This is a genomic window from Nocardioides hankookensis (assembly GCF_042658885.1).
GTDB classification, from domain to species: Bacteria; Actinomycetota; Actinomycetes; order Propionibacteriales; family Nocardioidaceae; genus Nocardioides; species Nocardioides hankookensis.
Genome location: NZ_JBHSRJ010000005.1, coordinates 332,235 through 389,905 on the forward strand (window position 1 = coordinate 332,235; position 57,671 = coordinate 389,905).

Genomic DNA, 57,671 nt, shown 5'->3' on the forward strand with positions numbered 1-57,671 from the left:
CGTCGTGATCCGCGACGAGCTGCCCAGCGGCGTCACCTACGTCTCCTCCAGCTCCCCGTGCACCCAGGCCGCGGGCGTCGTCAGCTGCAGCGTCGGCTCGCTCGCTGCCGGCGCGTCGACCTCGGTCACCGTCACGGTGACGGCCAACCCGATCGCGGGCGCCGGGCCGGTCTCGCACCCGCAGGCCAACCACTGGCTCACGCCGTACAAGGCGGAGGCGCAGGTCGACCTCGAGCCCGGCCAGCAGCGGACGATCACCCTGTCCTGCACGGGCGGCGACATCCTCAGCGACGGGCAGTTCCGTGTCGACCACGTCGACCAGGGCACCGGCGCGATCACCGACGTCAAGGTCCTCAGCGCGCAGACCACGGCGCTCGGCACCTGGAAGGGCGTCATCCGCAACGACGCCACCGGCCGCGCCCAGGCCAAGGCGTTCATCGTCTGCCTGCCCGCGAGGACCGAGGCCGCCGACCGCCAGACCGGGTACGCCGACAGTCACCAGCACGCGCTGTCCGCGGACGCCGCACTGGTGACGACCACCCAGTCGTACGGCGCCGGCCGGTCCACCGCCAGCCTGACCTGCCCGACGGGCACCGTCGCGATCGCGCCCGGCTTCGAGCTCTCGTCCGCCGCTGCGACGCTGGCCGGCTCCGAGACGACCCAGGCCAACCCGCGGGTCTGGACGTTCGTCCTCGACGCCACGTCGTCGGTGACGGCGACGTTCTCGGCCCGCTGCCTGCGCACGACGACAAGTGCCGTCCTCGGCCACACGCACGAGCTGCTCTTCACCCACGTCGTCCAGACGGTGACGGTGCCCGGCAGCACGGCGGCCGAGGGCAACGAGTTCCAGGTGATCTGCCCTGACGACGGCAAGGGCGTCGTCGCGACGTTCGAGCTGCCGCCGGGCGTCACGTCCTTCGGCAACGACCCGCGGCTCAAGGCGCGCGCGTTCCGTCTCTTCAACCAGACGAGCACCGCGAAGACCGCGACCCTCGACCTCGTCTGCCTCAAGGACCGCACCAGCACCGAGCAGATGGGCACCACCGACCCGGTGCCGGTCGTCAACACGGCGACCGTCACCTCGACGTCGGTCGACGCCAACTCCGGCAACAACTCGGCGTCGGCCACGATCACCGTGCAGCCGGGCTCCACGACCGCCGGCTTCGTCGGCTCGGCGCGGGTCGCCGGATCCAGGCTGTCGATGCGACTGGTCTCGTCGATGCCCGGCGCCGCGGTCGTGAAGGCGACCGTGCGCGGCAAGGTGATGGCGCTCGGCAAGGTGAAGCTGAAGGCGGGTGGGGTCGTCACCGCGAAGGTGAAGCTCACCAAGGTCGGCAAGCGGCTCGCCCGTCAGGGCAAGGTCCGGGTCAAGCTGGACCCGAGCCGCGGCCGGACGGTCGTCAAGACCCTCCGCGTCACCCGGTAGTCGTCAGACGGGCAGGCCGCGGCTGCGCAGCTCGGCGCGCAGCGCGGTGGCGTCGGTGAAGACGATGCCGTCCATGCCGAGCGCCACGGCGGCGTCGACGTTCAGCTGCTTGTCGTCCACGAACACCAGCCGGTCCAGCGGCAGCCCGCTCCGCTCGGCCACGATCTCGTAGGCGCGAGGGTCGGGCTTGGCGGCCTTGACCTCGCCCGACACCACGACGTCGTCCAGCATCCGTAGCACCTCGAAGTGCGGGGCGGCGTGCGGGTAGTAGAGCTCGTCGGACCAGTTCGTCAGGCCGATCAGCGGGATCCCCGCCTCGTGCAGCTCGCGCACGACCTGGGTGGTGCCGGGCACCTTGCTCAGCGACGCCGGGAAGTGCTCGAGGTAGGCGTCGGCGTGCGCGGCCCAGTGCGGGTGCGTCCGGCGTACCTCCGCGACCCCGTCGGCCCAGCGGCGACCGCTGTCCTGGAGGTGGTTCCACTCCATGAAGTCGAAGTCGTCGGCCTCGAGGAAGCGCTGCGCCTCAACGGCACCGACCCCCGCCGCGATGGCGAGGGCCGGTTGCCAGTCGATCAATACGTTGCCGAGGTCGAACACAACGCCGCTCACGCCGCCCATCACGCACGCTCGCGGCGTTGTCGTCGCTCGACGGCCCGCTCCGCTTGAAGGCCGCCTTCGCTCCTCCGCCTTGCGAGCGCACGCACTGGACGACGTGAGTCGCCACGATGTGCGTTTATGCCCACCGCTCCGAGGCCGGCACGAACTCCAGGCCGCGGTCGCCCATGTAGAGCTGCTTGGGACGTGCGATCTTCTGCTCCTTGTCCTGGACCAGCTCGGACCACTGGGCCAGCCAGCCCGGGGTGCGGCCGATCGCGAATAGGACGGTGAACATCTCCGGCGGGAACTGGAAGGCCTCGTAGATCAGGCCCGAGTAGAAGTCCACGTTGGGGTAGAGCTTGCGCTTGATGAAGTACTCGTCCTCGAGCGCGATCTTCTCGAGCTCCTTGGCGATCTCGAGGAGCGGGTTGACCCCGGTGACCTCGAAGACGTCGTCGCAGGCCTTCTTGATGATCGTCGCGCGCGGGTCGAAGTTCTTGTAGACCCGGTGCCCGAAGCCCATCAGCTTCTCGTTGCCGTTCTTCACGCCCTCGATGAAGGCGGGGATGTTCTCCTTGGTGCCGATGCGCCGCAGCATCCGCAGCACCGCCTCGTTGGCGCCGCCGTGCAGCGGGCCGTAGAGGGCGCCGACGCCGGCCGCGACGGCCGAGTACGGGTCGACCTGCGAGGAGCCGACGGAGCGGACCGCGTTGGTCGAGCAGTTCTGCTCGTGGTCGGCGTGCAGGATGAAGAGCACGTCGAGTGCCTTGACCAGGCGCGGGTCGGCCTCGAACTTCGACTCGCTCATCTTGAAGAGCATCGAGAGGAAGTTGGCCGTGTAGCTGAGGTCGTTGTCCGGGTAGACGTACGGCTTGCCCTGCGCGTGCCGGAACGCCCAGGCGCCGAGCGTCGGCATCTTCGCGATCATCCGGACGATCTGGATGTGCCGGTTCTCGGCGTCGCTGATGTTGCGGGCGTCGGGATAGAACGTGGAGAGGGCCCCCACCGACGCCATCAGCATCCCCATCGGGTGCGCGTCGTAGCGGAAGCCCTGCATGAACGACTTCACGTTCTCGTGCACGAACGTGTGGTAGGTGATCTCGTGCACCCACTCCTCGTACTGCGCCTTCGTGGGCAGCTCGCCGTGGATGAGGAGGTAGGCGACCTCGAGGAAGTTCGACTTCTCGGCCAGCTGCTCGATCGGGTAGCCCCGGTACTCCAGGATCCCCTTCTCCCCGTCGATGTAGGTGACGGAGCTGCGGCAGGAGGCGGTGTTGACGAAGCCGGGGTCGTAGACCGCGAGACCCGGAGCGTCGTCCCCAGCCTTGATCTGGCCCAGATCGGCGGCCTTGATGGCGCCGTCGGCGATCGGGACCTCGTACTCCTGTCCGGTGCGGTTGTCGCGGACGGTGAGAGAATCAGTCACCCTCTCAACTTAGTCGGCGGCGTGGCGGCATGCGAACCCGGTGTCCGTTCATGGACGCTGTGATGTTTCCGTCACTGCCAATTCGACACGGTCCGTGACCCGCCCGTACTCTTGTCAGTCGCGCCTCCTGCCGCGTCCGGACACCCCACGGAGTCCGGGCGCAGACCCGAACGAAGCTGAGTCGGGCAGTGTTCGTCAGAGGGCGTGCACCACACCCGTGCGGCACAGGGCCGTGCGGGACCTACGAACGAAGGAAGTTCCTCCGTGCGCACGTACGCCCCGAAGGCCGGCGACATCACGCGAGAGTGGCTCGTCATCGACGCCACCGACGTGGTCCTCGGCCGCCTCGCTGCCCAGACCGCCAACCTCCTGCGCGGGAAGCACAAGGCGATCTTCGCCCCCAACGCTGACACCGGTGACTTCGTCATCATCATCAACGCTGAGAAGGTCGCGCTGTCCGGCGACAAGAAGGTCACCAAGATGGCCTACCGCCACTCCGGCTACCCGGGTGGTCTGTCTGCCACTCCGATCGGTGAGGTCCTCGAGAAGGACGCCCGCAAGGCCATCGAGAAGGCCGTGTGGGGCATGCTGCCGAAGAACAAGCTCGGCCGCCAGGTCCTCAAGAAGCTGAAGGTCTACTCGGGTCCCAACCACCCGCACCAGGCCCAGCAGGCCACTCCGTACGAGATCAAGCAGATCTCCCAGTAATCGCTTCTGTCGAGAAAGTCTGAGTGAGGAACATCGTGGCTGACACCACCACCGAGGTCGAGGAGACCTACGAGGCCGACGAGCAGGGCATCGCCTACAGCTCCGAGAGCGCCCCGTCCGCTGACACCCCCGCCCGTCCGGCGACCATCGCCCCCGCTGCGGCCACCGGCCGTCGCAAGGAGGCCGTCGCCCGCGTCCGCATCGTCCCCGGCACCGGCCAGTGGACGGTCAACGGCCGGACGCTGGACAACTACTTCCCGAACAAGCTGCACCAGCAGGTCGTGAACGAGCCGTTCGCGAACCTCCAGCTCGAGGGTCGTTTCGACGTCGTCGCCCGCATCCACGGCGGCGGCATCACCGGCCAGGCCGGCGCGCTGCGTCTCGGCGTGGCCCGCTGCCTGAACGCGATCGACGTCGAGGCCAACCGCCCGTCGCTCAAGAAGGCCGGGCTGCTCACGCGTGACGCCCGCGTCATCGAGCGCAAGAAGGCCGGTCTCAAGAAGGCCCGCAAGGCGCCCCAGTACTCGAAGCGCTGATCCGCTGCGTATGCCGCGCATCTTCGGCACGGACGGGGTCCGGGGCCTGGCCAACGGTCATCTGACCGCTGAGCTGGCCCTGGACCTTTCCGTTGCCGCTGCCCGTGTCCTGGCCGACCGGGGCGAGTTCGAGGGCCACCGCCCGCTCGCTGTCGTCGGCCGGGACACCCGCATCTCGGGACAGTTCCTCGAGCACGCCGTCGTCGCCGGGCTCGCCTCCGCCGGTGTCGACGTGCTGCGGCTCCGCGTGCTGCCGACCCCCGCGGTCGCCTACATGACCCAGGCGCTCGGCGCCGATCTCGGCGTGGTCATCAGCGCCTCGCACAACCCGATGCCCGACAACGGCATCAAGTTCCTCGCCCGAGGCGGGCTCAAGCTCGACGACGCCGTCGAGCGGGAGATCGAGCAGCACCTCGACCAGCCCTGGGACCGCCCGCTCGGTGGCGACGTGGGTCGGGTGACGCCGTACGCGACGCCCGTCGGGGAGTACGTCGAGCACCTCGTCGGCACGCTCTCCCGGCCACTGGACGGGATCAAGGTCGTGCTCGACTGCGCCCACGGCGCGGCGTCCGAGGCGGGGCCGATGGCCCTACGGGCCGCCGGCGCCGACGTGATCGCGATCAACGCCGAGCCCGACGGGCTGAACATCAACGACGGCTGCGGCTCGACCCACCTCGAGCCGTTGCGCGCCGCCGTGCGCGAGCACGGTGCGGCCGCCGGCTTCGCCCTCGACGGCGATGCCGACCGCTGCCTGGCCGTGGACCACCGCGGCAACGTCGTCGACGGCGACCAGATCATGGCGATCCTCGCGATCGGGATGGCCGAGTCGGGCCACCTGCCCAGGAACACCGTCGTCGCGACCGTGATGAGCAACCTCGGCTTCGTGCAGGCGATGCGCGGTGCGGGCGTCGGCGTACGCCAGACGAAGGTGGGCGACCGCTACGTGCTCGAGGCGATGCGCGTCTCCGGCTACGGCCTCGGGGGCGAGCAGTCCGGCCACGTGATCATGAGCGAGTACGCCACGACCGGCGACGGCACACTGACCGCCCTGCACGTGCTGGAGCGGATGGCCGTGACCGGTCAGTCGCTTGAGTCGCTGGCGTCGGTGATGACCCGCCTCCCGCAGGTGCTGGTCAACGTCCCCGACGTCGACAAGGCCCGCGCGGACGACGACCCGGTCGTCGCGGCGGCGGTCGCCGAGGAGGAGGCCGAGCTCGGCGAGTCCGGCCGGGTCCTGCTCCGTCCGTCGGGCACCGAGGACCTGGTGCGGGTGATGGTCGAGGCGCGCACCGCCGACGAGGCACGGGCGGTGGCCGAGCGGCTCGCCGACGTCGTCAAGCGACAGCTCAGCCTGTAGTCGCCCGGTCGATAGGGTCGGCGCCATGGAGGCTCCGGGTCTGGCGGTCGAGGGCATCGGCAAGACCTTCGGTGCCGTGCGTGCCGTCGATGACCTCACCTTCGCGGTCCGACCCGGCGCAGTCACGGGCTTCCTCGGACCCAACGGCTCCGGCAAGACGACGACCCTGCGGATGCTCCTGGGCCTCACCCGGCCCTCACAGGGCCGCGCTCTCGTGGGCGATCGTCCCTACGTCGACCGCCCGGTCCCGGCCTCCGTCGTGGGGGCGGCCCTCGAGGCGTCCAGCTTCCACCCCGGCCGCACCGGGCTCGCCCACCTCGAGGTGTACGCCGCTCAGACCGGCGCCAGCAGGTCGCGGTGCCGCGACCTCATCGAGTTCGTCGGGCTCGCGCCCGCGGCCGCACGCCGCGTCGGTGGCTACTCGATGGGGATGCGGCAGCGTCTCGGGCTCGCCACCGCCATGCTCGGGGACCCGCCCGCGATCGTCCTCGACGAGCCCGCCAACGGCCTCGACCCGGAGGGGATCGTCTGGATGCGCGGCCTGCTGCGGGGCTTCGCCGCCGAGGGTCGCACCGTGCTGGTCTCGAGCCACGTGCTCGGCGAGGTCCAGCACACGGTCGACGACGTCGTCGTCATCGCGCACGGGCGGCTCGTCCATGCCTCGTCCCTCGCCGAGCTCCGCGCGCTCGCCGTGCCCGAGACCTACGTCGAGTCACCGTCCCCGGACGCGCTGTCCGCGATGTGCCGGGACCGGGGTTGGGTGCCCCGGAGCGACGGCGCCGGCGTGCTGGTGCCCGGCGCCCCGGCGGCCGAGGTCGGGGCCGCGGCGTACGCCGCCGGCATCGAGCTGCACCAGCTCGCCAGCCGTGAACCCGGCCTCGAGGACGTCTTCCTCCGGTTGACCGGAGGAGCGACGTGAGGGCCGCCGTCGTCGCCGAGGTCCGCAAGCTGCGCAGCACCCGGCTGTGGTGGGTGCTGCTCATCGGGATGGCGGGCTACCTGGCCTTCGTGGGTGGGGTGCTCGCCTTCTCGATCGTCTTCACCCCGGAGGACCAGGGCGGGCTCGAGCTGAGCGGGGTGGCTGCGGCGCAGAGCGTCTACGGGCTGATCAATGCCATCGGCTACGTCTTCCCGCTGGTCGTCGGCAGCCTGCTCGTCACATCGGAGTTCCGCCACCGGACGATCACGGCGTCCCTGCTCGTCGAGCCACGTCGCAGCGTCTTCCTGGGCGCCAAGCTGCTCGTCGCCTTGCCGCTCGGGCTGCTCTACGGCCTGGCCGGGACAGTGGGGATCGTCGCCGCCAGTGCACCTCTCCTCGCAGGGGCCGGGGACGGCGCCTTCCTGACCGACCGTGCGGTCGTCGAGGTGCTCCTCCTCGGCATCGTGGTCACCGCCCTCTGGACCGTCATCGGGGTCGCCTTCGGGTCGGTGGTGCCCAACCAGGTCGCGGCGATCGTCGTGCTGCTGGCGCTCACGCAGTTCGTCGAGCCGATCGCGCGGGTCGCGCTCGGTGGCTTCGCGGCAACGGGTTCCGTGGCGAAGTTCCTGCCGGGCTCGGCTGCCGACGGACTGATCGGCGCGAGCTTCCTCAGCGAGATGTCCGGCGGGTCCGCGGACCTGCTGCCGCGCTGGGCCGCGCTGCTGGTGCTGGTGGGGTACGCCGGGGTGCTCGCCCTCGTGGGGAGGACGACGACGCTGCGCCGCGACATCGGGTAGGACTGGGACATGACCCGGTCCCGCGTCGCTGTCGTCCTCGCGGTGGTCGCGGTGGTGGCCGTGCTCGTGACGGCAGCGGTCGCGGTGGCGACGTACGTGCGCGACGACGATCCCGAGGCCGCGCTCGTGGTGACCGATCCCCGGTCCGGTGCGTCCTTCGAGGTGCCGGGGGAGTCGTGGGAGGTGCGCGGGCCGCGCAGCCGGATCTACTACGCCGACGACGGCGGGCGCCCGACCGCCGAGGTGAGCGGGGCGGCGGTGTTCCGCGACGGCTACTGCGCCGACCAGCCGGGGGACTCCAACCGTGGCTTCGCCGGGTTCACCGACCAGGCCTTCGAGGCCTGGCGCGAGAGCCTGGGCGGTGCGGGCGAGGAGCACCGCGAACGGGTCGTGCTGGCGGACGGGACCGACGCGACGCTGCGGTGGGTCCGACTGCCGGGCGGGAGCGGGCCGTGCGCCGCGGCGGGCGTGGAGCTGGCGATGGTGAGCGCCGGCGACCTGCGCGTCGTGCTCGTTGCGGACGCCGGGGCGGACGGCACCCTCGAGCACGAGGAGATCGTGCGGATCCTGCGGACTACAGCTTCCTGAGCCGCACGTAGCGGACCGAGTGGTCCCGGTCCTTGCGCAGCACGAGTGTCGCGCGGGAGCGCGTGGGGAGGATGTTCTCGGCCAGGTTGGGGCCGTTGATGGTGTCCCAGATCCGGGTCGCCTCGGCGACGGCCTCGTCGGCCGAGAGCGCGCCGTACTTGGAGAAGTAGGACTCCGGGTCGCGGAACGCCGTCTCGCGCAGCCGCAGGAAGCGCTCGACGTACCAGTCGCGGATCTTGTCCCGGCCGGCGTCGACGTAGACGGAGAAGTCGAAGAAGTCGCTCAGGGTCAGGCCGCTGCGGCCGTCCTCGCGCACCCGCGCCGGCTGGAGGACGTTGAGGCCCTCGATGATCACGATGTCGGGACGCTTGACGACGACCTTCTCGCCGGGCAGCACGTCGTAGGTGAGGTGCGAGTAGACCGGCGCCTCGACCTCGTCCTTGCCGGACTTGATGTCGACGACGAAGCGCATCAGCGCGCGGCGGTCGTAGGACTCCGGGAAGCCCTTGCGCTGGAGCAGGCCGCGGCGCTCGAGCTCGGCGTTGGGGTAGAGGAACCCGTCGGTCGTCACCAGTGCGACGTTGGGGTGCTCCGGCCAGTGCGCGAGCATCTGCTGGAGCACGCGGGCGGTCGTCGACTTGCCGACCGCGACCGAGCCGGCGAGGCCGATCACGAACGGTGTGCGGGTCGGCTGCACCTGGTGGAGGAACTCCTCCTGCTGGCGGTAGAGCCCGCCCGCCGCCTCGACGTACAGGGAGAGCAGGCGGGAGAGCGGCAGGTAGATCTGCTGGACCTCGTCGAGGTCGAGCTGGTCGCCGAGGCCGCGGAGCCGGCGGATCTCCTCACCCGTGAGCGGGTTCTCGACCTCGGCGGCGAGTGCCGCCCACGCGGAGCGGTCGAGCTCGATGTACGGCGACGACTCCCGGGTGGGCTCGTCGGCGACACCCGGCCCGCCGTGGGAAGACATGCGGGAGATTGTTGCAGCCGACGTGCGCGGTCAAACCTCCGGTGTCCGGTCGATACAGTGACCCCCATGTGCGGCATCGTCGGGTACGTCGGGGAGAAGCAGGCCCAGGATGTCGTGATCGAGGGTCTGCGTCGGCTCGAGTACCGCGGCTACGACTCCGCCGGGGTCGCGCTGGTCGCCGACGGGGTCATCGCGTCCGACAAGCGGGCGGGCAAGCTCGCGAACCTGGAGAAGGCGATCGTCGACCGGCCGCTGCCGGCCGCCACGATCGGCATCGGGCACACCCGGTGGGCGACCCACGGCGCGCCGACCGACGCCAACGCCCACCCGCACACCGGCGGCGATCGCCGCGTCGCGCTGGTGCACAACGGGATCATCGAGAACTTCGCCGAGCTGCGGGCCGAGCTCGAGCGCAGCGACCACGTGCTCCTGTCGGAGACCGACACCGAGGTCGCGGCGCAGCTGCTCGAGCTCCTGGTGGTCTCCGGGCTGGACCTGACCACCGCGATGCTCCAGCTCGTGGCGCGGCTCGAGGGCGCGTTCACCCTGGTCGCCGTGGACTCGCAGGACCCGTCGCGGGTCGTCGCCGCCCGCCGCAACTCGCCGCTGGTCGTCGGGGTCGGCGAGGGGGAGAACTTCTTGGGCTCGGACGTCTCGGCGTTCATCGAGCACACCCGCGAGGCCCTGGAGCTCGGCCAGGACCAGGTCGTCACGATCACCCGCGACGGGGTGTCGATCGTGAACTTCGACGGCACGCCCGCCGAGGGCCGCCGCTACCACGTGGACTGGGACCTGTCGGCCGCCGAGAAGGACGGCCACGACTGGTTCATGCGCAAGGAGATCCACGAGCAGCCCCGCGCCGTCGCCGACTCGCTGCTCGGACGTCGTACGCCGGAGGGACACCTGCACCTCGACGAGATGCGGCTCTCCGACCAGGAGCTCCGCGACGTCGACAAGGTCATCATCATCGCCTGCGGCACGTCCTTCTACGCGGGCATGGTGGCCAAGTACGCCATCGAGCACTGGACCCGGGTGCCGGTCGAGGTCGAGCTCGCCTCGGAGTTCCGCTACCGCGACCCGATCCTCGACTACTCCACGCTCGTCGTCGCGATCAGCCAGTCCGGCGAGACCGCCGACACGCTCCAGGCGATCCGGCACGCGCGCACCCAGCGCTCCAAGGTGCTCGCGATCTGCAACACCAACGGCTCGACGATCCCGCGCGAGTCCGACGCCGTCATCTACACGCACGCCGGTCCCGAGATCGGGGTCGCGTCGACGAAGGGCTTCCTGACCCAGCTGGTCGCCTGCTACCTGCTCGCGCTCTACCTGGCCCAGGTCAAGGGCACGCGCTACGGCGACGAGATCGACCAGGTCATGCAGCAGCTCGAGGCGATCCCCGAGCAGGTGCAGCGGGTCCTCGACGACGCGTCCTCGATCTACGCGATGGCCGCCGACCACGTCGACACCCGGTCGGTGCTCTTCCTCGGCCGGCACGCGGGCTACCCGGTCGCGCTCGAGGGTGCGCTCAAGCTCAAGGAGCTCGCCTACATCCACGCGGAGGGCTTCGCGGCCGGTGAGCTCAAGCACGGCCCGATCGCCCTGATCGAGGAGGGCTTGCCGGTGCTCTGCGTCGTCCCGCCCGCCGGGCGCGACCAGCTGCGCGACAAGATGGTCAGCGGCATCCAGGAGGTGCGGGCCCGCGGTGCGCGCACGATCTGCCTGGTCGAGGACGGCGACGACGCGATCACGCCGTACGCCGACGTGATCATCCGGCTGCCGCGCGTCCCCGTGCTGCTCCAGCCGCTGGTCGCCGTCGTACCGCTGCAGCTCTTCGCGTGCGAGCTCGCCACGCAGATGGGCCACGACGTGGACCAGCCGCGCAACCTGGCCAAGTCCGTCACGGTGGAGTGACGGCCCGATGATCATCGGCGTCGGCATCGACGTGGTCGACATCGAGCGCTTCGGGGAGTCGCTCCGGCGTACGCCGGGGCTGTCGGCGCGCCTCTTCACGCCCACCGAGGCGGAGCGCCCGCTGGCCTCGCTGGCCGCGCGGTTCGCCGCCAAGGAGGCCCTCGCCAAGGCACTCGGCGCCCCCGCCGGCCTGCACTGGCAGGACGCCGAGATCGTCTCCGAGTCCTCGGGCCGGCCGCTCCTCGAGATCCGCGGCTCCGTCCTCGCCCGGGCCGACGAGCTCGGCGTCGCCTCCGTGCACGTCTCGCTGTCCCACGACGCCGGCATCTCGTCGGCGGTGGTGGTCCTGGAGGGGTCGTGATGCTCAGCGTGCGCGACAGCGCACGCTAGGCAGCACGACAGGGGACGCCGAGCCGCCGCAGGTCGGCGCCCAGTCGGTGGGGATCATCGCGCAGCTCGCGTGCTGTGCAGCGAACGACGAGGCGCTGAGGATCTGTCAGGGCGCGCTGGCGGGCGATGTCGTCCTCCCAGTGCTCGACGTCCATGTGGAAGGCGCCGTCCACCTCGAGGGCCAGCGTCCGTCCGTCGTCGAGCTCCCACTCGCAGTCGGTGAACCGCAGCCGGCCCTCCGCGTCCCGACGACGTACCTGCCGGTCGGGAGGGCGAAGGCCCTGTCGGCGACAGAAGCGGATGACGTCGATCTCGGCCAACGACTGCGATCCACCCGCGATGTCGCCGATGGCTTCTCGGAAGAGACCGGCCCACCGCAGCGGCCGCATCTGCTCGACCGTCAGCATCAGTCGGTCCGGTGTGGTCAGCCTCTGCTGAACGGCCGCGGCGACGACGCCCTGAGCAGTGCGCCGGTTGGACTGGTACGCGCCGAAGTGGAGGATCGCGGGCTCGATGCGCCATCGAGGCAGGCCTCCACCCGGGGCACGGAAGAGATCGATCGGTCGGCGGGTCCTGGCGATGCGAATGCCGTCTGGCGGGTCGTCGAGGTCGAGGTCGTAGGGAACCAGCACCGTGACGTCGTCCCGGTGCCAGTTGCGCAGGCCGGCGACCTCCGCTGCCGTGAGGTCACCGAGAACCGCTCGTGGGCCGGCGTGGAGGATCCCGAGCCACCGACGCTGCCCCTCGTCCAGCCGGCCCGTCGTCGTGCCGATGACCGTCGACGTGAGGTCGACCCAGCGGTCGGCGGCGATGTTGTTGCGCACGCGGAAGCGATCGAAGCCCAGGTCGTGGAGCTGGCGACGACTGATCAGCCCTGCCTGGTCGGCTGCGACCTCACGCCACGTCTTCTTCCGCATGTCATCACGCTGCCCTGATCGTGCATCCGGTGCGTCTCGTCGTCCACGGGGTGCGGTGTCGTGCGGCTGCAGGTGCGCCATGGCGCTCGCTGGGCATCACGACCCCGCTAGCGTGGGCGACATGAGGCGGGCGCACACGGTGGAGCAGGTGCGGGCGGCCGAGGCCGAGCTGATGCGCACCGCGCCCGAAGGGGCCCTGATGCAGCGGGCCGCGGCGGGGCTGGCGTACGCCGTGGTCGACCTGCTCGGCTCGGCGTACGGGCGACGCGTGCTGCTGCTGGTCGGCTCGGGCGACAACGGCGGCGACGCGCTGTACGCCGGCGCGCTGCTCGCCCGGCGCGGGGTCGGGGTCGAGGCGTGGCTGCTGTCCGACCACGCGCACGAGGGCGGGATCGCTGCGCTCCGCGGAGCGGGCGGCCGGATCGTCACCGAGATGCGGACGCGACCCGAGGTGGTCGTCGACGGCATCGTCGGCATCGGCGGGCGTCCCGGGCTGCGACCCGAGGCGCAGCAGGCGCTGGCGGCGGTCGAGGGCGTGCCGATCGTCGCGGTCGACACCCCCAGCGGCGTCGACGTCGACACCGGCGAGCTCGACGGTCCGCACGTGACGGCAGCCGTCACGGTCACCTTCGGCACCCACAAGGTCGCGCACCTGGTCGACCCGGCGGCCGCGGCCGCCGGCGTGGTCCACCTCGTCGACATCGGCCTCGACCTGCCCGAGGCAGCCGTCGAGTCGCTCCAGCCCGAGGACGTCGCGGCGCTGCTGCCACGCCCGACGCCGGACGCCCAGAAGTACACCCGCGGCGTGGTCGGCGTCCGCGCCGGGTCCGAGCAGTACCCCGGCGCCGCCCTGCTCAGCGTGGCCGGTGCGGCCAGCGGGCTGGCCGGGATGGTGCGGTACGTCGGAGCTGCGGCCGACACCGTCCGCGAGGTGCACCCGGAGGTCGTCGGCGACGGGCGCGTGCAGGCGTGGGTGGTCGGGTCCGGGGGCGGCGAGCACGCCGGCGACGAGCTGGCGGCCGCGTTGGCGGACGGCGTGCCCACGGTGGTCGACGCGGACGCCCTGGCGCACGTCGACGGGCTCCTGCCCGCCGGCACCGTGCTGACCCCGCACGCGGGCGAGCTCGCCGCGATGCTGCGGGTCGATCGCGACGGGGTCGAGGCCCGCCCGCTGCACCACGCCCGCCACGCGGCCACGAAGTACGGCTGCGTGGTGCTGCTCAAGGGCCGGCACACGCTCGTCGCCACGCCCGACGGCCGCGTCCGCGTCACCACCACCGGCACGCCCTGGCTCGCCACCGCCGGGGCCGGCGACGTGCTCGGCGGGCTGGTCGGCGCGCTGCTCGCCGCCGGGCTGGCGGCGTACGACGCCGCCTCGGTCGGGTCCTGGCTGCACGGCGCCGCGGCGACCCTCGCCGGACGGGGCGGTCCGCTGGTCGCGAGCCAGGTCGCCGCGTCCATCCCGCTGGCCGTCCGGAGCCTGCCGGAGCGGTGATGGGACAATCGGTCCCATGAGCCCCCTGCCGGTCGCGCGCGCGGAGATCGTGGTCGATCTCGCGGCGATCAGGCACAACGTCCGCACGCTGCGTGAGCTGACCGGCGTGCCGATGATGACGGTGGTCAAGGCCGACGGCTACGGGCACGGCATGGTCGAGGTCGCGCGCGCCGCCCGCGAGGCGGGCTCCGAGTGGGTCGGCGTCGCCACCATCGACGAGGCGCTCGCGCTGCGCGAGGCCGGCGACACCGGACGGCTGCTGTGCTGGCTGACCGTGCCGGGCGAGGACCACGCCGCGGCCATCGCCGCCGGCATCGACGTCACGGCGTACTCCCTCGCCGAGCTGCACGAGATCGAGGACGCCGCCGGCGTCGTCGGCCGGCCCGCCCGGCTCCAGCTCAAGGTCGACACCGGCCTGTCCCGGGGCGGCGCCCCGATGAGCACGTGGTCCGACGTCGTCGCCGCGGCCGCCGCGGGCGAGCGCGACGGCACCTGGACGGTCACCGGGATCTGGTCGCACCTCGCCGCGAGCGACGAGCCCGACCACCCCGCCAACGACGCGCAGGAGGCCGTCTTCCGCGACGCCCTCGACGTCGCCGAGGCCGCCGGGCTGCGCCCGGAGGTCCGCCACCTCGCCAACTCCGCCGGCGCGATCCTGCGCCCGTCCGCCCGGTTCGACCTGGTGCGCGTCGGGCTCGCGTCGTACGGCCTCGACCCTGCGCCGGGACACACCCCCGACCTCGGGCTGCGCCCGGCGATGACCGTGCGGGCCACGCTCGCGCAGACCAAGCCGCTCGCCGCCGGCGCCTCCGTCTCCTACGGTCACACCTGGACCGCTGAGACCGACACCACGGTTGGCCTGGTGCCCGTGGGGTACGCCGATGGGGTGCCCCGCCACGCCAGCAACGTCGCCCAGGTGCTCGTCGACGGGAAGCGTCGGGCGATCCGCGGCCGGGTCTGCATGGATCAGTTCGTCGTCGACCTGGACGGCGACCTGCCGGCGCCCGGGCATGACGTGGTGCTGTTCGGGCCGGGGCGCGACGGTGAGCCGACCGCCCAGGACTGGGCCGAGGCGAGCGGCACCATCTCCTACGAGATCGTCACCCGAGTCGGAGGGCGCATGACCCGGAGGTACGTCGACAAGTGAGCATGCGAGGACGGGTGATCGGAGCCGTCACCGTCGGTGCCGTCGGCCTCGCGGCCGCCGGCGCGGGCGTCGGCGTGAACAGGCAGCGCAAGCGCATCGCCGGGCGGGCGCCCGACGACGCACCGGCGTTCGGTTCCCTGCACTCCGAGCCGGTGGCCGTCGTCGCCGACGACGGCACGCCGCTGCACGTCGAGGTCGACGAGCCCGAGGCGCCCGCGAAGAGCCGGCTGCGCAAGGCGAAGCCGCCGCTGACGGTGATCTTCGCCCACGGCTACGCCCTCGAGATGGACTGCTGGCACTTCCAGCGCGAGCACTACCGCACCGCAGGTGTCCGCACGGTCTTCTACGACCAGCGCTCGCACGGCCGCTCCGGGCGCTCGCCGATCGGCAACGCGACCATCGAGCAGCTCGGCAGCGACCTGCTGGCCGTGATGGATGCCGTCGCGCCGGAGGGTCCGGTCGTCGTGGTCGGCCACTCCATGGGCGGGATGACCGTGGTCGCGCTCGCGGAGCAGCACCCGGAGCTCTTCGGCGACCGCGTGGTCGGTACCGCGCTGATCTCGACCACCGCGGGCGGCCTGGAGCCGAGCCGCATCCTCTTCCCGATGGTCCCGGCGTGGGGGAGCGCCGGCCCGGTCGGTCGCACCATCTCCGCGCTCGCCCGCACCCACAAGATCGTGGACGGCGTGCGCAAGGCGGGTCGCGACGTGGCGCTGGTCGCCACCGCCAACCTCGCCTTCGGCGACGACGTGCCCGGGAGCTACGTCGCGTTCGTCGACCGGATGCTGTCCGCGACGCCGTTCGAGGTCGTCGCCGAGTTCTTCCCGGGCTTCTCCTCGCTCGACAAGTTCGATGCGGTCGAGGTGCTGGCGAAGGTGCCGACCGCCGTCATCTGCGGCACCGACGACAAGCTCACCTCGATCGGGCACAGCCGCAAGCTCCAGTCGCGGATCGACGGGTCCACGCTGCTCGAGTGCCACGGCGCCGGCCACATGGTGATCCTGGAGCGCCACTCCGAGGTCAACGGCGAGCTCGACCGCCTGCTCGCCGCCACCGGGGCCGAGGACGCCCGGTGACCGTCGACATCACCCGGGTCGGCCCCGAGTCGGCGGGGCAGGTCCTCGCCGTCGTGCGGGCCGCGTTCGAGGCGCGCCCGCCGCTCGACCCGCCGGCGGCCGCGCTCGAGGAGACCGAGGAGACGATCGCCGCCAAGCTGGCCGGCCACGGTGGGCTGCTCGCCTGCCTGGAGGGCCGCCCGGTCGGTGCCCTGGTGCTCGACCCGGTCGGCAGCACGACGTACCTCCGTCGCTTCGGCGTGGCCCCCGACGCCCAGGGCCACGGCGTCGCGGCCGCGCTGATCGAGGCCGCCGTCGACGCGGCCGACGGGTCCGACGACCTGACCGTGGTGGCCCGCGAGGAGCTGCCGCAGACGGTGCAGTTCTGGGAGCGGCAGGGGTTCCGGGAGATCCGCCGGGACTCCCCGAACGTCGAGCTCCGCCGCCCGCTGCGCACCCACGTCTTCCAGGCGCCCGACGCCGACGCGATGCGTGGCCTCGGCCGGTCACTCGCCGGGCAGCTCGCCCGCGGTGACCTGATCGTGCTCAGCGGCGAGCTCGGCGCGGGCAAGACGACGTTCACCCAGGGGCTCGGGGCCGGCCTCGGCGTGCGCGGCGACGTCACCTCGCCGACGTTCGTGATCGCCCGGGTGCACCCGTCACTGGTCGGCGGCCCGGACCTGGTGCACGTCGACGCCTACCGGCTCGGCGGGCTCGAGGAGCTCGACGACCTCGACCTCGACACCTCCTTCGACGACGCCGTGACGGTCGTCGAGTGGGGCGAGGGGCTGGCCGAGGGGCTCTCGGAGTCCCGCCTGGAGGTCGCGATCGTGCGCGGCGACGCCCCGCACGACGGGTTGGACCCGCGCCGGGTCGAGCTCACCCCGGTCGGGCCGCGCTGGCACGCGCTGTCCTTCCGCGCCCTCGGGTGACCCGCGCCGCCGCCCCCGCCGAGTCGTGACTTCTGGTCACTCCAGTCCGGACTCTTGGTCAGGTCGCGTGGCCAGAAGTCCCGATTCGACTGACCAGAAGTCACGATTCGCGCTAGAGGCCGGTGATGCCCTCTTCGCCGTACCGCTCGGCCTGCTGGTCGAAGGTCTCGTGCTCCAGCAGGTGCAGGATCGGTACGCCGAGCTTGCGCCGCGCCTTGGAGGTCCAGTCGAGGTGGAAGAACTCGGAGACCACGTGCGGGCGGGTCAGGATGATCGCCTCGCGACCGTCGACCTCGGTCACCTTGGCGGCGAGCGCGTCGATCGGCGGGTCGGTGACGACCTGGCCGCGCGCGGTCGCGCCGCTCTTGCGCAGCGCTTCGAGGGTCTGGGTGAGCTCGGTGGTGGAGCGGTCCTCGCAGTCCTTGCGCACCGCGTCGAGGTCGACCTCGCTCATCGGCATCGTCGGCGACGCGAGCATGTCGCCCGCCGTCAGTGAGCCCATGGCGGACTCGATCCGGGCGGCGGCGTCCTCCAGCGGGAGGAGCACGTGGTAGGTCACCGGCTCGTCCAGGCCCTCGTGCAGCGAGTGCACCTGGGCGGCGTCCTGCTCGCTCAGCGCCTGCTCGATCAGGAGGACGACGTCGTAGTCCTCACCCGTGGTCCCGGGCACTGCGTTCTCCGACATGTCTGCCTCTCTCAGTCGACGCCGAGAATCCTAGCGAGGTCGTAGCTGACCGGTTCATCCAGTTGCTCGTAACCGCACGACTCCGGGTCGCGGTCGGTGCGCCAGCGACGGAACTGGGCGGTGTGCCGGAAGCGGTGCCCCTCCATGTGGTCGTAGGCCACCTCGAGCACCCGCTCGGGCCGCAGCGGCGTGAACGACAGGTCCTTGCCCTGGCTCCACCGGCTCTGCGTGCCGGGCACCCGGTCGGGGTTCGCGGTGAGGAACTCGCTCCAGTGCCCCCACGGGTGGTCGGCGATCTCGCAGACCAGCGGCTGGAGCTCCTCGATCAGCTCGGCACGTCGCGCCGCGGTGAAGCTCGCGCTGACGCCGATGTGCTGCAGCTGGCCGTCGTCGTTGTAGAGCCCGAGCAGCAGGCTGCCGAGCAGCGGCTTCTCGGGCGTGCTCGTCTTGTGCTCGCGGTAGCCGGCCACGACCACGTCGGCGGTGCGCTCGTGCTTGATCTTGAGCATCGTGCGGGCGTTCTGCTGGTACGCCGCCCCCACCGGCTTGGCCACGACGCCGTCGAGCCCCGCCCCCTCGAACTGGTGGAACCACTCCTCGGCCTCGGCCGGGTCGGTCGTGGTGCGGGTGAGGAAGCACGGGCCGTCCAACCCGGCGAGCGCCTCCTCGAGCGCCGCCCGCCGCTCGGCGAACGGTCGCTCGGCGTACGACTCGTCGCCCAGGGCGAGCAGGTCGAAGGCGACGTACGACGCGGGCGTCTTCTCGGCCAGCATGTCGATGCGCGACTTCGCCGGGTGGATGCGCTCCTGGAGCACCTCGAACTCCAGCCGTTCGCCGATCGACACGAAGATCTCGCCGTCCAGCACGCACCGCTCCGGCAGCTGCTCGCGCATCGCGGCGACCACCTCGGGGAAGTAGCGCGTCAGCGGCTTGGTGTTGCGGCTGGCGAGCTCGACCTCGTCGCCGTCCTTGAAGACGATGCACCGGAAGCCGTCCCACTTCGGCTCGAAGCTGAGGCCGTCGTACTTCTCCGGGTCCGGGATCCCCTTCACCGACTTCGCGAGCATCGGCTGGACGGGTGGCATGACGGGGAGGTCCACGACGAGAGGGTAGGTCGTGCGCTAAAGTTCAGTAAAACAATAGATAAACGAGAAATGAGGGCTCGATGGGTCCGTTGGTGGGGTACGTGCCCGGGGTCTACGACCTCTTCCACATCGGGCACCTCAACGCCCTGCGCCAGGCGCGGGAGCTGTGCGACGTGCTGGTGGCCGGTGTCGTGTCCGACGAGGTGTGCGAGCAGGTCAAGGGCCTGCGGCCGTTCGTCCCGCTGGAGGAGCGCCTGGCGATCGTCGACGCGATCGGCATCGTCGACGCGACGTACGCCGAGCTCACGACCGACAAGCTCGACGCCTGGCGCGAGGTCGGCTTCGACCGGGTCTTCAAGGGCGACGACTGGCGGGGTACGCCGCGCGGGCTGGAGCTGGAGAGCCGGGTCGGCTCGGTGGGTGCACAGGTCGTCTACTTCCCGTACACGGTCCACACGTCGAGCACCCAGCTGCGCCGCGTCATCACCGCCTCGTGAGCAGGGTCCTCAGCCCAGCGTCCGCATCGGTCGTCACGGTCTCGGACGGTGGTCTGCTGCTGCGCGCGGCTCCGGCCGAGCCGCAGGTCGTGAGCTTCGACGGCCGCTACATCTGGGCGTTCACAGCGGCTCGGGACGGTCGGTCCGTGTCCGGCGGCGTCCTGGTCGAGTGGCCGCCGGTGCTCCGGAGGTTCCTCGACGGCTCGGTCCGGGTCCGGGTCGCCGACGTGGTGGGTGACCAGGTGCTCCTCGACGAGGAGGTCACGCTCGGGACCGGCGCCGGCCGCGTGCAGGTCGTCGACCCGCAGGGCCTGCCGCTCGCCGTCGACAAGGTCGGCCACCTGTGCCGCGCCTTCGACGACACCGCCGAGGGCGTCCGCGCCGAGATCCTGGCCGGCACCCGCCGCGCGCTCGACGACCTCCGCGGCGCGTGCGGCGTCGAGGCCTACCTCAACTACGGCGCGCTGCTCGGTGCCGTGCGCGACGGCGCGATGATCGCCCACGACTCCGACACCGACGTCTGCTACCTCAGCCACCACACGTCGCCGGCCGACATCATCGCCGAGTCCTACCGGGTCCAGCGGAGGCTCAAGCAGCTCGGCTGGACGCTGCTCCGGATGTCCGGCGGTGACATCAAGCTGCTGCTCCCGCTCAGCGACGGACGGCTGTGCCACATCGACGTCTTCGTCGCCTTCCGGGTGGGGGAGACCTTCTACCAGCTCGGCAACCGCAGCGGCCGGCTCCCGGACTCGGTCATCCTGCCGGTCTCGACCATCACGCTCCACGGCGTCGAGCTCCCGGCGCCGGCCGACCCCGAGGCGATGCTGGCGTTCATCTACGGACCCGGCTGGCGGGTGCCCGACCCGTCGTTCAAGTACGCCGACCCGGTGCGCGGCGTCCGCCGCCTCGACGGGTGGCTGCGCGGGTTCCGCACCGACATGGGGCGCTGGACCGAGTTCCACCAGGGCGTGGGCAGCCGGCTCGTCAGCGGCCGGCGCTCGACCTTCGCGAAGTGGGTCGACCGGCAGCTGCCCCGGGGCGCAGCGGTGGCCGAGATCGGGTGCGGCACCGGGCGCGACGCACTGTGGCTCGCCGGCCGCGGCCACCCGGTCATCGCCTTCGACTTCTCGCGTGCCGCCCGCGCTGCGGTCCTGAAGCGGGCGCGGCGCCGGCGGCTGCACGTCGAGGTCCGCGGGCTGATCCTCAACGAGCTCCGCACCGTGCTGCTCGCCGGGGCCGAGCTCGCGCGCGACCCGCACCACCTGGCCGCCCGGCACCTGCTCGGGTGCCTCGACGACCGCGCACGGAGCCAGCTGTGGCTGCTGTGCCGGATGGCCCTGCGCGGCGGCGGCACCCTGTTCCTCGAGTTCAGCGCCGACACGGGCGTCCCGGCGCCTGACCCCGAGCCGGCCGGCCTGGTGCGGCGGCTCGACCCCGCCGCCGTACGACGTGAGATCGAGGCGGCCGGCGGCACGGTCCTGCGCGAGCGGGTCCGCGCCGGCACCGACGTGCTCGGCAACCCCGACCCCACCGTCTGCCGGATGCGGGTCAGCTGGACCCGACCCGGAGGCCCGACCACCCGAAGGACCGCACGATGACGACACTCACCCGGACACGAGCCAAGGCCCGGGTCGCGCAGGACCGCTACCGCCGCCTGCGTCGCCGCGCGATCGGCGTCCGCGCCCGCCTGGCCGCACTGGAGGAGGAGCTCCAGGAGAGCCGGCAGCTCAACCGGCGCATCACCGAGCTCGTCGACGTGGTCGCCGAGCTGCTCGTCCTCGTCGACGACCGTGACGAGGAACGCGTGCGCGAGGTGCTGGCCCAGTACCGAGCCAGCATCTGAGCCGGTCGGGCTCTAGGGTTGTGCCGTCTATCCCCGGTTGGTCTGCCGGCAGGGCCCGCCTGACTTTGAATCAGGACTAGCGACGTAGGTTCGACTCCTACCCGGGGAGCATGAGCGCAGAACAGAAGTCGGGACTGACGGTCATCGTGCTGGCCGCCGGCGGTGGCACGCGGATGAGGTCGAAGACCATGAAGGTGCTGCACCCCATCGCGGGGCGCAGCATGATCGGCCACGTCCTGACGGCCGCGCAGGCGCTCGACCCCGAGCAGGTGGTGGCCGTCGTCGGCCACCAGCGCGAGGCGGTCGGCGCGCACATCCACGAGTCGTTCCCCGACGTGGTGCTCGCCGTGCAGGAGGAGCAGCACGGCACCGGGCACGCCGTACGGATGGCCGTCGAGGCTGCTGGCCAGATGTCCGGCACCGTCGTGGTGGCGTACGGCGACACCCCCCTGCTGCGCGGTGACTCGCTGCGCGAGTTCGCCGACGAGCACGAGGCCGCCCAGCGCGCGGTCAGCATCCTCAGCGGCATCGTCCCCGACCCGTTCGGCTACGGGCGCGTGCTGCGCAACGACGAGGGCGACGTCGAGGCGATCGTCGAGGAGAAGGACGCGACCGCCGAGCAGCGCGAGGTCCGGGAGATCAACTCCGGGATCCTGGCCTTCGACGCCGAGTTCCTGCGCGATGCGCTGCCGCGGATCGGCAACGACAACGCCAAGGGGGAGTACTACCTCACCGACACGATCGCGATCGCCCGCGAGGACGGCCTGACGGTCGGCGCCCACCCGATCGACGACGTGATGCAGACCGAGGGCGTCAACGACCGGGTGCAGCTGGCCCGGATCGGCGCCGAGCTCAACCGCCGCATCGTCGAGAGCTGGATGCGCGAGGGCGTCACCGTGGTCGACCCGGCCACCACCTGGATCGACGCGGACGCCGTGCTCGGTGCCGACGTCACGATCCTGCCCGGCACCCAGCTGCTCGGCGCCACCGTGGTCGGCGAGGACGCCGTGATCGGCCCGGACACGACCCTCAAGGACTGCGAGATCGGGCCCGGCGCGACCGTGGTCCGGACGCAGGGGGTGCTGGCCGTCGTGGGCACCGAGTCCATCGTCGGCCCGTTCTCCTACCTGCGCCCCGGCACCGTGCTCGGGGCCCGCGGCAAGATCGGCGGCTTCGTCGAGACCAAGAACGCCGTGATCGGCGACGGCGCCAAGGTGCCGCACCTGTCGTACGTCGGGGACGCGGAGATCGGTGAGGGCACCAACATCGGAGCCGGCACGATCTTCGCCAACTACGACGGCGTCGAGAAGCACCGCACGAAGATCGGCAAGCACGCCCGCACGGCGTCCAACAACACCTTCGTGGCGCCGATCGAGATCGGCGACGGGGCGGCGACCGGCGCCGGGACCGTCGTACGCCACGACGTGCCGCCGGGCGCGCTGGCCGTCTCGAGCGGGCCGCAGCGCAACATCGAGGAGTGGGCGCTGAGGAAGCGTCGGGGAACGGCCCAGGCGAGTGCGGCGGAGATCGCACTGGCCGGAGGACGAGACGACGACCAGGGCATGGCAGAATCCTGAGTGGACCACCTCCGGCGACCGAGGAGCAACAAGCCGTGACCGGAATGAAGAAGACCACCGAGAAGAACCTGATGGTCTTCAGCGGACGGGCCCACCCGGTGCTCGCCGAGGAGGTGGCCGGGATGCTCGGCACCGACCTGGTGCCGACGTCGGCGTACGAGTTCGCGAACTCGGAGATCTACGTCCGCTACGAGGAGTCGGTCCGGGGCTGCGACGCCTTCGTGATCCAGAGCCACACGGCTCCGATCAACGAGTGGATCATGGAGCACCTGATCATGGTCGACGCCCTCAAGCGGGCGAGCGCCAAGCGGATCACGGTGGTCATGCCGTTCTACGGCTACGCGCGCCAGGACAAGAAGCACCGCGGCCGCGAGCCGATCTCGGCCCGCCTGATGGCCGACCTCTTCAAGACCGCCGGCGCCGACCGGCTGATCACGGTCGACCTGCACGCCGACCAGGTCCAGGGCTTCTTCGACGGCCCCGTCGACCACCTGATGGCGCTGCCGATCCTGGCCGACCACATCAAGGAGAAGTACGGCAACCAGCCGCTCGCGATCGTCTCGCCGGACGCCGGCCGGATCAAGGTCGCCGAGCGCTGGTCGGCCCGCCTCGGCGGCGCACCGCTGGCCTTCATCCACAAGACCCGCCGCACCGACCGCCCCAACGAGACGGTCGCCAACCGCGTGGTCGGTGACGTCACCGGCCGGATGTGCGTGCTCGTCGACGACATGATCGACACCGGCGGCACCATCGCCAAGGCCGCCGACGCGCTGATGGCGGACGGCGCCGCGGGCGTCGTCATCGCCGCCACCCACGCGATCCTGTCCGGACCCGCCGTCGACCGGCTCAAGAACTGCCCGGCCGCCGAGGTCGTCGTGACCAACACGCTGCCGCTCTCGCCCGACCAGGAGTTCGACAAGCTCACCTGCCTGTCGATCGCCCCGCTGGTCTCCCGGGCGATCCGCGAGGTGTTCGAGGACGGCTCGGTCACCTCGATGTTCGACGGCCACGCCTAGGGTCTCGACACGCTCGCTGACGCTCGCTACTCGACCAACGAGGGCCCGAGGTCGTCCCGCCAGTCCTCCCACTGCCGGCGCAGCACGGTCGGAAGGTCGCCGGCGAGCGCGTCGTCGAGCAGGCGCAGCTGGGCGTCGGTGAGCAGGAGCGTCGGCCGGGCCCGGCCGACCACCTGTGCGAAGGCCTGCCCGCGCTCGGCCCAGGCGGGCGCCTCGGCCAGGTAGCGCTCGACGTACGGCGCGACCAGGTCGGCCTGCTCCGCCGACCACAGCCCGGCCATCGTGGCGCTGAAGATCCGGTTGTCCACGTCGGGGTCGCCCACCACCGACCACGCGGCCGCCTTGGCCGACCCGGTCGGGAGGCTGGCCAGCGCGGCCGCCGCGCCGACCTCGGCCTCGGTGCCGGGCTCGCGCGACCGCTCCGCCTCGATCGCGGCGGCGTCGATCGCGTCCAGCTCGGCCAGCCTGCGTACGGCGCGCCAGCGCAGGGTCGGCGGGAGTGGGAGCTGGCCGACCGCGCCGGCCTCGACCCACGCGTGCAGCGCCTCGGCGTCGTGGCTCCCGGCGGCGACCCCGTCGGCGAAGGCGAGCGCGAGCTCGGGCGACGTCGCGTGCAGCAGGCCGGTGCCGCAGGTCGCGGCGACCAGCTCGAGCAGGTCGCCGACGGCGGCCGCGGGTGCCCGCAGGGGCAGCACCCGGGACGACGTCCGGTTCAGGATGGAGGTGACCATCGTCGCGCTGCCCTCGCCCGGCAGGTGCCGCTCGAGCACGTCGACGAAGTCCTCCGCGCTCAGCGCGCGGGTCTGCACCCGGTCGAGGAGCATCGTCCAGAGCACCGCCCGCACGAGGTCGTCCTCGATCCGGCACAGGCCGGCGTCGACCGCCTCCGCCGAGGCGGCGTCGAGCTCGATGCGAGCGAACGTCTCGCCGTGCGCGTTGGGGACGACGACGCGACCGGCGTACGCCGGCAGCGGCACCGGGTCGTCGGCGAGGTCCACGAGCCCGGACCCGACGACGGCCCACTCCTCGTCATACGCCGTGACCCGGACCCGGTGGGGTCGCGACCCGTCGCGGCTCAGGACCGGGACGTCGTCGTGGCGGGTGAACCGGATGGTGTCGAAGCCGGTGCTGCGCAGCCACTGGTCGACCCAGGTGCGCACATCGCGGTCGGACGCCTCGTCGAGGGCGTCGACGAAGTCGGCGAGGGTGGCGTTGGCGAAGCGGTGCCGGGTCAGGTGCGTGTTGACGCCGGCCAGGAACATCTCGTCGCCGAGCCAGGTCGCCAGCTGGCGCAGCACCGAGTTGCCCTTGGCGTAGGAGATCGCGTCGAAGATCGTCGCCGCCGAGTCGACGTCCGGGATGTCCTCGGGGTCGGGCGCCACGGGGTGGGTCGAGCGGCGCGCGTCCGCGTCGTACGCCCCGGGCTTGCCGGCGATCTCGTGCGCGACGAGGGCACCGCCGAAGCCGGTGGCCTCGCCCGCCACCCGGTAGCCCATGTAGTCGGCGAACGACTCCTGGAGCCAGGTGTCCTCCCACCAGGTCATCGTCATCAGGTCGCCGAACCACATGTGCGACATCTCGTGCGCGATCACCGAGGCGCGGAAGACCCGGACGTCCGCGGGCACCTGGCCGCGGGGGAGCAGCTCGTCGCGGTAGGAGACGCAGCCGGGCATCTCCTGGGCGCCCCAGTTCAGCCCGGGCACGAAGACCTGGTCGTAGGAGTCGAACGCGTAGGGCTCGTCGAACATCGACGCGTAGTGGTCGTAGCAGTCCTCCGTGACCTGCCGCAGCTCCGCGAGGTCACGGTCGAGCTCGCCGGCCAGCGAGGCGCGCGCGTGCCACCCGAACGGCAGCCCGGCGTGCTCCCAGCGCCGCGACGCCCACGGTCCGGCCGCGACGATGAGCAGCGCCACCGGGATCGGCGGGGTCGTGGCGAACCGCCAGCGCCCGTCCACGGGTGCGTCGACCTCCGCGCGGCCGTTGGCCAGCACCGTCCAGGCGGGATCGGCGGCGACCGAGGTCGTGATCGGTGCCTTGAGGTCGTTCTGGTCGAAGCAGGCGAAGACCTTCTGGGCGACGTCCATGCCGAGGTACGCCGCGACGTAGGTCTCGCCGTCGGCCGGGTCGACGGTCCGGTGCATGCCGTCGCCGTCGCTGACGTAGGGGAGCCGGGCGTCCACGACGACCTCGACCGGGCCGTCGGTGCGCAGGCCGGTGAGGTGGATCCGCTTACCGTCGTACGCCGGCTCGGTGGGTGCGCCGTCGACGTGGACGCTCATCTCGCGGGCCCCGGCGAGCTCGAGGAACGTCTCCGGGCAGGACGTGCGGAACCGGACGGTGGTGCGGGAGCCGAAGGTCTGCGAGGCCGGGTCGGTGACGTCGAGGGCGACGTCGTACGCGACCTCGGAGAGCTGGGCGGCACGGGCACGGGCTTCGGCGAGGGTGAGGCTCACCCCATGACTCTATGGATTTCCCCCTGGGCGCGAGTCGCCGTAGGCTTGTGCGGTTGCCTCGGCGAGGGAGAGTCCCGGCTCTCCGTGATCGACAGGGCTGGCTGTCCTCAGGATGCGCCCGCTCGATCGAGCCGAGGCCCCCAGGACTCAGACACAGTCAGCACGCACGAGGAGAGCAGCGCATGAGCGAGAAGATCAAGGCCGAGACCCGCACCGAGTTCGGCAAGGGCGCGGCCCGCCGCATCCGTCGCGAGCACAAGGTCCCCGCGGTCATCTACGGCCACGGCAACGACCCCATCCACGTCACCCTCCCGGGCCACGACACGATGATGGCCCTCAAGCACGGCGGCGCGAACGCCCTGCTCGAGCTCGACATCGACGGCAAGGTCCAGCTCGCGCTGACCAAGCAGGTCCAGGTCGACCCGATCAAGCGTCACCTCGAGCACGTCGACTTCGTCGCCGTCGTCAAGGGCGAGAAGGTCACCGTCGAGGTGCCCGTGCACCTGAGCGGCGACGCCGCCCGCGAGACGCTGGTCGTCACCGAGACCGCCACCATCTCGCTCGAGGCCGAGGCCACCCACATCCCCGAGCACATCGAGATCGACATCGAGGGCGCGGTCGCCGGCACCCAGATCCACGCCTCCGACCTGAAGCTCCCCTCGGGCAGCACCCTGCTGCTGGACCCGGAGACCCTCATCGTCAACATCACCGAGCAGGTCTCGCAGGAGGCCCTCGACGCCGAGCTCGAGGAGGCCGAGGCCGAGGCCGGCATCGAGCGCGACGAGGCCGACAACGACGTCGACGAGGTCGGCGCCGAGGACAGCGCCGACGAGAGTGCCGACGAGGCTCCCGCCGCGGAGTGATCCACCCGTTTCGTAGGAAGGGCCGGGATTCCATGACCGACTCCACCACCCCCGTGTGGCTGGTGGTCGGGCTGGGGAATCCCGGCCCTTCCTACGCCGGGCACCGGCACAACATCGGCTACCTCGTCGTCGACGAGCTCGCCACCCGGATGGGGTCGCCGTTCCGCGCCCACAAGTCCGGTCGCGCCGACGTCGTCGAGGGTCGGCTCGGCGCCCCCGGGGCAGACGCCCCGCGCGTGGTGCTGATGAAGGCGCGCTGCTACATGAACGAGCTCGGTGGGCCGGTCAAGCAGCTCGCCGGCTTCTACAAGGTCCCGTCCGAGCGGGTCGTCGCGATCCACGATGAGCTCGACATCCCCTTCGACACGATGCGGGTCAAGCTCGGCGGTGGCGACAACGGCCACAACGGGCTGCGCTCGATGCGCTCCTCGCTGGGCACCGGTGACTTCCACCGGGTGCGCGTCGGCATCGGCCGCCCGCCCGGCCGGCAGGACGTCGCCGACTTCGTGCTGTCCAACTACTCCTCGGCCGAGAAGAAGATCCTGCCGTTCCAGGTCGACACCGCCGCCGACGCGGTCGAGGTGCTCATCGCCGAGGGGCTCGAGCGCACCCAGCAGAAGTTCAACTCCTGACGCTCACGGCACCAGCACGGTCCGTACGCCGGGCGCCTCGGCCTCGGACCAGACCCGCTCGACCTCGGCCAACGGCTGCGTGCGGACGGCGACCGCGAGGCCCCCGGAGCTGATCTCGTCGACCAGGGACGGCAGCTCCGCGACGTACGCACGGACCGAGACGGCGCCCTGCCCGTTGCCCTGGATGCGCAGGTTCGCCGAGCGCAGCGCCACCGACGGCAGCTCGATCGTGGGTCCGGCGACCGACCCGATCTGGATCCAGTCGAGCGCGCGGCTGCGGTCGGAGCGTGCCCGCAGCAGGGCCATCATCGTCGCGGCTGCGGGTGCGGCCCACAGGTAGTCGATGACCACGTCGACCTCCGCGGCGGCCTCGGCCAGCGCCGCGGCGGTGGCGTCGCGGTCGTCGGTCAGCGCGACCGTCGCGTCGGCGCCGAGGTCGGGCAGGGTGGCGAGGACCTCCGGGTTGCGGCCGGCTCCGACCACGCGGCCGGCGCCCAGGCGCTTCGCGACCTGGATCGCCATCCGGCCGGCGTTGCCGGTGGCGCCGAGGACGAGCACCGACTGGCCGGGCTGGAGCGGGACCCGTCGACGGAGTGCCACCCACGACGACATCGCGGGGTTCATCGCGGCCGCGACCTTGACGAGGTCCGGGTCACCGGGGAGCGGCACGGTGCGGCGGAGGTCGACCACCGCGCGCTCGGCCATCGACCCCGGGACGTCGTCGTCCGCCACGAAGTAGACGACGGTGCCGTCGGCGAGCCTGCCGACGCCGTCGATCCCCGGCACCAGGGGCAGCCGGCCGTCGCTGGTGTAGTGCCGACCGGCCGCGGCGCTGCGGACCCGCGGGTGCAGGCCGGCCGCGAGCACCTCGATCACTGCCTGGTCTGCGTCAGACGGGGCGGGCAGGTCGAAGTGCTCGAAGCGGGGCGGGTGGTCGAAGGAGCTGACGACGGCTGCGTTGACGTTCATGGCGGGACCTCGGATCGAGAGAATGGTTCGTGACACGAACTAAAGTAGTTGGTGGCACGAACTAATTCAAGTAGAGTGTCGTCGTGACCTCGCCGAACGACGACCTCGTCGACGCTCTCGTCCAGCTGTCGTTCCTCGTCCAGGGGACGCTCGCCGAGCTGGCGGCGGAGCACGGGATGTCCGTCGCCCAGGCCCGTCTGCTCGGCGTGCTGCGCGACCGCGAGCCGACGATGAACGAGCTGGGACGGCACCTGGGTCTTGACAAGTCCAGCATCAGCGGCCTGGTCGACCGTGCCGAGCGGCGCGGCCTGGTCGTGCGGACCGCGAGCGCGACGGACCGTCGTGTCGTGCAGGTGTCCATCACGCCGGCCGGGCTCGAGCTCGTCACGACCGCCGGAACGGTCTTCGCCGAACGGCTGGGTGCCCTGACGGCCGACGTCTCCGCAGCGGACCGCCGGGCGCTGGTCCGTGCCACCCGCCGCATCCTCGACGCCGACCCGTCCTGGCTAGGGTGAAGCCATGAGCTTCGCCCCCGGGACCTCGCCCGCTGCCGCCGCCACCGACGACCACGTGCTCGCCTCCTGGCTGGCGACCGTCGCGGGGGAGCGGCTGCTCGAGGTGCGGGGCGAGGGGCTCGAGGGGCGCGAGCTGAAGGATGCCGGTGACCGCGCCGCCCACGAGCTGCTGATGGAGCTGCTCGCGGAGCACCGCGCGGCCGACGCGGTGCTCTCCGAGGAGGGCAAGGACGACAAGGCGCGGCTGACGAACAGCCGGGTGTGGATCGTCGACCCCCTCGACGGGACCCGCGAGTTCTCCGAGGTGCCCCGCGACGACTGGGCCGTCCACGTCGCGCTCTGGCGGGACGGCGACCTGGTCGCCGGCGCCGTCGCCCTGCCCGCGCTGGGCGAGACCTTCAACACCGGTGAGCCGCCCGTCGTGCCGCCGAGCACCGCCACCCGCCCGCGGATCGCGGTGTCGCGCAGCCGCCCGCCGGAGTTCGTGCACGCGCTGGCGAAGGAGATCGATGCCGAGCTGGTGCCGATGGGGTCGGCCGGGGTGAAGGTCATCTCCGTGGCCCGGGACATCACCGACGCCTACGTCCACGCCGGCGGCCAGTACGAGTGGGACTCCGCGGCCCCCGTCGCCGTGGCCCGCGCGGCCGGGCTGTTCACCTCGCGCATCGACGGCTCCCCGCTGGAGTACAACCAGGACGACGTCTACCTGCCCGACCTGATCGTCTGCCGCCCCGAGCTCGCCGAGCGGATCGTCGCGTTCGTCCGCGAGCACGGCGTGACGTCAGAGGGATGATCCGGCACGTCCTGCTCGACGCCGACGAGGTCGTCCAGCACCCCGGCCGGTGGGAGGACTCGGCGGGGAAGTTCGCCGAGCGGGTGACCGGTGCCTTCCTGGCCGACGTCGGCGAGCTCCAGGCGCCGGCGCTGCGCGGCGAGATCGACTTCTTCGCGGAGTTCGCGACGGTCGCGCGCGGTCACGACCTCGACGTCGACCCCGCCGAGCTGTTCCCGGCGATGTGGCGCGGGATCGTCGTCGACCCCGAGTCGCTGTCGTTGATCGCCGCCCTCCGGGCGCAGGGGTACGGCGTCCACCTCGCCACCAACCAGGAGCACCACCGCGCCCGCTACATGCGCGACGTCCTGGGCTTCGAGACGCTCTTCGACGTCGCGGTCTACTCGTGCGACATCGGCACGGCCAAGCCGGACCCGGCGTACTTCGAGAAGGCGGTCTCGCTGATCGGGGCGCCGGCCGGGACCGTGCTCTTCGTGGACGACAAGCAGGCCAACGTCGACGGCGCCCGCTCGGTCGGCCTCGTGGCGGAGCGCTGGGAGCTGGCCGACGGTCACCAGCGCCTGCACGAGCTCCTCGCCACGCACGGCGTGCACGTCTAGACCGCTCGTCCCACCTGGGCGGCCCGTTTCGGCGATGGGGCCTGCTATGTGCCTATAGTCGAGTAATCTTCTCGGGATTCATGGCAATGGGTGCAACCGTCGCCACGGTTACGTCGTGAGAAGGACGCAGATGTCAGGTGAGGGTGCAGTCGCAACGCCCGTGGCCGACCCGGCCGAGGTCGAGGACGTCCCACGGAAGCTGACCGCCCGGCACTCGGTGCAGGACCGGCTCTTCGTGCACGGGGTGCGCACGACCGGGCTCTTCGTGCTGGTGATCGTCTCCTCGATCGGGCTCTTCCTGGGGCTCCAGGCGCGACCGACGTTCAGCCACTACGGCTGGTCGTTCTTCACCGAGTCGCGGTGGCTGCCCAGCCAGGACATCGTCGGCATCTCCGCCGTCCTGCTGGGCACCCTTCAGGTCGCGGCGATCGCGCTGCTTATCGCGTTCCCGCTCTCGCTCCTCACAGCGCTGTTCGTGACCGACTGGGCGCCGGCGCGGATGAAGAACTCCCTGGTCCGGGCGATCGACCTGATGGCCGCGGTGCCCGGCATCGTCTTCGGCCTCTGGGTGCTGCTCTTCATCCAGCCGCACGCGACCCACGTCGCGCACTTCCTCAGCAAGTACCTCGGCTGGATCCCGATCTTCAAGGTGCACACCGACGTCGACTACCCGATCTGGAACCAGGCGCCGGGCTACCCGGCGTACCAGGGATCGGCCTTCATCGCCGCGATCGCGGTCTCGATGATGATCTTCCCGATGGCCACCTCGGTGATGCGCGAGGTGTTCTCGGAGGCGCCGGCCGGCGAGAAGGAGGCGGCGATCGCCCTCGGCGCCACCCGGTGGTCGATGGTGCGCACCGTCGTCATCCCGTTCGGCCGCAGCGGCATCGTGGGCGGGACCATGCTCGCGCTCGGCCGGGCGCTCGGCGAGACCATCTCCGTCGTCCTGATCATCAGCCAGACCTTCCAGCTCAAGGTGAACCCGCTGGAGTCGGGTACGTCGACGATCTCGTCGATGATCGCGATCGGCTACAAGGAGGCCACGCCGGCGCAGCTCTCCGCGCTGCTCACCGCCGGCTTCCTCCTCTTCGTGATCACCCTGGTGACGAACACCATCGCCGCGCAGATCGTCGCGCGCGGCCGCAGCGGAGCGGGGACCGAGCTGTGACCGCCGTGCCTGCGGGCGGCCTGCGCGCCGTCGAGCGCCGCGTCGACGACGTCGTCGAGCAGCCGGCCGCGCCGGTCCCGGCCGACCTGCCCCGCCCGGTCACCGGGCGCACCCGCGAGGACACGATCACCCTGATCGCCGCCGGCGTCGCGTCGCTGGCGACCACGTGGCTGCTCTACACGCAGATCCTGCCGGTGGACGGGAAGATCGGCTTCGTCGTCAGCTGGTTCGCCGTCTTCGTCCTCTACTACGCCGGCCTCACGGCGCTGACCCGCCCGTGGACGGTGGTCGCCGACCGGGTCGCGACCTGCTTCGTGGTCGCCGCCCCGACGTTGGTGGGTGCGGCCCTGCTCTGCACGGTGGTCGTCACGGTCGCGAAGGGCCTGCCGGCGCTCGTGCACTGGAACTTCTACACGACCGACATGGCCGGCGTCCGCCCCTCCGACCCGTTCACCAGTGGCGGCATCCTGCACGCGATCGTCGGCACCCTCATCGAGGTCGCGATCGCGGTGGCGATCGCGCTGCCGCTCGGGGTCACGGCCGCCGTCTACATGTCCGAGGTCGGCGGACGCGGCGCGCGCTTCGTCCGCACGATCATCGAGGCGATGACCGCGCTGCCCTCCATCGTCGCCGGCCTGTTCATCTACTCGGCGCTGATCGTCGGGCTCGGGCTGCCCAGCAGCGGCCTGGCCGCGGCGCTGGCGCTCGCCGTGATGGGCCTCCCGATCATGGCGCGGGCCAGCGACGTCGTCCTCCGGGTCGTGCCCGGCGGGCTGCGCGAGGCGTCGTACGCCCTCGGTGCCGGACGTCTCCAGACCGTGTGGAAGGTCGTGCTGCCGACGGCCCGTCCGGGCCTGGCCACCGCGCTCATCCTCGGCATCGCCCGGATGGTCGGCGAGACCTCGCCGCTGATCCTGACCTCGGGCGCCTCGACCTTCCTCAACACCGACCCGACGACCAACCCGATGAACTCGCTGCCGCTCTTCATCTACAACGCCGTCGCCTCGGGTCAGCCCGCCTTCGAGCAGCGCGGGTACGCCGCCGCGACCGTGCTGCTGCTGATCGTGCTGATCCTCTTCGTCTTCGCCCGTCTCGTCGCCCGCAGGAGGCCCGTCCGATGAAGCTACGCCCCCGTGTGACCGCCCGCCTGGGCAGGGCCGTCGCCGCCGCGACGGCTCTCGGTGTCGCACTGCTCGTCCCCACGGCGACCGCGCCCGCGGTCGGTGCGGCGGCGACGCACGCGCTGATCCAGGGCTCGGGCTCGAGCTGGGCGGCCAACGCGATCAACCAGTGGGTCGCCGACGTCGCCAACCAGGGCATGCAGGTGGTCTTCACCGCCAACGGTGCCGCCCAGGGGCGCAAGGACTACGCCAACCGGTCCAACGACTTCGGCGTCTCCGACATCCCGTTCCACGGCGCCGACCCGACGACCGGCCAGGAGGACAGCCCGCGCGGTCGGTCCTACGCCTACCTCCCGATCGCGGCCGGTGGTACGTCGTTCCCCTACCACGTCGAGGTCGCCGGCAAGCTGGTACGCAACATCCGGCTGTCGGGGGAGACGATCGCCAAGATCTTCACCAGCCAGATCACCAACTGGAACGACCCCCAGATCACCTCGGACAACAACGGCAAGGCGCTGCCGTCGATCCCGATCATCCCGGTCGTGCACTCCGAGGGTGCCGGTGTCACCAACCAGTTCACCCGCTACCTGGCCAAGGAGTACCCGTCCATCTGGGGCCCCTGCAACGGCGGCAAGACGGTCGAGACCGAGTACTTCCCGCTCAACTGCGGCAAGTCGACGGGCAACCAGAAGGCGCAGGCCGGCTCCGACGGCGTCATGAACTTCATCAAGAGCGCGGGCGCCAACGGGTCCATCGGAATCGAGGAGTACTCCTACCCGCTGCTCGCCGACTTCCCGGCGATCAAGGTGCTCAACAAGGCCGGCTACTACACGCTGCCGACCCAGTACAACGTGGCGGTCGCGCTGACCAAGGCGGTCATCGACAAGGACCCGAGCTCGCCGACGTACCTGACCCAGAACCTCGACCAGGTCTACACGAACCCGGACAAGCGCACCTACCCGCTGTCGTCCTACGTCTACGCGATCATCCCGACGGCCTCCGACGACTCGCGGATGACGACCGCGAAGCGGCAGACGCTGGCTGACTTCCTCTACTTCTCCATCTGCCAGGGCCAGTCCGAGATCGGCCCGATCGGCTACTCGTCGCTCCCGGTCAACCTGGTCACGGCCGGCTTCGAGCAGATCGACAAGCTCAAGGACGCCGACCCGAGGGTCGACCTGACCCAGCGCGACGTGAGCACCTGCCACAACCCGACGTTCATCGCCGGCAAGCCCGACGTGAACCACCTGGCGGAGATCGCCCCGAACCCGCCGGCCTGCGACAAGGTCGGCGCGGACCCGTGCGTCGCCGGTGTGGGCGCCTACAACGGCGACGACCCGACCGACGACAAGAACAACCAGCCCAGCGGCGGGAGCGGCTCGGGCGGAGGCGGCAGCGGGACGGGCGGCGGCTCCGGCTCCGGGACCGGGACCGGTGGTGGCGCCGACACCGGTGGCTCGAGCGGCGTGAACTCCGATCTCGGGCTCGGCGGCACCGGTACGGCGGGCAGCGCCGACGACCCGGCCGCGGCGGGCGGCGACATCGTCCCGACCACGCTCGCGGCCGGCAGCAGCAGCGGTCCGACCAGCACCCTGACGGTGCTCGTCATCGGCCTGCTGACCCTCGCGGTGGTGCTGCCCGCGGTCGTCAGCCGGCTGCTCTCCCGACGGTCGGGTGGAGGAGTCCGATGACGCCGCGACGACGCCTCGCGTACGCCGCTGCGGCACTGACCGCGACCGGCCTGCTGGTGGCGGGCCTGCTCGTGCCGCTGGCGATGGCGCCTGCCGAGTCCGCCGGGACATACCGGGTCACGGCCACCCGCGACGCGATCGCCGAGGACGGCACGACGACGACCCTGGACCAGCGCACGGTCTCCATGGACGTCTCCCAGACGACCAACCTGCGCGGGCGCCAGCAGGTGACCGTGTCCTGGTCGGGTGCGCACCCGACGGGCGGCACCGTCGCCGACGTCAACTCGGCCGCCGGCGCCGGCGAGGAGTGCCCGTTCGTGCTCCTCCAGTGCCGGGGCACGGCCTCGGGCGACAACTCCGTCCGGCCCGAGACGTGCTGGACCCAGACCTGGGCGGAGCGGTTCCAGCGCAGCTCGTCGGCCTGGCCGGTGTGGCGGACCGACGCCTACGCCGACACCGACGCACGCGGCTCCGCGGTCGCGGCCCCCGACCCGCGGCCGGCGCCCTGCTTCGGGGCCGCGCGCTCCGAGAGGTGGCTCCCGTTCGAGGCCGCCGACGGCACGACGTACGCCGGCGGATCCGCCGGGTGCGCCGGCATGGCCCCCGAGTCGGCCAACGTCGACGGGTCCGGGCTCCCGAGCAACACGACGTACGGCATCACCGGCACCGACGGCAAGGGCTCCGAGCAGTTCACGGTCTTCAGCGCCGACGAGAACGCCTCCCTCGGCTGCTCGAGCGAGGTGCCGTGCTCGCTGGTCGCCGTGCCGATCATGGGTGTCAGCTGTGACGGCTACGGCACGAAGCTGCCCGAGGAGTCCCGGCCGACCGCGTCCGCGGGTGCGCGCGCCGACGCCCTCTGCCGCGCCAACGACGTCTACGCGCCCGGACAGATCGCCACGACCGGCACGGACTCCAACCTGGCTGTGTCCGGCTCCCTGTGGTGGGCACCGTCGAACTGGCGCAACCGGATCACGGTGCCGCTGACGTTCGCGGTGTCCTCGAGCGTGTGCTCGGTGCTCAGCTCCGCGGCGCCGCTCACCGCGTTCGGCTCGGTGCTGTTCTCGGACATCAGTGCCCAGTGGACGCCGAAGTTCTGCACCGATGACCGCCTCCAGCCGTTCGTCCACGTGCAGGCGGCCGACACCGCGGCGCGCACCCTGATCGCGGCCGGCACCGCGTCGGTGGTGCTCAGCAGCCGCGCGCCCGACGGCGGCTTCGGCAAGCCGGTGGTGCAGGCACCGGTCGCGTTCACCGGCTTCGCCGTCGCCTACAACGTCGACGACTCGTCGGGACGACCGGCGAAGACGCTCAACCTCGACGCCCGCCTGCTCGCCAAGCTGCTGACGGAGTCCTACCCGGCCAACTCCCTGGTCGGCGACAACTATCCCGCCCTGGCGAAGAACCCGATGAACATCACCAAGGACCCCGAGTTCATCGCCCTCAACCCAGGTCTGCCGCAGTACGACGCCGTCGAGGCCGCGTCGACGATCATGACGCTGTCGACCGAGACCGACATGACGGCGGCGCTGACGAGCTACATCGACGCCGACCCCGAGGCGCGCAAGTGGCTCGACGGCGTCCCCGACCCGTGGGGGATGGTGGTCAACCCCAACTACCTGCGCATCGCGCTCCCGGTGTCGTCGTGGCCGCAGCTCGACGAGTTCGTCCTTCCGCAGTCGATCATCGACGCCAAGGTGAACCCCTGCTACAGCTACAGCCCGAGCCCCTACCTCGGCCTGATCGCCAACCCGACCGGGTTCGTGCAGAACATCGTGCAGAACATCCAGTACTCGATGTCCAACGTCAACATCGCGTGCCCCAACGGCGACTCCAGCGACATCACGACGCTGCGGCTGCGGACCCAGGGCCGGCAGCAGCCGGGCAACCGGTTCGTGCTCGGGATCGTCCCGCTGACGTCGGCCTACCGTTACAGCCTGCGTACCGCGTCCCTCCAGACGACCTCCGACGTGGCGGCGAGCGAGAAGATCACGGACGCCACGGGCCGGACCTTCGTCGCTGGTGACGACGCCGGGCTGAAGGCGGCCGGCGCCCTGCTGGAGCCCGACGAGGAGGCCGGGACCTGGGACCTCGACTACGCCCAGCTCCACGAGACGGCCGGCGCCGCGGCGTACCCCGGCGCACTGCCGGTGTACGCCGACGTGCCGACGACCGGTCTCGACAGGTCGACCGCGAAGCGGGCCGCGCAGCTCCTCGAGTACGCCGCCACCAGCGGCCAGCAGGCCGGCACCGGCAACGGCCAGCTGCCCCCGGGCGCGCTGCCGCTGACCGAGTCCAACGGGCTGTCCGCCCTCGCGGCGTACACCCACCGGGCCGCCGCCGCCGTCCTCGACCAGAAGGGCGAGGTCCCGAAGCTGGTGCCCGACGACCCGGACCCGACGCCCAGCCCGACCGACGAGCCCACCGACGACCCGACGACCACCGCGCCCACCGGGCCGGCCACGACGACCCCGCTGACGCCGCCGTCCGCCGGGGGATCGCCCAGCGCGGGCAAGCCGGGGAAGGGCGCGAGCCCGAAGCCGGCCGAGACCGAGGTCATCCGCACGGTCGGCGCGGAGTCGTCGTTCGGCGGGGTCGGGCTTCCGGTGGTCCTGCTGGCCGGGCTCGTCGTCGGCGTGGCCGGGCTGAGCCTGCGCTTCACCGGCCGGGCGATCGCGCTCGCCCGGACGGCCGGTCCGGCGCTGAGGCAACGGGCCCGTTCTGCCGGTCGACGGGTGCGGCGATGAGCGCGCCCGCCCCGGAGGCGCCCCGGCCGACCGCGGTCCGCGACCTGCCGACCGACACCGCGCCGCTGCCCCGTCCGCCACGGGGCTTCAGCGAGGTCGCGCTGGGCCAGACCATGATCGTGCTCGGCCTGGTCGCGGTCTGGGCCTTCGCCTACCTCTTCCTCTTCAGCGGCTTCCAGCAGGGCCACGCGCAGCACCGGCTGTACGCGCAGCTGCGGACCGAGCTCGCGCTCGGTGAGGCTCCTGCCGGCGCGCCGATCGCGGTCGGTGCCCCGGTCGCGCTGCTGTCGGTGCCGGACGCCGAGGTCTACGACCTCGTCGTCGTGGAGGGCACGACCCCGGCCGTGCTCCAGCAGGGTCCGGGCCACCAGGAGGGCAGCGTGCTCCCCGGCCAGGCCGGGGTGAGCGTGCTGATGGGGCGGGCGCTGTCGTTCGGCGGGCCGTTCAAGGACGTGCCGCAGCTCCGGGTGGGCGAGCCGATCGAGGTGACGACGGTCCAGGGGACGTTCCGCTACGAGGTCAGCGGCGTACGGCGCAAGGGCGACCCGGTCCCGCCGGCCCTCACCGACGGGCAGGGCCGGCTCACGCTGGTGACCGCCGTGGGCGAGGGGCACCTGGCAGGGCTCGGTCCCTCGCGGTCGGTCTACGTCGACGCGACGCTGCAGGGTGACGCACAGCCGGCCGGGGCGGTCGCCGCGATCGACCCGAACGGCGCACCCTTCGCGCACGATGCCGGCTTCACCACCCTCGCGGTGCTGGTGCTCGCCCTCGAGGTGCTCGTCGTGGCGGTGCTGGTCGTCGCCTGGGCGCGGCACCGGTGGACTCCTCTGGCCGCCTGGGTGGCCGGGGTCCCCGTCGTGCTGGCGGCGCTCTGGCTGGTCTCGTCGGCGGCGAGCCGGCTGCTCCCCAACCTGGTCTGACCGGACCAGACCACTCGAGGGCCACCGGCCTTTAAATCGTCAAAATCTAGTAAGTAAGTACAAAAAGGGTCTAAATTCCGATCCGCCCCTCACGTCACAGGAAAGGCTCCACACATGTCGAAGAGACGGACAGCCGTCGCCATCACCGTCGCGGGGGTCGTCTCGGCCGGCGCCCTGGCCGCGGCCATGCCCTCCCAGGCGGACCCGGCGCCGACCGCGACCGACGTCGTCGGCGTGGGCTCCGACATCATCCAGAACTCCGTCGACTTCCTCGGTGACGGCTACTCCTGGTCCGGCGGGTCCCTGCCCGGCTACAACGCCGCGGGCAACAAGAACCGCCTGATCAGCTTCAGCGCCACCGCGGACGGCAACGGGCGCAACTCGTTCACCGACCCGGCGCTGGGCACCTCGGTCAAGCTCAACCCGACGATCGTCCTGCGCGCCGGCACCTCCCCGGTGCAGCGGCCGAACGGTGGTGGCGCCGGGCTCAACGCCCTCGTCGCCGACGGCAACCCCACCAACGGCGGCCGCATCAGCTTCGTGCGCAGCCCGAACAAGCCGACCTCGGCGCAGTCGACCCCCACCCACCCGCTCCACACGATCCAGTTCGCCGACGACAAGCAGTACATCGCGACGGCGACCACGACCAACGCGCCGGCCGACCTGTCGACCGCAGACCTGGTGAAGATCTACTCCGGCACCTGGACCACCTGGGGTGACGTGGCCGCCGGGGTGACGCCGGGTGCGCACACCGGCGAGACGATCGTCCCGCTGCTCCCGCAGGACGGCGCCGGCGTGCAGACGATCTTCCTCAACGCCCTCAAGGCGGCCAACGGCGGCACGGCGATCACGCTCGGCGGTGCGGTCCAGAAGGTCCAGCAGAACGACCCGAGCACGATCACCGCGCTCCCGGACGCCACGCGCAAGAACGCGATCGTGCCGTTCCCGAAGGGCCGCTACGAGCTGCTCGGCGCGGGCTACTTCCACGACCCGGCGCCCGTCTACAACTCCGACAGCCCGTCGGCGGCGCTCTCCAACGCGGGCATCAAGCTGCAGACCGGTGCCTCGAACTTCATCGCGGACATCCCCTACTACATCGTCTTCCGGGAGTCCGACGCCTCCAGCGCCACCGCGTGGCAGCCCGGCAGCACGCTCAACTGGGTCGAGACGCTCTTCTACAACGCGGACTACGACCCGGACGACCCCGACCCGGGCGTCACGCCGCCGTTCGTCGCGAGCGCGGCCGGCAAGGCGATCATCGAGTCGATCGGGCTGACCCCGCTCTACAAGGACTGGGCCAACACGACGACCGGCTGAGACGTGGCCGGCCGGACGGTGCACCCCCGTCCGGCCGGTCTCGACCGGCCACCGCCACCACCGAACAGGAGAACCCGACGTGAGCAGCACCCTCGACTCGGCTCAGCAGCGTGCCTACGCCGAACCGACGCCGACCCGCACCCGGTCGTCGCGGATCGGGCGCCGAGGTGTCGCCATCGCGCTCGTCGCGGCCGTGGTGGCGGTGGCCGTGGCTCTCGCGGTCTGGCTGACCCGGGCGCCCTCGGAGGCGCCGTACGCCGACCCGGCAGCGACGGGACGGCTGACGCTCTGCGGCGCGGACGGCACGGCGCTGACCGAGGGCTCGACGAAGGACTCGATCCTCGCCGCGACCGTGGTGGGTGCGACCGCCGCCGCGGAGACCTACGCCGCCGAGGGCCGGACCGCCGCCCTGTTCGCCTACCAGCCCCGGGAGGGGCTGGCGCCGTCGGAGTGGAGCGGGCTCCAGCTCACCGCCCCGACGTCGTACGACGACCCGGCGGCGCCGGGGGTCACCCTCGCCGAGGGCGACACCACGCTGTCGCAGTTCCTGGGTGGCTTCCCCGCCACCTACGACGGCTGGGTCCAGCTCCGGCTCTACCTCGCCGCTCCCGGGCAGCAGGTCTCGAGCCAGCAGTACGACGCCGTCGACCTCCACGTCGACGGGACGACCTGGCGGGCCGTCGACCCCGGCGCCTCGACCTGCCCGACCACCACGCCGTGAACTCCAGCTCCCCCCGAACCGCTCCGCGCGAGAGGAAGACCGTGACCAAGCGATCGACCACCGTCCTGGCAGGCCTGACGGCCGCCACCGTGGCTGCCACCACCAGCCTCGTCCTGGCAGTCGGCGGCCCCGCCGGCGCCGCCACTCCGCCGCCGTGGCAGAGCGGCGCGCTGAAGGACCCCAACGCCGTCGGCGTCCTCACGCTCCACGCCGCGAACGGTGCCGAGATCACCTCGGGCACCCTCGACGACGGTCCGATCGCGGCCTTCGTCGCGGGCTCGACCGCGCTGCGCAGCGGCGACAAGTACGCCACGCTCTTCGCCTACACGCCTAAGGACGGCAACGCCCCCGTCGGGTCGTGGTCCGGCCTCCAGCTGTCCGGCAGCACCGACTTCGTCGCCGCGACGCTGCCGAGCGCGATCGACACCGGCCTCCCGGTCGTCGCGCTGTCCGGCGAGGACACGACGATCCCGCAGTACGCCGCCGGCTACCCCAACACCTCGTCGACGGCGGGCTACCAGGGCGTCTACGAGCTCCGCCTGCGGACCACCGCAGTGGGGCAGAGCGCCACCTCGACGTACGACGTGGTCGACATCGTGGTCGACGGCAACACCTGGCACGTCGCGGGTTCTGGCGGCGAGGCGACCTCGACGTCCCTCGTCGTCGCCCCGACCAGCCCGAAGGTCGGCGACACGGCCACGCTGAGCGCCACGGTCAGCGCGGGTGTGCCCGGCAGCGTCCAGTTCAAGGACGGCGCCACCGCCCTCGGCTCGCCGGTGGCCGTCGCGTCCGGCACGGCCTCGACCACCACGGTCGTCAGCAAGGCCGGTGCCCACACCTACTCGGCGGTCTTCACGCCGACCGACACCGACACGTACGCCGGGTCGACCGGCACGGCCAACGTCACCGTCGCCAAGGCGACCTCGACGACGACCGCGACCTGGCCCGCGTCGGCCAGGTACGGGACCGCGACCTCCGTCCAGGTCGCCGTCGCGGCCTCGGCTGGCACGCCGACCGGCACCGTCACGATCACCTCCGGTGGTGCGACGGTCGGCACCGGGACCCTGAGCGGTGGCACCGCCACCATCAGGCTCGGGGCGACCGCCCTCAAGCCGGGCAGCCAGTCCGTGCGGGCCACCTACGCCGGCAACGCCGACGTCGCGGGCTCCGACTCGAGCGCCGGCACGCTCACGGTCGCGAAGGCCACCGCCAAGCTGACCAACAAGCTGACGCCGGCCAAGGTCAAGGCGAGCGCGAAGGGCAAGCTCACGGTGACGGCCACGGCCACCGGAACCGTCCCGGCAGGCAAGGTCACCGTCTTCGACGGCAAGAAGAAGATCGGCACCGGCACCCTCAAGGGTGGCAAGGTCGTGATCACGCTGCCGAAGCTGAAGAAGGGCACCCACAAGATCCACGCGACGTACGCCGGATCGGCGCTGGTGTCCGCAGCGACGGCCGCCGTGGTGAAGCTGAAGGTCGTCAAGTGAGTGCCGCGCTGACCGACGACCCGACGATCGTGATCGACCCGGTGGCGCCGGCAGACCAGGCGCCACCGACGACCCACGGTCTCGAGGCCGACGCCGTGTCGGCGTGGTTCGGTCGGCGCAAGGTGCTCGACCGGGTCTCGCTCGACATGCCGGCCGGCCAGGTGACCGCGCTGATCGGCCCGTCGGGCTGCGGCAAGTCGACGTTCCTGCGGATCCTGAACCGGATGCACGAGCTGGTGCCGGGGGCGGCGCTCGCGGGGGAGGTGCGGCTCGACGGGGTCGACATCTACCACCCCGAACGTCGCCTGACCGACGCCCGCAAGTCGATCGGCATGGTCTTCCAGAAGCCCAACCCGTTCCCGGCGATGTCGATCGAGGACAACGTCCTCGCCGGTCTCAAGCTGACCGGCACCCGGGTGTCGCGCGGGGACCGCGACGCGCTGGTCGAGGAGAGCCTGCGGCGTGCTGGCCTGTGGGACGAGGTCAAGGACCGCCTCAAGCAGCCGGGCTCGGCGCTCTCCGGCGGCCAGCAGCAGCGGCTCTGCATCGCGCGGTCACTGGCCGTGCGGCCCGAGGTGCTGCTGATGGACGAGCCCTGCTCGGCGCTCGACCCCACCTCGACCCGGGTCGTCGAGGACACGATCACCGAGATCGCCCGCGAGGTCACGATCATCATCGTCACCCACAACATGCAGCAGGCGCGCCGGGTCTCCGACCGGTGCGCGTTCTTCCTGGCGGCACAGGGCACGCCCGGCGTCATCGTGGAGCACGGCGAGACGCAGGCGATGTTCGACGACCCGATCGACCAGCGCACGGCCGACTACGTCAACGGGCGGTTCGGATAAGGGTTTGAGCCGTCGCGACGGCTGGGCGAGGCTGGCGCCATGACCGCCTTCATCTCGCACGTGACCGTCGACTGCCGCAACGCCTACGAGCTCTCCGAGTGGTGGAAGCCGGTGCTCGGCTACGTCGACATCGACGGCGACCCCAACCTCCCGGGCCACGAGGAGTGCATGATCCGCGACCCCGAGACCGGGCAGCAGCTGCTCTTCATCGAGGTCCCGGACGACAAGACCGTGAAGAACCGGCTCCACCTCGACCTGCGACCGCGCGCGGCGTCGCGCGACGAGGAGCTGGCGACCCTGGTCGCCCACGGTGCGACCGTCGTCGACGACCTGCGCGGCACGTACGGCCCGGGCAGCGGCTGGGTCGTGCTCGCTGACCCGGAGGGCAACGAGTTCTGCATCCTGCGCTCGCCCGGCGAGCTCGCCGCGGACGCGTAGACGCAGTCGAACGGCAGTTGAACGACCGTCCCCGGCGTTCCCTGGCCCGGATGGGTGCGCGCCGGTGGCCCAGCATGATCCGTTCGGACTACGTGGAAACGCGCGGCCGGTGAAGTTGGGGAAAGCAGCCGCTGCTGTTCTCCTCTCGTTCACCGTCGGAGGGCCGTTCGTTTCGGTGATCTCCTGACACTTCTGGCGTTTGCCCGCGCGCTCTCCGGAGCGCCTCGCCAGAAAGTTCCAGGTGACGACCCTCCCCATCCAGGACGCGTCCGCCGCCGAGGCCCGACCGCGAAAGATCTCGCGCAAGGCCACCGGCGCGGACAAGGTGTTCGTTTCCTCGATCCGGGTCGTCGGCTCGGTCGTGCTGGTCATCACCGGCGGCGTCGGTGTCTTCCTCGGCTGGCAGGCGCTGCCGACCCTGCGCCACTACGGCCTGGGCTTCTTCACCGAGGCGGCCTGGCAGCCGGAGGCCGACGTCGTCGGCATCGCGGCGGTGCTCACCGGCACGGTCCTGGTGGCGATGGTGGCGATGTCGATCGCCTTCCCGCTCGCCCTGATCACGGCCCTGTACATCAGCGAGTACGCGCCCGCCCGCCTCCGGTCCGTCCTCGTCTCCCTGGTCGACCTGATGGCCGCGGTGCCCTCGATCATCTGGGGCCTGTGGGGCTCCTACCTGATCATGGAGCACGCGGCCGGCCTGGCGATGTGGCTCGACCGCAACCTCGGCTTCATCCCGTTCTTCGAGGTGAAGGACGCCGACCCGAACGCCGCGGTCCCGATGCTCTCCCGCTACAGCTTCAGCATGTTCGTGGCCGGCATCGCCGTCGCGATGATGGTGCTGCCGATGGCGTGCGCGGTGATGCGGCAGGTGTTCTCGCAGACCCCGCAGGGCGAGAAGGAGGCGGCGCTCGCGCTGGGCGCCACCCGCTGGGGCATGGTCCGCTCCGTCGTGCTGCCCTTCGGCCGCGGCGGCATCATCGGCGGCGCGATGCTCGGCCTCGGCCGCGCGCTCGGCGAGACGATCGCGGTGCTGCTGATCCTCTCCCCGTCGTTCGAGGTCAAGCCGCGCATCCTCGAGATCGGCGGCAACACCGTCTCCGCACTGATCGCCGGCCGCTTCGGTGACGCCAGCTCCAGCCAGCTCTCCGCCCTGCTCGCGGCGGGCTTCGTGCTCTTCCTGATCACCCTCGTCGTCAACACGATCGCCGCGACGATCGTCAACAGAAGCCGCTCGGGCGCCGGGACGGACGCCTGATGACACTGGCACCCGAGACCGACGCAGCTGTCGTCGGTCAGACCTTCCTGCCGCGGTACGACGAGGACGCGGCCCCCGCCGTACCCCGCGCGTCCCTCGGCCGGCTCACCGCCGACGAGAAGTTCGTCCGCATCGGCAGCGTCGTCTCCGGCGTCGCGCTGGCCTGGCTGATCACCCAGCGCCTGCTGCCGCTCGACGGATGGCCGTGGTTCCTGGTGATGTCGTTCGTCTGCACGATGCTCGTCACCGCGGTGACCGGTGCGATGACCGGCGGCGCGGTCGAGGCGCGCGACCGGATGGCGGCGACCGTGATGAACGTCGGCGCCGCCGTCGTCCTCGCCGTCCTCGTCAGCGCGGTCGTGTTCGTGGCCTACAAGGGCTGGCACGCGCTCACCCACGTCAACTTCTTCACCCAGGACATGTCGGGGGTCGGCCCGAAGGACGACTTCGACAAGGGCGGCGTCCTGCACGCGATCGTCGGGTCGCTGATCCAGGTCGGCATCGCGGTCGCGATCACGCTGCCGCTCGGCATCGGCACCGCGATCTTCATGACCGAGGTCGGCGGCCGCTTCGCCCGGCTCGTGCGCACGGTCGTCGAGGCGATGACGGCGCTGCCCTCGATCGTCGCCGGCCTCTTCATCTACACCGTCTTCATCGTGGCGCTCGGCTACCCGCGCTCCGGCCTCGCCGCCGGCCTCGCGATCTCGGTGATGATGCTGCCGATCATCGCCCGCGCGTCCGACGTCGTGCTCCGCGTCGTCCCGGGCGGCCTGCGCGAGGCGAGCCTCGCCCTCGGCGCGAGCAGGTGGCGCACCGTCTGGCACGTCGTGCTGCCGACCGCGCGGCCCGGTCTCGCGACCGCCTGCATCCTCGGCATCGCCCGCGGCATCGGCGAGACCAGCCCGGTGCTGCTGACCTCCGGCAACGCGCAGTTCATGGTCGTCAACCCGACCGACGGCGTCATGAACTCGCTGCCGCTCTTCGTCTACTCGCTGGTCCGCACGGGCGAGCCGAACGCGGTCGCCCGCGCCTTCGCCGGGGCCACCGTGCTGCTCGCCGTCGTGATGATCCTCTTCGTCACGGCCCGCCTGATCGCGCGACCCAAGCGCACCAAGACCACTCGTCGACGTCCCGCCGTGGACCTCGTCATCGCCGACCCGCTCGTCGAGATGGGTCCGGTCGCCCCGCCTGCACGTCCGGAGGAGAACCCGTGAACCGCCCCGTCCGAGCCGTCTCTCGCGCCGTCCTGGCCGTCGCCCTGGCGATGACCTTCCTGGTCGGCGCGTCGACCTCGGCCCACGCCACCGTCTACGCCCAGATCGAGGGCACCGGGTCCACCTGGTCCGAGCTGATCGTCCAGCAGTGGATCGCCGACGTCGACGCCAACGGCATGAAGGTCGTCTACACGGGCGGCGGCTCGACCAAGGGCCGCAAGGACTTCTCCCAGGACAGCACCGACTTCGCGATCTCCGAGATCCCCTACCAGGGCACCGACGAGCGCGGCCAGGCCGACACCAGCAACGGGCGCGAGTACGCCTACCTGCCGATCGTCGCAGGCGGTACGGCGTTCACCTACCAGCTCAAGATCGGCAACGACCTGGTCCGCAACCTGCGGCTCTCGGGGGAGACGCTCGCGAAGATCTTCACCAACCAGATCACCAACTGGAACGACCCGGCGATCACCAAGGACAACAACGGCCGCAAGTTCCCCTCGTTGCCGATCATCCCGGTGGTCCGCTCCGACGGCTCCGGCACGACGGCGCAGTTCACGACCTGGATGGACAAGCAGTACCCCAACATCTGGCGGCCCTACTTCGGCCAGTCCGGGCTCACGTCGTACTACCCCAAGAAGGGCGACCGGATGGTCAGCCAGGCGGGGTCCGACCAGGTCATGAACACGATCAAGGGCTTCGCCGGCAACGGGATGATCGGGTACGTCGAGTACTCGTACCCGATCAACGCGAACTACCCGGTCGTGAAGGTCGAGAACAAGGCCAGCTACTTCGTCGAGCCGACGCAGTACAACACCGCGGTCGCGCTGACCAAGGCGAAGATCAACCAGGACAAGAACAGCCAGCTCTACCTGACCCAGATCCTCGACGGCGTCTACAGCAACCCGGACCCGCGCGCGTACCCGATCTCGTCGTACTCCTACATGATCATCCCGACCGGGGCCCAGGACCCGCGGATGAGCACCGCCAAGCGGCAGACGCTCGCGGACTTCATGTACTACTCGCTGTGCTCGGGCCAGACCAAGGCCGGCGCCTACGGCTACTCGTCGCTGCCGCTCAACCTGGTGCAGGCCGGGTTCCAGCAGCTCGCGAAGCTGAAGACCGCGGACCCGAAGGTCGACCTCACGGACCGTGACGTGCGCTCGTGCAACAACCCGACCTTCGACGGGAAGAACCTCAACAAGAACGTCCTCGCCGAGACCGCCCCGCAGCCGGCGGCCTGCGACAAGGCCGGCGCCGGCCCGTGCGGCACCGAGACCGGCACCGGCAAGCCCAGCACCGACGACGACACCACCGGCAACGGCGGGGCGACGGGCGGCACGGGCAACACCCAGGGCGGCGGCGGGGTGGACACCGGCGGGACCGGCAACGCGCCCGGCGGGGGGACACCGTCCATCGACCCGGAGACCGGCGCGGTCACCGGTGGCGGCGACACCACCACCACGACCACCGGCGACGCGATCTACGCGAACCCGACCGAGCTGGTCGCGGGCCGGACGTCCGACCAGCGGACCTTCGGCTGGCTGGCGGTGCTCGAGCTGCTCGCGCTCGTGCTGCTGCCCGGCCTGTACGTCGTGTCGATGCGGCGGCGCCGCGGCGGCCAGACGGGGGCCCGGCCATGAGCCGCCTCCGTCGTACCGCGCTGGCCGGGCTGGCCCTGGTCGCGCTGGCGTCCGGCCTGGCACTGTCGGGCCCTGCAGCACCGGCCTCGGCCATGACCACCCCGATCCCGGAGGGGGTCGGCCGGGCCGCCGGCGCCGACCAGGGCTGGACGGGCACGAAGACGTTCACGCGTGAGTTCGTGAAGAGCGACGGCTCGGTGACGACGTTCACCAACCCGCTGACGGCCGCGCCGTACAAGATGACGGTCAACGTCGACCACACGCAGAACCTGCGCGGTCGCGAGCGCGTCGACGTCAGCTGGTCCGGCGCCCAACAGAGCGCCGGTCGCGCCGCCGACCCGTACGGCGCCAACGGCATGAACCAGGAGTACCCGGTCGTGGTGCTCCAGTGCCGCGGCCAGGGCGACGACGTCACGCCTGAGACGTGCTGGACCTCCAGCATCGGGCAGCGCTCCCTCGTCGGCGTCTCGCAGTCGTCGGCCGTGTGGCGCGAGGACGAGTACGCCAGCGACGACGACAAGGCGCTCGTCGGCGGGATGACCCCGATGCCGAGCACCGAGGACTGTCCCGGCATCGACCAGTCCGGCCTGCTGGCGACCCACCTCACGCCGTTCATCAGTGCCAAGGGCAAGGTCTACTCGGCCTGCGACGCCGCCCACATGCCGCCGGAGGCGTCGACGGAGTCGGCATTCCCGCCCGCCGAGATCGCGGCTTTCTCCGACGCCGACGGCAAGGGCTCGGTCCAGTTCGAGGTGCGCACCGACGTCGAGAACGAGTCGCTCGGCTGCAACCAGAAGACCGACTGCTCGATCGTGGTCGTGCCGATCTCGGGCATCAGCTGCGACCAGGCGTCCGCGCCTCGCGACCAGGACCTCACCCCGGTCGAGAAGGCCTGCCGCAAGACCGGCCAGTTCCTGCCCGGCTCGTCCAACCTGCTGGGTGCGCCCGACGCCGCCGTCTCGCCGGTCTACTGGTGGTCCGAGTCCAACTGGCGCAACCGGTTCGAGGTCCCGATCACCTTCGGTCCGCCGCCGGACGTCTGCGACATCCTCGACTCCCGCGCCCCGACCGGCTTCTACGGCTCCGAGCTGCTCAGCCAGGCCGCGCTGCAGTGGTCGCCGGCGTACTGCCTGAACAAGAAGCGGTTCAAGTTCCAGCTGAACCAGATGCCCGACGACGCCGGGTGGCAGCTGATGACCTCTGGCGGCGGTGCGGCGGCCCTGGTGTCGTCCGAGCACCCCGCGGGGGCCGACCCGGTCGGTTATGCGCCGACCGCCGCGACCGGCTTCGCCATCGGCTACACGATCGACAAGCCGGGCAACACCGGTGAGTACGGCAGGCTCCGCCTCAACCCGCGGCTGCTGGCCAAGCTGCTGACGCTCTCCTACACGGGCTCCACGTTCGGCGCCCAGCACCCGGGCATGGCCGACAACCCGTGGGCGATCATGGCCGACCCCGAGTTCCAGAAGCTCAACCCCGGCCTGTCGACCTCCGGGATCGAGGCGGGCGCCGCGCTGCTCTCGCTGTCGAACTCGTCGGACATCATCGACCAGCTGACGGCGTACATCGCGACCGACAAGGACGCGATGGACTTCATCAACGGCAAGCCCGACCCGTGGGGCATGAAGGTCAACCCGTCGTACAAGAAGCTCAGCCTGCCGCGTGCCGAGTGGCCGCTGCTCGACGACTTCGTCCCGACCGGCAGCACCGTGTGCCAGCTGGCGAACCCGCAGGTCTACCTCAACAACCTCGCGGCGCCGGTGTCCACGCTGCGCAAGGTCTCCGACGCGCTGCTCGACGGCTGGCCGAACGTGCAGACCCGCTGCGACACCGACATCAGCACCGACCCGCCGACGTTCAAGCTCGGTCGGATCGACCGGCAGCCCTACGGCAGCCGCTTCCTGCTGGGCGTGGTGAGCCTCGGTGACGCCGCCCGCTACGGGCTGCGCACGGCCGCGCTCGAGACCAAGCCCGGCCACTACGTCGGAGCCACCGACCGGTCCCTGGCCGCAGCACTGAAGCTCGGCACCCAGAAGAAGAAGTACGGCCCGCTCGTGATCGACCAGGACAAGGTCCGGAAGTCGACGACGGCCTACCCGGGCACGATGGTCGTCTACACGGCGGCGCGGCTCCAGAACCTCGAGCAGGAGGACGCCGACAAGGTCGCGCAGTTCATCCGCGTCTCGACGACCGAGGGCCAGGAGCAGGGCTCCGGCAACGGCGAGCTCCCCGGCGGCTTCCTGCCGATCACGGCGAAGGGCGTGACGGCGCCGTACTACGCCTCCGCCCAGGAGGTCGCGACCGCCGTCGAGGCGCAGAAGGAGCCGACCGCGAAGCCGACGGGAGGCTCGACGACGCCGCCCGGAGGCGGGTCGGACGGGTCCGTGACACCGCCTCCCGCGGTGCCGTCCGACACCGTCCCGTCCGCGTCCGCGAGCCCGTCGGCCGTGCCGTCGGCACCGCCGGCGGCGACGCCGATGCCGGCCACCCAGGCGGTCGGCTCCGACCTGGCCGGCGGCCTGCTGCCGGCGCTGATCCTGATCGGCGCCGTCGGCTGCGCGGCCACCGCCCTGATCCGGGTGGGCGCACCCTTCCTGCGGGGACGTCGATGACGACGACCATGGACCAGACCACGAGCGAGGGCGCCGAGCCCGGGCAGCGATCGCGCCGTCCGAGCAGGCCCAAGCGTCCGGCGCAGCAGCGTCGTAGGCCGCTGCCCAGGAGGATGCGACCGCGGCCGCCGGCACCCACGGCGCCGCCGGGCCCGGCCGACAACACCGCGGCGGTCCTGTCGTCGGCGTTCACGATGGTCGCGATCGTGTGCCTGTGGGCCGCCGTGCAGATGCTCTTCCTGTCGTCGGTGTCGCAGAACCGCGCCCAGGACCTCCTCTACGACCAGTTCCGTCACGAGATGGGCGGCGCCACCGCACCGCTCGGTCCGGTCGTCCCGGTCGGCGACCCGGTCGCCGTGATCACCATCCCGAGCATCGGGCTCGAGCAGGTGGTCGTCGAGGGCACCGCCTCGGGTGACCTGCTGGTCGGTCCCGGGCACCGCCGCGACACGGCCCTCCCGGGCCAGGTCGGCAGCTCGGTCGTCTACGGTCGCGCCGCGACGTACGGCGCCCCGTTCGCCGACCTGACCGAGCTGGCGCTGGGCGACAAGGTCGTGGTCGCGATGGGCCAGGGCCGCAAGGTCTTCCGGGTCAACGACGTCCGGCGTGCAGGTGACCCGCTGCCCCAGCCGGTCGCCGAGGGCGGGGCTCGCCTCACCCTCGTCACCGCCGAGGGCAGCGGCCGCCTCGGCGCCCTCGCCCCTGAGTCGGTCGTGTACGTCGACGCCGACGCCAAGAAGGGGTTCCCCGCACCGTCCGGCCGGGCCCCGGCAGTGCCTCAGTCCGAGCAGTCCATGGAGGGGGACAGCAGCGCACTTCCGCTGCTGGCGCTCTGCCTGGCCCTGCTCCTGGCGGTGACCCTGGGGGTCATCGCCGCTCGTCAGCGATGGTCGACGGCGCTCGTCTGGGTGGTCGCAACCCCCCTGGTGATCGCGTTGTCCTGGGTGACCACGGATGTGGTGATGCGGCTCTTGCCCAACCTGATCTGACGCTTCGACATCGCCGTCTCGGGGCGGCGAGCAGTACGACCCAACTGCAGGATCCACAGCTCCACATCACAGGAAGTGAAACCTCAGATGTCAGCACGCAAGCCACTCGCGGTAGCCATCGCTGCCGCGGTCGCCGGTTCCGCGCTCGTCATGACTGCTGCCCCGGCCATGGCGGCCTACGCCCCGGACGCCGACGACAGCAAGACCACCACGATCACGTCGACCGACCTCGTCGGCGTCGGCTCCGACACCTCGCAGCACGCGCTCAAGCTGCTGGCGGACGCCTGGAACGGCGGCGCGCGCACCGACTACGGCCAGACGTTCGACGTGGCCAGCTTCTCGGCACTCGGTGGCGGCACCCTGCCGGCACCGCTCGTGCTGGACCAGGGCGGCGCCGACGTGCCGCGGCCGTCGGGCTCGGGCCCGGGCCGCAACACCCTCTTCGGGGCCACCCGGGTCTCGAACGTCGACTTCGCGCGCTCCTCGAGCTCGCCGTCGGCCCAGAACTTCACCGACGGCATGCGGGTGATCCCGTTCGCGCTCGACACCGTCGTGGTCGCCGTCTCGGGCACCAGCCCGGTCGCGTCGTTCAACCCGACCCTGACGCTCGACCAGCTGAAGGCGATCTACAAGACCTGCACGCTGACCAACTGGCACGACGTGAACGCTGCCTACCCGAGCCAGCCGATCGAGCCCTTCATCCCCAAGTCCGGCTCCGGCACCGAGGACTTCTTCAAGAAGTCCGGCGTGCTGCCGTCGAACGACCTGACCTACGGCGCCTGCGTCAAGGACCACACCGACGACTCGAACGCCGACGGGACGCGCGTCCAGGAGCACGACCCGGGCCTGTTCACCCTGAAGCCCAACGCGATCGTGCCGTTCTCCAAGGGCCGTGCGGCTCTCACGAACGGTGCCGTGAAGGCCGTCGCCGGCGACGAGGTCGCCTTCAAGCGCAACCTCTACAACGTGGTCCGCGCGGACGAGGCCTCCCGGGCCGACATCCAGGCGTTCTTCGGTGAGGACGGCTTCGTCTGCTCCGCCGCTGCGCACGACATCATCAAGTCGGCCGGCTTCGACCAGCTCGCCACCTCCGCCCTCAACGGCGACTGCGGCAAGGTCCTCAACGCCGCGAGCAGCAACTACACCATCAACACCGTCACCACCCCGACCGTCGCGGTCACGGGTGCGGGCACGTCGGCCGGCTACAACCTGACCGCCACCCTCACCTCGGACCCGACCGCGGTCGGCACCGTCACCTTCAGCGAGAACGGCACCGAGCTCGCCGCCGACGTCCCGATCGTCTCGGGCCGCGCGGTGTCCTCGCCGATCAAGCTGGCCGCCGGCAGCCACTCCGTCAAGGCCGTCTACACCCCGGGTGCGTCGAACTTCCTGGGCGCCGAGAAGACCTCGACCCTCGTGGTCAAGGCTCCGAAGGTGAAGTCGGTCATCGCCGAGTCCTTCCCGGCCAAGGTGAAGCTGAAGAAGAAGGCGAAGACCGCCACCGTCAGCGGTGTCGTGTCCGTGAAGGGCGCGACCGGCAAGGTGTCGGTCAAGCTGGGCAAGAAGGTCCTCAAGACCGTCGCCCTCAAGGGTGGCAAGGCCAAGGTCGCCCTGGCCAAGCTGAAGAAGGGCGCCTACAAGCTGACCATCGCCTACGCGGGCGACGCGACGCACCTGGCGGGCACGAAGACCTTCACGGTCAAGGTCGTCAAGTGACCTCCTGAGCACCCGCTCACGCACGACCCGGTGCCGGCCCACCTCGCGGTGGGCCGGCACCGGCACCGCACCTCGACGTACAGGAATGACATGAGCACCTCGACCGACGACACCCAGGTCGTACCCGCCGTCCCCGCGGCACCGCTGGCTCCCCGCCCGCTCGCGCAGATCGAGGCCCGCGACATCACCGCGTGGTTCGGCCAGCGCAAGGTGCTCGACCGGGTGTCGCTGACGATGCCCGCCGGCCAGATCACCGCCCTCATCGGTCCCTCGGGCTGCGGCAAGTCGACCTTCCTGCGCATCCTCAACCGGATGCACGAGCTGGTCCCGTCCGCGCAGCTGGGCGGCGAGGTGCTGCTCGACGGCCAGGACATCTACGACCCCGAGAAGAAGCTGATCGACGCGCGCCGGTCGATCGGGATGGTCTTCCAGAAGCCCAACCCGTTCCCCGCGATGTCGATCCGCGAGAACGTGCTCGCCGGCCTCAAGCTCACCGGCACCAAGGCGTCCCGCTCGACCAAGGACGAGCTCGTCGAGTCCTGCCTGCGCAAGGGCGGCCTCTGGGACGAGGTCAAGGACCGGCTCGACGCCCCCGGCGGCGGCCTCTCCGGTGGTCAGCAGCAGCGGCTCTGCATCGCCCGCTCGCTGGCCATCAAGCCGCGCGTGCTGCTCATGGACGAGCCCTGCTCGGCGCTCGACCCGACCTCGACGCGCGTCATCGAGGAGACGATGAAGGAGCTGGCCAACGAGGTCACCATCGTCATCGTCACCCACAACATGCAGCAGGCTGCCCGGGTGTCCGACACCTGCGCGTTCTTCCTCGCCTCCCAGGGCACCCCCGGCGTCATCGTGGAGCACGGGGATACTGCTGCCATGTTCCAGAGCCCGCAGGACCAGCGCACCAGCGACTACGTGCACGGCCGCTTCGGCTGACCGGCCGATGACTCCTGGTCGCCTGATCGCGACGTTCGCCACCGCGCTGGTGATCGTCGCGGGGCTGGGCTACGCCCTGTCCCAGACCGTCCTGTCGCGCCCACCGCTGGTGGTCGCGGAGCAGCCGCAGTACGTCCAGGCGCCGAGCCCGGACACCCGGATGGCCAAGCAGCCCGACGACGCGCCGGCGGCGCCGACGAAGGTCGACCCCGCGTGGGTGACGGCGACGGCGAACAAGGCCGGCATCCCGGCCCCCGCCGTACGCGCCTACGCCAACGCGCAGCTCGCGGAGCCGCGGACCTGCAAGGTCGGGTGGACCACGCTGGCCGGGATCGGCTGGGTCGAGTCCCAGCACGGCACGATCGGCGGCCGGACCCTCGGCGACGACGGGCACTCGTCGACGCCGGTGCTCGGTCCTGCCCTGGACGGCAAGGACTTCGCGGCGATCCGGGCGACGCCGGAGAGCACCGCCTGGCACGGCGACCCGACCTGGGACCACGCCGTCGGACCGCTCCAGTTCATCCCGTCGACCTGGGAGACCTGGGGGAGCGACGGTGACGGCGACGGGGTCGCCGATCCCAACGACATCGACGACGCCGCCTGGACCGCCGCGCGCTACCTCTGCGCCGACGGCCACGACCTGACCACCGGCGCCGGCTGGGCCGACGCGGTCTTCGGCTACAACCACGACCAGTCGTACGTCGACTCGGTCTACGCCGCAGCCTCGGCGTACGCCGAGCGCACCGCAGGTTGAGTCCGGACCCCGAGGCCTGACTCGATCGTCGGCGGGCGCCCGTAGACTCGACGCGTCACCCCCTGTCACTCCTTGACCGGGGGCTGTCGTGCTGTCCCGTGCTGCTCCGAAAGGCTCCCCGTGCACCTCTCCGGCCTCGCCGACGCCGTCCTCGCCGACCCCACCCTGGCGCAGGCGATGGTGGAGGCGCGCGGGGGTGTGGTCCCGGCCCTCGACCTGACCGGGCCCGAGGCCATGCGGCCGTACGTCGTGGCCGGGCTGGTCCGCGAGGGCCGCACCGTCCTCGCCGTCACCGCGACCTCGCGGGAGGCCGAGGACCTGGTGGCGTCGCTCGGCGACCTCATCGACCCGGCGCTGGTCGCCTACTACCCGAGCTGGGAGACGCTGCCGCACGAGCGGCTCAGCCCGCGCAGCGACACGGTGGGCCGCCGGCTGGCGGTGCTGCGCCGGCTCAAGCACCCCGGCACCGACGTGTCCAACGGTCCGCTCAAGGTGGTCGTCGCCCCGGTCCGCTCGGTGCTCCAGCCGCAGGTCAAGGGGCTGGCCGACCTCGAGCCGGTGGAGCTCGTCGCCGGGGACAGCGCGCCGCTCGAGGACGTCGTACGCCGGCTCGCCGCCGCGGCGTACTCCCGCGTCGACCTGGTCGAGAAGCGCGGCGAGTTCGCGGTCCGCGGCGGCATCGTCGATGTCTTCCCGCCGACCGAGGAGCACCCGCTCCGGGTGGAGTTCTGGGGCGACGACGTCGAGGAGATCCGCAGCTTCGCGGTCGCCGACCAGCGCACGCTCGACAAGGTCGATCGGCTCTGGGCGCCGCCCTGCCGCGAGCTGCTGCTGACCGACGACGTCCGTGAGCGCGCCTCGGCGCTCGGCCAGGCCCACCCGCAGCTGCTCGAGCTCACCGACAAGATCGCGGCCGGCATCGCCGTCGAGGGCATGGAGTCCCTCGCGCCCGTGCTGGTCGACGAGATGGAGCTGCTCGTCGACCTGATGCCCGCCGACACCCACGTGCTGGTGCTCGACCCCGAACGGGCCCGCACCCGTGCCCACGACCTGGTCGCGACCAGCGAGGAGTTCCTCGGCGCGAGCTGGGCGGCCGCGGCCGGCGGCGGCACGGCGCCGATCGACCTGGGTGCGGCGTCGTACCGCGAGATCGGTGACGTGCGGAGCCACGCGCTCGCGCGGGGCGAGGCGTGGTGGACGGTCAGCCCGTTCGGCCTCGACGCCGACGACGAGACGCGCGTGCTGGCCCCGGGTCCCGCCGAGGCCTACCGCGGCGAGATGGAGCGTGCCATCGGCGACATCGCGCGCTGGCGCGGCGACGGCTACCGCGTCGTCGTCCTGCACGCCGGCCACGGCCCGGCCGAGCGGATGCGCGAGGTGCTGGCCGAGCACGACGTACCGGCCCGGGTCGTCGAGGACCTGCCCGAGGGCGCCGACCTGACCGACGCGGTCGTCACGATCACCTGCGGCGCCGGCACCCACGGGTTCGTCGACGACGTCAACCGGCTCGTCGTGCTGACGGGCGAGGACCTCTCGGGGCAGAAGGCGTCCACCCGCGACATGCGGCGGATGCCCGCGCGCCGCAAGAAGCAGATCGACCCGCTCGAGCTCAGCGCCGGCGACTACGTCGTCCACGAGCAGCACGGCGTCGGCCGCTTCGTCGAGATGAAGCAGCGCGAGGTCGGGGGAGCGGTGCGTGAGTACCTCGTCCTCGAGTACGGCGCCTCCAAGCGCGGCGGGCCGCCCGACCGCCTCTACGTGCCCGCGGACGCCCTCGACCAGGTGACCCGCTACGTCGGCGGCGAGTCGCCCTCGCTCGACCGGCTCGGCGGCGGCGACTGGACCAAGCGCAAGAACAGGGCCCGCCGGGCGGTGCGTGAGATCGCCGCCGAGCTGATCAAGCTCTACGCCGCGCGCCAGGCGACCAAGGGCTACGCGTTCGGCCCGGACACCCCGTGGCAGGGCGAGCTCGAGGACGCGTTCCCGTTCCAGGAGACCCCTGACCAGCTGAGCACGGTCGACGAGGTCAAGGGCGACATGATGCGCACCGTCCCGATGGACCGGCTGGTGTGCGGCGACGTCGGCTACGGCAAGACCGAGATCGCGGTGCGGGCCGCGTTCAAGGCCGTGCAGGACGGCAAGCAGGTGGCGGTCCTGGTGCCGACGACGCTGCTCGTCACCCAGCACCTGAGCACGTTCAGCGAGCGCATGAGCGGCTTCCCCGTCGTGCTCAAGGGGCTGAGCCGCTTCCAGACCGACGCCGAGGCCCGCGAGGTGATCGCCGGCCTCCAGGAGGGCTCGGTCGACATCGTGGTCGGCACCCACCGCCTGCTCAACCCGGACATCCGGATGAAGGACCTCGGCCTGATCATCGTCGACGAGGAGCAGCGCTTCGGCGTCGAGCACAAGGAGCAGATGAAGCGGCTGCGCACCTCCGTCGACGTGCTGTCGATGTCGGCGACGCCGATCCCGCGCACGCTCGAGATGGCGATCACCGGCATCCGCGAGATGTCCACGATCACGACGCCGCCGGAGGAGCGGCACCCGGTGCTCACGTACGTCGGTGCCTACGAGGACCGCCAGATCATCGCCGCCGTACGCCGTGAGCTGCTGCGCGAGGGCCAGGTCTTCTACATCCACAACCGGGTCAACTCGATCGAGAAGGCCGCCGCCCGGATCACCGAGCTGGTGCCCGAGGCGCGGGTCGCGGTCGCCCACGGACAGATGGGTGAGCACCAGCTCGAGCAGGTGATGCTCGACTTCTGGGAGAAGCGCTTCGACGTGCTGGTCTGCACCACGATCGTCGAGTCCGGCCTGGACGTCTCCAACGCCAACACGATGATCATCGAGCGCGCCGACACCCTCGGCCTCTCCCAGCTCCACCAGCTCCGCGGCCGGGTCGGTCGCTCGCGCGAGCGCGCCTACGCCTACTTCCTCTACCCGCCCGAGAAGCCGCTCACCGAGACCGCCCACGAGCGGCTCGCGACGCTGGCCCAGCACTCCGACCTCGGCGGCGGCATGGCGATCGCGATGAAGGACCTCGAGATCCGCGGCGCGGGCAACCTGCTCGGCGGCGAGCAGTCCGGCCACATCGCCGACGTCGGCTTCGACCTCTACGTCCGGCTCGTCGGCGAGGCGGTCAACGAGTTCAAGGGCGACGACGCCCCGGAGCTCAACGAGGTCCGCATCGAGCTGCCGGTCGACGCCCACCTGCCGCACGGCTACATCCCGAGCGAGCGGCTCCGGCTGGAGATGTACAAGCGGCTGGCCGAGGTGCGCACCGACGACGACGTCGACCAGATCAACGAGGAGATGCTGGACCGGTACGGCGAGCCGCCGGTCGAGGTGATGTGCCTCCTGCTGGTCGCCCGCTTCCGGGCGCGGGCCCGCCAGGCCGGCGTCGGCGAGGTG

General features: G+C 71.5%; 50 protein-coding genes and 1 tRNA gene (2 of these 51 cut by a window edge). 43 read left to right on the plus strand and 8 right to left on the minus strand.

Features of this window, described 5'->3' with window-relative positions; translation table 11 throughout:
- Positions 1-1,426, plus strand: the 3' portion of a protein-coding gene (locus tag ACFPYL_RS16165) for a choice-of-anchor A family protein (RefSeq protein WP_379156330.1). It extends 1,037 nt beyond the left edge of the window; 1,426 of the gene's 2,463 nt are visible here — the last part of the coding sequence; its start codon lies off the left edge, out of view; its stop codon occupies positions 1,424-1,426.
- 3 nt (positions 1,427-1,429) lie between these two features.
- Here the strand turns inward: ACFPYL_RS16165 and ACFPYL_RS16170 are convergent, their stop codons facing one another.
- The gene (locus ACFPYL_RS16170) at positions 1,430-2,044 is read right to left on the minus strand and encodes an HAD family hydrolase (RefSeq protein ID WP_379156333.1); all 615 of its coding nucleotides are present in this window, start codon (positions 2,042-2,044) and stop codon (positions 1,430-1,432) included.
- Positions 2,045-2,159: 115 nt separating this feature from the next.
- A complete protein-coding gene (locus ACFPYL_RS16175; protein WP_379156336.1) occupies positions 2,160-3,449 on the minus strand; it encodes a citrate synthase in 1,290 nt (429 codons plus the stop codon).
- A 264-nt stretch (positions 3,450-3,713) separates the two neighbouring features.
- Between ACFPYL_RS16175 and rplM the strand changes: the two genes are divergently transcribed.
- Genes rplM through ACFPYL_RS16205 form a run of 6 tightly spaced genes read left to right on the plus strand, consistent with a single transcriptional unit; the run spans position 3,714 to position 8,354 of the window.
- Positions 3,714-4,157, plus strand: coding sequence for a 50S ribosomal protein L13 (gene rplM / locus ACFPYL_RS16180; RefSeq protein WP_028644855.1), 444 nt, complete (start codon positions 3,714-3,716; stop codon positions 4,155-4,157).
- Positions 4,158-4,192: 35 nt separating this feature from the next.
- The gene (rpsI, locus tag ACFPYL_RS16185) at positions 4,193-4,693 is read left to right on the plus strand and encodes a 30S ribosomal protein S9 (protein WP_379156339.1); all 501 of its coding nucleotides are present in this window, start codon (positions 4,193-4,195) and stop codon (positions 4,691-4,693) included.
- Positions 4,694-4,703: 10 nt separating this feature from the next.
- Positions 4,704-6,050, plus strand: coding sequence for a phosphoglucosamine mutase (gene glmM / locus ACFPYL_RS16190; protein ID WP_379156342.1), 1,347 nt, complete (start codon positions 4,704-4,706; stop codon positions 6,048-6,050).
- Positions 6,051-6,075: 25 nt separating this feature from the next.
- Entirely contained in the window at positions 6,076-6,969 is an 894-nt protein-coding gene (locus ACFPYL_RS16195; protein ID WP_379156344.1) for an ABC transporter ATP-binding protein, read from the plus strand.
- On the plus strand, positions 6,966-7,766 hold the full coding sequence (locus ACFPYL_RS16200; RefSeq protein WP_379156347.1) for an ABC transporter permease: 801 nt from the start codon (positions 6,966-6,968) through the stop codon (positions 7,764-7,766). The genes ACFPYL_RS16195 and ACFPYL_RS16200 overlap by 4 nt, the downstream gene beginning before the upstream one ends.
- A 9-nt stretch (positions 7,767-7,775) precedes the next feature.
- Positions 7,776-8,354, plus strand: coding sequence for a hypothetical protein (locus ACFPYL_RS16205; RefSeq protein WP_379156350.1), 579 nt, complete (start codon positions 7,776-7,778; stop codon positions 8,352-8,354).
- Here ACFPYL_RS16205 and coaA read toward each other — a convergent pair.
- Positions 8,341-9,321, minus strand: coding sequence for a type I pantothenate kinase (coaA, locus tag ACFPYL_RS16210; RefSeq protein WP_379156353.1), 981 nt, complete (start codon positions 9,319-9,321; stop codon positions 8,341-8,343). The genes ACFPYL_RS16205 and coaA overlap by 14 nt on opposite strands.
- A gap of 66 nt (positions 9,322-9,387) precedes the next feature.
- Between coaA and glmS the strand changes: the two genes are divergently transcribed.
- Both glmS and ACFPYL_RS16220 read left to right on the plus strand, forming a co-directional pair.
- Positions 9,388-11,232 carry a glutamine--fructose-6-phosphate transaminase (isomerizing) gene (glmS, locus tag ACFPYL_RS16215; protein WP_379156356.1) on the plus strand — a complete coding sequence of 615 codons (1,845 nt, stop codon included), beginning with the start codon at positions 9,388-9,390 and terminating at the stop codon, positions 11,230-11,232.
- 7 nt (positions 11,233-11,239) lie between these two features.
- A complete protein-coding gene (locus tag ACFPYL_RS16220; RefSeq protein WP_379156359.1) occupies positions 11,240-11,593 on the plus strand; it encodes a holo-ACP synthase in 354 nt (117 codons plus the stop codon).
- Between the two features lie 25 nt (positions 11,594-11,618).
- On the opposite strand, the gene ACFPYL_RS16225 is transcribed toward ACFPYL_RS16220, so the two are convergent.
- Complete coding sequence (locus tag ACFPYL_RS16225) at positions 11,619-12,539, minus strand: hypothetical protein (RefSeq protein WP_379156362.1); 921 nt, start codon at positions 12,537-12,539, stop codon at positions 11,619-11,621.
- 121 nt (positions 12,540-12,660) lie between these two features.
- Here ACFPYL_RS16225 and ACFPYL_RS16230 point away from each other — a divergent pair, with 121 nt between their 5' ends.
- The 4 genes from ACFPYL_RS16230 to tsaE are packed head-to-tail and all read left to right on the plus strand — an operon-like array spanning position 12,661 to position 17,168.
- Positions 12,661-14,034, plus strand: a complete 1,374-nt coding sequence (locus ACFPYL_RS16230) for a bifunctional ADP-dependent NAD(P)H-hydrate dehydratase/NAD(P)H-hydrate epimerase (RefSeq protein ID WP_379156364.1) — start codon at positions 12,661-12,663, stop codon at positions 14,032-14,034.
- Positions 14,035-14,050: 16 nt separating this feature from the next.
- Positions 14,051-15,181 (plus strand): alanine racemase, encoded by a 1,131-nt coding sequence (alr, locus tag ACFPYL_RS16235; protein WP_379156367.1) that lies wholly within the window; start codon positions 14,051-14,053, stop codon positions 15,179-15,181.
- 2 nt (positions 15,182-15,183) lie between these two features.
- Positions 15,184-16,257 carry an alpha/beta fold hydrolase gene (locus ACFPYL_RS16240; RefSeq protein WP_379156370.1) on the plus strand — a complete coding sequence of 358 codons (1,074 nt, stop codon included), beginning with the start codon at positions 15,184-15,186 and terminating at the stop codon, positions 16,255-16,257.
- Positions 16,254-17,168, plus strand: coding sequence for a tRNA (adenosine(37)-N6)-threonylcarbamoyltransferase complex ATPase subunit type 1 TsaE (gene tsaE, locus ACFPYL_RS16245; protein WP_379156373.1), 915 nt, complete (start codon positions 16,254-16,256; stop codon positions 17,166-17,168). The genes ACFPYL_RS16240 and tsaE overlap by 4 nt, the downstream gene beginning before the upstream one ends.
- 112 nt (positions 17,169-17,280) lie before the next feature.
- Here tsaE and ACFPYL_RS16250 read toward each other — a convergent pair whose 3' ends face one another.
- Positions 17,281-17,853 carry a hypothetical protein gene (locus tag ACFPYL_RS16250; RefSeq protein WP_379156376.1) on the minus strand — a complete coding sequence of 191 codons (573 nt, stop codon included), beginning with the start codon at positions 17,851-17,853 and terminating at the stop codon, positions 17,281-17,283.
- An 11-nt stretch (positions 17,854-17,864) separates the two neighbouring features.
- Complete coding sequence (locus ACFPYL_RS16255) at positions 17,865-18,953, minus strand: ATP-dependent DNA ligase (protein ID WP_379156379.1); 1,089 nt, start codon at positions 18,951-18,953, stop codon at positions 17,865-17,867.
- A 65-nt stretch (positions 18,954-19,018) separates the two neighbouring features.
- On the opposite strand from ACFPYL_RS16255, the gene ACFPYL_RS16260 reads away from it, so the two are divergent.
- The 6 genes from ACFPYL_RS16260 (at position 19,019) to ACFPYL_RS16285 (ending at position 23,871) form a co-directional block, all read left to right on the plus strand.
- Positions 19,019-19,435: an adenylyltransferase/cytidyltransferase family protein gene (locus ACFPYL_RS16260; protein WP_379156382.1), complete on the plus strand. Its 417-nt coding sequence runs from the start codon at positions 19,019-19,021 to the stop codon at positions 19,433-19,435.
- A complete protein-coding gene (locus ACFPYL_RS16265) occupies positions 19,432-21,033 on the plus strand; it encodes a class I SAM-dependent methyltransferase (RefSeq protein ID WP_379156385.1) in 1,602 nt (533 codons plus the stop codon). Before ACFPYL_RS16260 ends, ACFPYL_RS16265 begins: the two co-directional genes overlap by 4 nt.
- Positions 21,030-21,278, plus strand: coding sequence for a DUF6752 domain-containing protein (locus ACFPYL_RS16270; RefSeq protein ID WP_379156387.1), 249 nt, complete (start codon positions 21,030-21,032; stop codon positions 21,276-21,278). Before ACFPYL_RS16265 ends, ACFPYL_RS16270 begins: the two co-directional genes overlap by 4 nt.
- A 30-nt stretch (positions 21,279-21,308) precedes the next feature.
- Positions 21,309-21,387: transfer RNA gene (locus ACFPYL_RS16275), tRNA-Gln, on the plus strand.
- Between the two features lies 1 nt (position 21,388).
- Positions 21,389-22,855, plus strand: coding sequence for a bifunctional UDP-N-acetylglucosamine diphosphorylase/glucosamine-1-phosphate N-acetyltransferase GlmU (glmU, locus tag ACFPYL_RS16280; protein ID WP_379156390.1), 1,467 nt, complete (start codon positions 21,389-21,391; stop codon positions 22,853-22,855).
- A 35-nt stretch (positions 22,856-22,890) separates the two neighbouring features.
- Positions 22,891-23,871: a ribose-phosphate diphosphokinase gene (locus tag ACFPYL_RS16285; RefSeq protein WP_200944952.1), complete on the plus strand. Its 981-nt coding sequence runs from the start codon at positions 22,891-22,893 to the stop codon at positions 23,869-23,871.
- Between the two features lie 26 nt (positions 23,872-23,897).
- On the opposite strand, the gene pepN is transcribed toward ACFPYL_RS16285, so the two are convergent.
- Positions 23,898-26,324 carry an aminopeptidase N gene (pepN, locus tag ACFPYL_RS16290; protein WP_379156393.1) on the minus strand — a complete coding sequence of 809 codons (2,427 nt, stop codon included), beginning with the start codon at positions 26,322-26,324 and terminating at the stop codon, positions 23,898-23,900.
- A 182-nt stretch (positions 26,325-26,506) separates the two neighbouring features.
- Between pepN and ACFPYL_RS16295 the strand changes: the two genes are divergently transcribed.
- Both ACFPYL_RS16295 and pth read left to right on the plus strand, forming a co-directional pair.
- Positions 26,507-27,187: a 50S ribosomal protein L25/general stress protein Ctc gene (locus ACFPYL_RS16295; RefSeq protein ID WP_379156396.1), complete on the plus strand. Its 681-nt coding sequence runs from the start codon at positions 26,507-26,509 to the stop codon at positions 27,185-27,187.
- A 32-nt stretch (positions 27,188-27,219) separates the two neighbouring features.
- Positions 27,220-27,819, plus strand: coding sequence for an aminoacyl-tRNA hydrolase (gene pth, locus ACFPYL_RS16300; RefSeq protein ID WP_379156399.1), 600 nt, complete (start codon positions 27,220-27,222; stop codon positions 27,817-27,819).
- A 3-nt stretch (positions 27,820-27,822) separates the two neighbouring features.
- Here pth and ACFPYL_RS16305 read toward each other — a convergent pair whose 3' ends face one another.
- Positions 27,823-28,788 carry a zinc-binding dehydrogenase gene (locus ACFPYL_RS16305; protein ID WP_379156402.1) on the minus strand — a complete coding sequence of 322 codons (966 nt, stop codon included), beginning with the start codon at positions 28,786-28,788 and terminating at the stop codon, positions 27,823-27,825.
- Between the two features lie 83 nt (positions 28,789-28,871).
- Here ACFPYL_RS16305 and ACFPYL_RS16310 point away from each other — a divergent pair, with 83 nt between their 5' ends.
- From ACFPYL_RS16310 to mfd, 22 genes are all read left to right on the plus strand, one after another.
- Complete coding sequence (locus ACFPYL_RS16310; RefSeq protein WP_379156405.1) at positions 28,872-29,303, plus strand: MarR family winged helix-turn-helix transcriptional regulator; 432 nt, start codon at positions 28,872-28,874, stop codon at positions 29,301-29,303.
- 4 nt (positions 29,304-29,307) lie between these two features.
- Positions 29,308-30,096, plus strand: a complete 789-nt coding sequence (locus tag ACFPYL_RS16315) for a 3'(2'),5'-bisphosphate nucleotidase CysQ (RefSeq protein WP_379156407.1) — start codon at positions 29,308-29,310, stop codon at positions 30,094-30,096.
- On the plus strand, positions 30,093-30,695 hold the full coding sequence (locus ACFPYL_RS16320) for an HAD-IA family hydrolase (protein ID WP_379156410.1): 603 nt from the start codon (positions 30,093-30,095) through the stop codon (positions 30,693-30,695). The genes ACFPYL_RS16315 and ACFPYL_RS16320 overlap by 4 nt, the downstream gene beginning before the upstream one ends.
- 130 nt (positions 30,696-30,825) lie before the next feature.
- Positions 30,826-31,863, plus strand: a complete 1,038-nt coding sequence (gene pstC, locus ACFPYL_RS16325) for a phosphate ABC transporter permease subunit PstC (RefSeq protein WP_379156413.1) — start codon at positions 30,826-30,828, stop codon at positions 31,861-31,863.
- The gene (pstA, locus tag ACFPYL_RS16330; protein WP_379156416.1) at positions 31,860-32,984 is read left to right on the plus strand and encodes a phosphate ABC transporter permease PstA; all 1,125 of its coding nucleotides are present in this window, start codon (positions 31,860-31,862) and stop codon (positions 32,982-32,984) included. The genes pstC (ACFPYL_RS16325) and pstA (ACFPYL_RS16330) overlap by 4 nt, the downstream gene beginning before the upstream one ends.
- A complete protein-coding gene (locus tag ACFPYL_RS16335) occupies positions 32,981-34,675 on the plus strand; it encodes a substrate-binding domain-containing protein (RefSeq protein WP_379156419.1) in 1,695 nt (564 codons plus the stop codon). The genes pstA (ACFPYL_RS16330) and ACFPYL_RS16335 overlap by 4 nt, the downstream gene beginning before the upstream one ends.
- On the plus strand, positions 34,672-37,419 hold the full coding sequence (locus ACFPYL_RS16340) for a hypothetical protein (protein ID WP_379156421.1): 2,748 nt from the start codon (positions 34,672-34,674) through the stop codon (positions 37,417-37,419). Before ACFPYL_RS16335 ends, ACFPYL_RS16340 begins: the two co-directional genes overlap by 4 nt.
- Entirely contained in the window at positions 37,416-38,339 is a 924-nt protein-coding gene (locus ACFPYL_RS16345) for a sortase (protein ID WP_379156424.1), read from the plus strand. Before ACFPYL_RS16340 ends, ACFPYL_RS16345 begins: the two co-directional genes overlap by 4 nt.
- Positions 38,340-38,453: 114 nt before the next feature.
- Positions 38,454-39,656, plus strand: a complete 1,203-nt coding sequence (locus ACFPYL_RS16350) for a substrate-binding domain-containing protein (RefSeq protein WP_379156427.1) — start codon at positions 38,454-38,456, stop codon at positions 39,654-39,656.
- Between the two features lie 79 nt (positions 39,657-39,735).
- Complete coding sequence (locus ACFPYL_RS16355; RefSeq protein ID WP_379156429.1) at positions 39,736-40,377, plus strand: hypothetical protein; 642 nt, start codon at positions 39,736-39,738, stop codon at positions 40,375-40,377.
- Positions 40,378-40,418: 41 nt separating this feature from the next.
- The gene (locus ACFPYL_RS16360; protein WP_379156432.1) at positions 40,419-41,864 is read left to right on the plus strand and encodes an Ig-like domain repeat protein; all 1,446 of its coding nucleotides are present in this window, start codon (positions 40,419-40,421) and stop codon (positions 41,862-41,864) included.
- A gap of 41 nt (positions 41,865-41,905) precedes the next feature.
- Entirely contained in the window at positions 41,906-42,709 is an 804-nt protein-coding gene (locus tag ACFPYL_RS16365; protein WP_379156871.1) for a phosphate ABC transporter ATP-binding protein, read from the plus strand.
- A gap of 39 nt (positions 42,710-42,748) precedes the next feature.
- On the plus strand, positions 42,749-43,147 hold the full coding sequence (locus ACFPYL_RS16370) for a VOC family protein (RefSeq protein ID WP_379156435.1): 399 nt from the start codon (positions 42,749-42,751) through the stop codon (positions 43,145-43,147).
- 241 nt (positions 43,148-43,388) lie between these two features.
- Positions 43,389-44,402, plus strand: coding sequence for a phosphate ABC transporter permease subunit PstC (gene pstC, locus ACFPYL_RS16375; RefSeq protein WP_379156438.1), 1,014 nt, complete (start codon positions 43,389-43,391; stop codon positions 44,400-44,402).
- On the plus strand, positions 44,402-45,616 hold the full coding sequence (pstA, locus tag ACFPYL_RS16380) for a phosphate ABC transporter permease PstA (protein WP_379156441.1): 1,215 nt from the start codon (positions 44,402-44,404) through the stop codon (positions 45,614-45,616). Before pstC (ACFPYL_RS16375) ends, pstA (ACFPYL_RS16380) begins: the two co-directional genes overlap by 1 nt.
- Entirely contained in the window at positions 45,613-47,256 is a 1,644-nt protein-coding gene (locus tag ACFPYL_RS16385) for a substrate-binding domain-containing protein (protein ID WP_379156444.1), read from the plus strand. Before pstA (ACFPYL_RS16380) ends, ACFPYL_RS16385 begins: the two co-directional genes overlap by 4 nt.
- Entirely contained in the window at positions 47,253-49,868 is a 2,616-nt protein-coding gene (locus tag ACFPYL_RS16390) for a hypothetical protein (protein WP_379156447.1), read from the plus strand. Before ACFPYL_RS16385 ends, ACFPYL_RS16390 begins: the two co-directional genes overlap by 4 nt.
- Positions 49,865-50,857, plus strand: a complete 993-nt coding sequence (locus ACFPYL_RS16395; RefSeq protein ID WP_379156450.1) for a sortase — start codon at positions 49,865-49,867, stop codon at positions 50,855-50,857. The genes ACFPYL_RS16390 and ACFPYL_RS16395 overlap by 4 nt, the downstream gene beginning before the upstream one ends.
- A 150-nt stretch (positions 50,858-51,007) precedes the next feature.
- Positions 51,008-52,573, plus strand: coding sequence for an Ig-like domain repeat protein (locus ACFPYL_RS16400; RefSeq protein ID WP_379156453.1), 1,566 nt, complete (start codon positions 51,008-51,010; stop codon positions 52,571-52,573).
- Positions 52,574-52,663: 90 nt separating this feature from the next.
- The gene (pstB, locus tag ACFPYL_RS16405) at positions 52,664-53,506 is read left to right on the plus strand and encodes a phosphate ABC transporter ATP-binding protein PstB (RefSeq protein WP_379156455.1); all 843 of its coding nucleotides are present in this window, start codon (positions 52,664-52,666) and stop codon (positions 53,504-53,506) included.
- Positions 53,507-53,513: 7 nt separating this feature from the next.
- Complete coding sequence (locus tag ACFPYL_RS16410) at positions 53,514-54,260, plus strand: lytic transglycosylase domain-containing protein (protein WP_379156458.1); 747 nt, start codon at positions 53,514-53,516, stop codon at positions 54,258-54,260.
- Between the two features lie 177 nt (positions 54,261-54,437).
- On the plus strand, positions 54,438-57,671 hold the 5' portion of the coding sequence (gene mfd / locus ACFPYL_RS16415) for a transcription-repair coupling factor (RefSeq protein WP_379156874.1). Its footprint extends 231 nt past the window's final position; 3,234 of the gene's 3,465 nt are visible here — the first part of the coding sequence; it begins with the start codon at positions 54,438-54,440; its stop codon lies off the right edge, out of view.

Excerpts from the sequence above, each read along its gene's own strand:
- alr (WP_379156367.1), top strand. The coding sequence starts at position 14,051 with ATGAGCCCCCTGCCGGTCGCGCGCGCGGAGATCGTGGTCGATCTCGCG.
- ACFPYL_RS16315 (WP_379156407.1), top strand. The coding sequence starts at position 29,308 with ATGAGCTTCGCCCCCGGGACCTCGCCCGCTGCCGCCGCCACCGACGAC.
- ACFPYL_RS16335 (WP_379156419.1), top strand. The coding sequence starts at position 32,981 with ATGAAGCTACGCCCCCGTGTGACCGCCCGCCTGGGCAGGGCCGTCGCC.
- glmU (WP_379156390.1), top strand. The coding sequence starts at position 21,389 with ATGAGCGCAGAACAGAAGTCGGGACTGACGGTCATCGTGCTGGCCGCC.
- ACFPYL_RS16225 (WP_379156362.1), bottom strand. The coding sequence starts at position 12,539 with ATGCGGAAGAAGACGTGGCGTGAGGTCGCAGCCGACCAGGCAGGGCTG.
- ACFPYL_RS16370 (WP_379156435.1), top strand. The coding sequence starts at position 42,749 with ATGACCGCCTTCATCTCGCACGTGACCGTCGACTGCCGCAACGCCTAC.
- glmS (WP_379156356.1), top strand. The coding sequence starts at position 9,388 with ATGTGCGGCATCGTCGGGTACGTCGGGGAGAAGCAGGCCCAGGATGTC.
- ACFPYL_RS16205 (WP_379156350.1), top strand. The coding sequence starts at position 7,776 with ATGACCCGGTCCCGCGTCGCTGTCGTCCTCGCGGTGGTCGCGGTGGTG.
- pth (WP_379156399.1), top strand. The coding sequence starts at position 27,220 with ATGACCGACTCCACCACCCCCGTGTGGCTGGTGGTCGGGCTGGGGAAT.
- ACFPYL_RS16270 (WP_379156387.1), top strand. The coding sequence starts at position 21,030 with ATGACGACACTCACCCGGACACGAGCCAAGGCCCGGGTCGCGCAGGAC.
- pstA (WP_379156441.1), top strand. The coding sequence starts at position 44,402 with ATGACACTGGCACCCGAGACCGACGCAGCTGTCGTCGGTCAGACCTTC.
- ACFPYL_RS16350 (WP_379156427.1), top strand. The coding sequence starts at position 38,454 with ATGTCGAAGAGACGGACAGCCGTCGCCATCACCGTCGCGGGGGTCGTC.
- coaA (WP_379156353.1), bottom strand. The coding sequence starts at position 9,321 with ATGTCTTCCCACGGCGGGCCGGGTGTCGCCGACGAGCCCACCCGGGAG.
- ACFPYL_RS16220 (WP_379156359.1), top strand. The coding sequence starts at position 11,240 with ATGATCATCGGCGTCGGCATCGACGTGGTCGACATCGAGCGCTTCGGG.
- ACFPYL_RS16390 (WP_379156447.1), top strand. The coding sequence starts at position 47,253 with ATGAGCCGCCTCCGTCGTACCGCGCTGGCCGGGCTGGCCCTGGTCGCG.
- ACFPYL_RS16195 (WP_379156344.1), top strand. The coding sequence starts at position 6,076 with ATGGAGGCTCCGGGTCTGGCGGTCGAGGGCATCGGCAAGACCTTCGGT.
- ACFPYL_RS16305 (WP_379156402.1), bottom strand. The coding sequence starts at position 28,788 with ATGAACGTCAACGCAGCCGTCGTCAGCTCCTTCGACCACCCGCCCCGC.
- glmM (WP_379156342.1), top strand. The coding sequence starts at position 4,704 with ATGCCGCGCATCTTCGGCACGGACGGGGTCCGGGGCCTGGCCAACGGT.
- ACFPYL_RS16340 (WP_379156421.1), top strand. The coding sequence starts at position 34,672 with ATGACGCCGCGACGACGCCTCGCGTACGCCGCTGCGGCACTGACCGCG.
- ACFPYL_RS16250 (WP_379156376.1), bottom strand. The coding sequence starts at position 17,853 with ATGTCGGAGAACGCAGTGCCCGGGACCACGGGTGAGGACTACGACGTC.
- ACFPYL_RS16400 (WP_379156453.1), top strand. The coding sequence starts at position 51,008 with ATGACTGCTGCCCCGGCCATGGCGGCCTACGCCCCGGACGCCGACGAC.
- ACFPYL_RS16230 (WP_379156364.1), top strand. The coding sequence starts at position 12,661 with ATGAGGCGGGCGCACACGGTGGAGCAGGTGCGGGCGGCCGAGGCCGAG.
- ACFPYL_RS16320 (WP_379156410.1), top strand. The coding sequence starts at position 30,093 with ATGATCCGGCACGTCCTGCTCGACGCCGACGAGGTCGTCCAGCACCCC.
- pstC (WP_379156413.1), top strand. The coding sequence starts at position 30,826 with ATGTCAGGTGAGGGTGCAGTCGCAACGCCCGTGGCCGACCCGGCCGAG.
- ACFPYL_RS16410 (WP_379156458.1), top strand. The coding sequence starts at position 53,514 with ATGACTCCTGGTCGCCTGATCGCGACGTTCGCCACCGCGCTGGTGATC.
- ACFPYL_RS16240 (WP_379156370.1), top strand. The coding sequence starts at position 15,184 with ATGCGAGGACGGGTGATCGGAGCCGTCACCGTCGGTGCCGTCGGCCTC.
- pstB (WP_379156455.1), top strand. The coding sequence starts at position 52,664 with ATGAGCACCTCGACCGACGACACCCAGGTCGTACCCGCCGTCCCCGCG.
- ACFPYL_RS16295 (WP_379156396.1), top strand. The coding sequence starts at position 26,507 with ATGAGCGAGAAGATCAAGGCCGAGACCCGCACCGAGTTCGGCAAGGGC.
- ACFPYL_RS16170 (WP_379156333.1), bottom strand. The coding sequence starts at position 2,044 with ATGGGCGGCGTGAGCGGCGTTGTGTTCGACCTCGGCAACGTATTGATC.
- ACFPYL_RS16395 (WP_379156450.1), top strand. The coding sequence starts at position 49,865 with ATGACGACGACCATGGACCAGACCACGAGCGAGGGCGCCGAGCCCGGG.
- ACFPYL_RS16260 (WP_379156382.1), top strand. The coding sequence starts at position 19,019 with ATGGGTCCGTTGGTGGGGTACGTGCCCGGGGTCTACGACCTCTTCCAC.
- ACFPYL_RS16345 (WP_379156424.1), top strand. The coding sequence starts at position 37,416 with ATGAGCGCGCCCGCCCCGGAGGCGCCCCGGCCGACCGCGGTCCGCGAC.